Below are 57,671 nucleotides of genomic sequence, written 5' to 3'. Positions count from 1 at the left end.
GTGCCAGCAGATAATCGCCCAGCCAGTCGAGGCTGGTCACGGTGATGGTGCCCGCCAGGGCATCGTCCTGCGACGCGAGGCGACGCTCTACCGCAAGCGCATTCGCTTCCATCTGCTCGAGCGCCGACAGGATCGACAGGCATGCCGCAGTCGGGGCGAGGCCGCTTGGTTGCCGCTCGAACAGCTTCTGCTGCGCCTTCTGCTCCAACGTGTCGAGGCGGCGACTGACCGTCGGCTGGGTCGCACCCAGCACGCGCGCCGTCGCGCTCAGCGAGCCGTGGCGTGCCAAAAGCTGAACAAGATGAAGTTCTTCCCAGTCCATGGCACCTCAGGGGTCAGCCGGTCGAGGCGGCTCGCCTCGACGGTAATTCATAGGCACTTTCGTGCCGGCCGTCATGCCCCCGTCGATCGGCAGCACCACGCCTGTGATGTAGCTCGCCTGCTCGGAGCAGAGCCAGAGGACGCTTGCGGCTACTTCCTCCACCCGGCCGAGCCGGCGCATCGGCGTCGAAAGCGCGGCATGCCGCTGGATTTCGGCGCCGGCAGCTTCCAGATGGTGGGTAAGGATCGGCCCGGGCGCGACCACATTGATCCGGATTCCCTGGTCGGCGTAATCGAGTGCTGCAGCCTTGGTCAGCCCGATTATCCCGGCTTTCGCACTGACATAGGCGGCAAGTCCGGAAGTGCCGTTGACCCCGGCGACGGAAGCCATGTTGACGATCGCACCCCCCTCACCTCTGGCCATCGCTTCGATCTGATAGCGCATGCCGAGGAAGGTGCCGCGAACATTGGTGCGAATGCCGCGATCGAAACCCGCGATGTCGAGATCGACCAGCGGCGCCGGCGCAGTTCCATCCGTCGCATTGTTGAAGGCTGCGTCCAGCCGGCCATAGCGCTGCATCGCGCTCGCCAGCGCTCGCTTCATCGCAATCTCGTCACCGACATCCGCGGCGATCGCAAGCGCGTCGCCGCCCGCCTCGCGAATGGAAACTGCGAGTTCGTCGACCGCCGCCTGAGAACGGGAGAGGAGGACGACGGACGCTCCGGCATGCGCAAAGGCGCGGGCCGTGGCCGCGCCGATGCCCTTGCTGGCTCCTGCGACCAAGGCAACCTTACCGCCAAATCCAAGATCGTTTGTGTTCATCACCTGCCTCCATTTGACGCTGCCCCACCGTTCTAGCGCCGAACGCCGACGGCTGCTTCGTGCAGGCGCGTATGCCTCCCATACGCGGATCGGCGATCGACTTTCGATGCGAACCGGTTGCCCTTGTGCCGGAACCCGCCGCCCCCTCAGGTGCCGAGCGGTCGCAAAAACGGGAGATGGTCATGGATGCAAGCACGATCAGGCAATGGAAATCGGAGGGCCGGAACCGGCTCAAGGCGGAGCTCGATCCGGTGATCGCCGGAGCCCTCGACGAACGGCGGATCGTTGGCACGGTCGTCGAGATCCTTATCGACGGTGAGCCCGCCTACCGATGTGCCGCCGGCTTTGCCGACCGCGAAGCCGGCCGCCCGATGACCAGGGACAGCATCTTCCTGYTCTCCTCGGTGGCGAAGCCGATCGTCACGGTTGCTGCTCTCAGCTTGGTGCAAAGCGGTAGAGTGGGTCTCGACGATGCCGTGTCGGATTGGCTGCCCGCGTTCAGGCCGCGACTGCCGGACGGCAGTGCGCCTCGGATAACCATTCGCCAGCTCCTCACGCACAGCGCCGGCTTGAGCTACGTCTTCATGGAGCAGGGCAACGGCCCCTATCACCGACATGCCATCAGCAGCGGCCTTGACGATACCGACGATGATTTCCCTGCCCTGATCGACAAGCTCTCCGATATCCCGCTGTCCTACCCGCCTGGAAAGGGTTGGGGCTATTCGATGGGCCTCGACGTGCTCGGTGCGGTCATTGAGCAGGTGACGACGTCAAAGCTGCCGGAGGCGATCACCGCGCTGGTCACCGGCCCGTTGGCGATGGACGACACCGCCTTCTCGGTGACGGACACAGCCAGGCTCGTGACACATTACGGCGACGGGTCGCCGCAACCACGGCGGCTCGCCGGTGACGACGCAGTTCCCTTCTTCGGCAATCCCGTCCGCTTCTCGCCCGGCCGCATCTTCAATCCATGGGCATTTCCCTCCAGCGGTGCCGGCATGGCGGGCACCGCTGGCGATGTGATCCGCCTTCTCGAGAGCCTGAAAGCCGGACATTCGCCGGTGCTCGACGACGCCACCGCCCGTTCGATGTTCGACATTCAGGCAAGGACGGGCGGCCTGGCGTCGGGGCCCGGTTGGGAGTTCGGTTTCGGCGGCGCGGTCCTTGTCGAGCCCGAGATTGCCGGGACACCGCAGTCACGCGGCACACTGCAGTGGGACGGCGCCTACGGCCACAAGTGGTTCGTTGACCTGGCGCGCGGCCTGACTGTCGTTGCGCTGACCAACACCGCCTTCGAGGGCATGAACGGGCGCTTCCCGGTCGATCTCCGCGACGCGATCTATCGAGGCCTCTGACCATGCGAAGCGCCCCATATCCTGTCGTCCTCGACCGCTACTTCGCTCGCATCGGTTATGCCGGGTCGAGATCGCCCGACCTGATGACGCTCGGCCGCATCGTTGCGCGCCATGCCGCGTCGATCCCCTTCGAGGCGATCGATGTGCTGCTTGGCCGCCCGATCGAGCTGTCGCCGGCGGCAATCGACGCCAAGCTCATCGACCGCAGGCGCGGCGGCTACTGCTTCGAGCAGAACAGCCTGTTGCAACGTGTGCTCGGCGCGCTCGGCTATCGTGTGGAGCCGTTGATGGCCCGCGTCCTGTGGATGCGCGAGCCCGATGCACCGCCACCGGCATGGTCGCATATGGCGCTCCGCGTCTTCGTCGAAGGTGTCGGCTACCTTGCCGATGTCGGCTTCGGCAGTTGCGTGCCGACCGCACCTCTGCTTTTCGACCGGACCACGCCGCAGCCGACGCCGCATGAGCCGTTTCGCCTCAGCCGGACGTTCGAGGGCTACCTGCTTGAAGCGCAGCTCGGTCGCGACTGGCTCCCGGTCTACGAAGTGTCGCCGATGATTTGCGGAGAGGAAGCGTATCGGACCGCGAACATCGTGACATCGACCCATCCGCAATCGCTTTTCCGCCAGAACCTGCTGGTGGCCCTAACCACCGAAGAGGCACGCAAGGTACTGTTCGGAAACCGGCTGACGATCCGCAACCGAAACGGCACCGTCACGCGGCAAGATCTCGATGCACCGGCCATCGAACGTGCTCTGACCGGCGTGTTCGGACTACCTTTCCAGGACGATTGGCGCCGTATCATCACCCGCTTCGGCGGTCCCGTGGTGCCGGACTGACGCTGCGTCTATCGGTGCCTCATCACATATTCCTTGAGGATCATCGCGTGATTGTGCACCTCGTCCTTGACGCTGTAGAGCAAGATCACGGGACCGGCATCGATCCGCTGGAGCAACTGCTCTACGGCAGTCGGGTTACCGTCGAGCTCGGCAATGTATCGTTCGCTGAATTCGGTCCAGTTGCCCTGGTCACCATGAAACCAGCGGCGCAGTTCGGTCGAAGGGGCGATCTCCTTCAGCCACAGATCGACCGCCGCTTCCGCCTTGGTCATCCCGCGCGGCCAAAGACGATCGACAAGAATGCGCATGCCGTCGCCGTCAGCCTTCGGCTCGTAGACACGTTTCGTGTTCACTTGCATGGTCGTTTCGCCCCGCGGGTGTCGCCCTTCTTTGGACCATAGCGCAAGGCCTTTGTCCAATCGAGCATCTGGGAGAGGCGCGTGCCGCCTACACGCCGCGCCGATTGCCCCAGAGCAGGACGTGAAGCTGCGGCAGAACGCGCGCCTCGAACCAGYGATCCTCCGTCACCTTGCCGACGAGCCAAAGCATGCGGTCGATGATGCCGTCGATATCGACGGTCGCATCGTCATCGTCAGGCGGCGGCGGGGTGTGATTGCCGGGCTGCAGGTAGAGCGGCAGATGCGGGTAACGGGTCGCCGCATCGCGGGCATAGGCATAGTCACGTTCGTCGAAGACAACGATCTTCAGCGCCACCTGCGGTCCCTCCGCTGCCATGCGAAGACAGTCGTCGAAGACATGCCAGTCCGTTTCCATGCCGCTCGACGGCGGCTTCGGGCTCAAGACCAGCACGTCGAGATTGGCAAACCAGTCCTTGGCGAGGCTGCCCTGGGTTTCCAGCGCAAAGCGATAGCCCTCCTCGTGCCCGCGTGAGATCAAGGGACCAAGTGGCTGGATTGCCGGATTGCCGCCGGACAGCGACACCGTCAGCGGCTTGCCGCCGGAAAGCCTAACAACCTCCTGCCAGATCTCCTCGACACCCATCGGCAGCCATTGATCGCGGTATTCGCTATCGACCGCGTGCAGCGTGTCGCACCAGCTGCAGCGATAATCGCAGCCGCCCGTGCGCACGAACACGGTCGGGAGCCCGATCAGGACACCTTCGCCCTGGATCGTCGGCCCGAAGATCTCACTGACGCGAATGCGCGGTTCACCTGGCCCGCTCATGGCCGGTACTCCGCCCAGGTTTTCGGCGTTTCGCTGACACGGACGGCAGACGTTTCCGGCAGCTTTACCTTGCACCAGTCGTAGAAATGCTTCGCCAGACATTCGGCCGTCACCCGGTCATGACCGAGAACGTCGTTCAGATGGCGATGGTCGAAGCTCTCGTCGATGTAGCGCTTCAGCGGCGAAAGCTCGTGATAGTCACGCACGAAGCCATGCTCGTTCAGCTCCTCCCCGGCAAGCTCGACTTCGACGATGTAGTTGTGGCCGTGCAGCCGTGCACATTGGTGCTCTGCCGGCAGGCTCTTCAGCTGATGCGAGGCTGAGAAATGGAACTCCTTGGTGATCCGGAACATCACTTCACCTCCTCGGCCGCATAATTCGCGGTCGCAGCGACCCAAAAATCCGGATCCTCGTACTCGGTCGGATCCGTAATGCTGGCGAGGTGGAACGCTTCCCGCCGCTCGACACAGGTGCCGCAACGGCCGCAGTGGCGTGCACCGCCCTTGTAGCAGGACCACGTCTCCTCGAAGGGTGTCGCGTGGCTCGCACCATCGGTGACGATATCCGCCTTCGAGATCGTCACGTAGGGCGCGTAGAGCTTGACGTCGGCGTAGCCATCGAGCGCCAGTTTCTGCATAACCTGGAATGCGTCTATGAAGCCGGGGCGGCAATCCGGGTAGATGAAATGGTCGCCGCCGTGCACGGCCACGGCCACCGCATCCGCCTTCTGCGCCGCTGCCAGCCCGAAAGCGATGGCAAGCATGATGGCATTGCGGTTCGGAACAACCGTTGCCTTCATGGTTTCCTCGGCATAGTGGCCGTCAGGCACGTCGACATCATCCGTCAACGCCGATCCGGTGAGACGGGCGCCGATGGCGCAGATGTCGATGATCTGATGTGGGACCTTCAGCCGCCGGGCACAGGCGGCCGCAAAGTCCAGTTCCTTGCGGTGCCGCTGGCCATAGTCGAAGGAGAGCAGGCCAATAAGCTCGTGCTCCGCCGCGACCTTATGCGCAAGCGATACCGAGTCCAATCCGCCGGAGCAGATGACGATCGTCTTCATGATAGGTGTCCTTGTTTTGACCGGGTAGGCTGCGACCGGATTACGGGGCGCCTTCTAGGCCAAAGCAGGGGCAATGGGAAGCTTTATGTTGGTGGTTGGGAGCGCGGGAAGCAGGGCCTGCGCGACAGCCTCCTTGCCAAAGGCCATGCGGAAACGGGCGCCACCGCTTGGCGACGTCAGAACGGTCATTTGCGCGCCATGCCGCCGGGCAATCTGCAACACGAGATTGAGACCGAGCCCCGCACCCCGTTCCCGCGGCTTGAGCCGGTAGAATGGCTCGAATATGCGTTCGCGCTCCGCCTCGGGAACGCCGGGACCGTCGTCACAGATTTCGATCACGCCGCCTCGCTCAACCCTTACGACGATCATTCCCTCGTTTCCGGCATGCTCGATCGCGTTTTGAACCAGGTTGATGATCGCCCGTCTGAGGGATGCCGCGTCCGCCTGAACGGGCGATCGCGGTACCGCCGGCTCGTAGGAAAACTCATAGCCTTCATCGATCGCCAGGGGCGCAAGATCCGCGGCAATGTCGCGGCACAATTCGACGAGGTCTACTTCGGAAAGCGGCTTGGCGTTCGCTTCCAGCCGCTGCAGATCGAGCAACTGCTCGGCAAGCGCGGATATTCGCTCGCAATCGGCGATCAGCCGGTCGCGCTCCGGCCCGGCGACCAGTGAATCCAGCCGCGCCTGCAGGATCGCGACCGGCGTGCGCAATTCATGCGCCGCGTCGAGGATGAAACGCTGGTGGCGGCCATAGGCCTGGTCCAACCGGTGAAGTGCATCGTTCATGCCCCGCACGAGCGGACGCACCTCGTTGGGAATGGTCGTTTCGGGCAACCGGTAGTCGCGTCGATCGATGTTGATCTCCTGGGTTTCGCGCGCCAATTCCGAGATGTCGCGGCTCGCTCGATTGACGATCCATGGCACGCCGGCAACCGTTACCAAGGTAAGAAGGATCAACATCGGCGCGAGGGAGAAGCGCGAGAACTGCAGGATGAGGGCCGACTGGCTCATAAGCTCGCCTTGCCCGAACACGGTGAAATCTCCCTCCGCGTTCGACCGGCGCCGGAGTACGGCGAGATAGGGTGACGGATCACCCGCGTCGCGAATATCCGAATAGGTCATCTTGCCGAGGTTCTCGCTCATACCCCGGTAGATCGCGGGAACGTCGCCGATCTGCACGGTCTCGCCGTGGTCGTTGCGCGCGATGAACCAAAAATCCGGATGCCTGGCACGGACATCACCCATTTCCTCGGTCTTTGCCAGCACGAGCTTGCCGTCTGCCCCCCTCCTGATGGCGTCAAAAGCAACCTCAACCGGCCTGGGGCTGACAAGCACACCGCCTTCATCGGCAAGGACCAGGAGGCTCACGAACGAAAGTCCGAAAGCCAGCAGTATCGCCAGTTGGAGAACGAGAAGCTGGGCGATCAACCGCTGTTTGAGAGATCGGGGCCAAAGTTTCTTCACCACCTGCGCCCTGTGGCTGAATTGCATGCACGGTGCATCGGTTGGCCTCGTCCTGGATGTTCTCAATATGAACTGAATGCTTGAAATTGCACGGTCCGGGCACAACGCTTCTTTCCGGAGCCGCCGTCAGTCGAGGCGACGCTGCAAACGATAGATTGCACCGACATTACCAAGCGCAACACACGGGCGCGTGCAACAAGTGAAATCACGATCGGCGTCCGGCCCGTACGACGCATAGCCCTACCTCGATTTCACTCGGTGAAACAGGGCCAGCCCGTGGCATCGGCAAGGTGGATCATCATTTGCGAAGAAGATCGCGTTAGATATCTTCGCCGTGATTTGATCAAGGGGATCATCGATGTACGTTCTTTATGGAGGTGACTTTACCCGCGCACCGCTGGTGCAATGGTTGCTCGAGGAAGGCGAGATCGAATACGAGTACAGGAGGGTTGATATCCTGAATGGCGAGCACCGCTCCTCCGCCTTCCTTGCCATAAATCCCGCCGGCCTGGTGCCGGTCCTGATCACTCCCGAAGGCGAGGCGCTCTACGAAGTCGCGGCCTTGATGCTGTACCTCGCAGATCGGCATCGGCTCACCCATCTCGCGCCACAGGCGGCGGATCCGGACAGGGGCGCCTTCCTCTCCGCCATGTTCCACATTGCCGGAGAGATTCAGGCCGAGATGAAGCGGTTTCATTTCCCACATCGATACGCGCTGCGGGAGGAGGACAACAGCAGCATTCAGGACCACGCGAAATCGCTCATCTTCGGCCGTCTTGACGTCATGAACAGGAGGCTGGCGAGCAGAGGGCCCTATATTCTCGGTTCGCGCTTTTCGATGGCCGATTTCTACTTGTGTTTCTGGATCGCCTATCTCGACGTGGATGGCGTGTGCGACCGATGCCCACAGATGGCCAATCTTTACGAATTGGTGCGCTCGCGTCCGAGCGCCAGCCGATATCTCGATGAAACGGAAAGAGCAGCGACAAGCTACGCAGAGATGCTGAAACGCACTCCCGGCGGGGTCATCACCTAGCGGAGGGGAGGTTCAAGGGGTCAGTATTTGCTCGCGGCCCGGAGCTGCGGCGCCGGGCCGCGACTTCTCTGCTCATCATCATGCGTGTGCATGCGGGTGCTGGCGTTCGTCCCAGACTGACCAGATCGCGAGCGCGGTCACCAGCGCCCCGAGGACGACATGCGTCCACATGGGGTGGGGACTTGTCGAGAATCCAAGCAGCCAAGGCGAAGCGATCAGCCAAAGCCCGACGATGAGGCTTGCCCATTCCTCCCATTCCGCAAACATGGCAAGCGTCGCGATTGCCAGAACGCCGAGCACGATGGCGGCGCCCCAAGCGTTCCAGGCCGGAACGCTCTCGACAACGAAACCCATGATCCAGGGAGAGACGAACAGGCAGACGGCGAGAACCAGATTGACCCAGTCCTGCGCTTTCTTTCCTTCCATCAGTGCCATGACAACCTCCACGAATGAAGCTTGATCAAAGCGTACGACCGCGTGCGGCGCACGCTCTGGAAACTATAATAAATTCAACCGCAAACGCTTTCAAATCTTTTTCGCGCGAGCACGCAGTGATCGCACGCGCCAAATTGCGCAGCAGACCCGTGTTCCGCGGTTTCAAAGGGTGCCAAAGCACAGTCCGTGCGCCGTTTCGCCGGGGCTCTAGTAGCCTCGCGCAGCACCCGCGCCGATGCGGCTATCGACGGCACCATTGTAGCGAGCGCCGCCGGCGCCGATGTCGGAGAGGCTTTCGCCGCCGACGAGAATGCCGGTCGCCTGCCCCCAGATCGTCCAGCTTTCGTCAATCTGAACGTTATGCCCCATCGCCGAGAGCAGTTTGCGGGTATCGGGCGAGAGCGCATAGGGCTCCATGAAGACCTTGTCCGGCAGCCACTGGTGATGGATACGCGGCGCGTCGACCGCTTCCTGGATGTTCATGCCGTGATCGATGACATTGAGGATCGCTTCGAGCGTGATGGTGATGATGCGGGCGCCGCCCGGGCTGCCGATCACCATGAAGGGTTTGCCGTCCTTGGAGATGATCGTCGGGCTCATCGATGACAGTGGCGTCTTGCCGGGCGCAATCGCGTTGGCCTCGCCCTGCACCAGCCCGTAGAGGTTGGGCACGCCGGGCTTGGCGGTGAAATCGTCCATCTCGTTGTTGAGCAGGATGCCAGTTCCGGGCGCCACCACGCCGGCGCCGAAGGAGCCGTTCAGGGTATAGGTGACGGCAACGGCATTGCCCTCGTCGTCGATGATCGAATAGTGCGTCGTCTCCTTGCTTTCACCGAAACCCTTGGGGATCAGCGTTGCGGAAACGCCGGCGCGGAACGGATCGATCTTGGCGCGGATTTCCTTTGCATAGGCCTTGTCGGTGAGCTTGGCGACGGGGTTTTCGACGAAGTCCGGATCGCCGAGCGACGTGTTGCGGTCGACATAGGCATGACGCATCGCCTCGATCATCACATGCACGGTCTCGGCGGCGCCATAGCCCATGTAGGAAATAGGGTAGCCTTCGAGAACGTTGAGAATTTCGCAGATGATCACGCCGCCGGAGGACGGTGGCGGCGAAGAGACGATGTCATAGCCGCGGTAGTTGCACTTGACCGGCTCCAGTTCGCGCACGGCGTAGCGCTCGAAATCTGCTTTCGCCAGAATGCCGCCCTTATCGGCGCTCGCCTTGACGATCTGATCGGCAATCGCACCTTTGTAGAAAGCGTCGGTTCCCTTCTCGGCGATGCTCGAAAGCGATGCGGCAAGGTCGGCCTGGACAAGCTTCTCGCCGGCGACGAAAGGCTTGCCGTCCTTCAGGAAGATGGCGGCGGCTGCCGGATCCTTGGCGAGCCTGTCCGTCTCGCCCTCGAAGGAATCGATATCGCCCTGCTCCAGCACGAAGCCATCCTTGGCAAGCGCGATCGCCGGCGCGATCAGATCGGCAAGTGGTTTGGTGCCATAGCGACTGCGGGCCACTTCAAAGCCCATAACCGGCCCCGGGACACCGACGGCAAGATAGCCCTCGGTGCTCAGGCCATCGACGACATCACCCTTGGCGTCGAGATACATGGTCTTGGTCGCAGCTTGAGGCGCGCGTTCGCGGAAGTCGAGGAAGGTGGTCTTGCCGTCCTTGAAGCGGATCGTCATGAAGCCGCCGCCGCCGATATTGCCGGCAGTCGGATAGGTGACCGCAAGCGCATAGCCGACGGCAACGGCCGCATCCACCGCATTTCCGCCGCTTTTCAGCACGGCAACGCCGACGTCGGACGCCAGATGCTGGGCGGTGACCACCATTCCGTGCTCGGCCTTCACAGGCTCCGGCGAGGCCGCCTGCACCGCCCAGGGCGTCAGGCTCAACGAAACAAACACGGTGACGGGCAGGTTCTTCAAGCGGAAACTCAGCATGCGTCTCTCCCTCGCAGGCGTTGCTCGCAGTGCTTTGCCGGCGGCCGCAACGCGGACGCTCCCCACCACGCCCAAGCGTGGCGGCAACAATCTTTCGGCCAGGCAAGCACTGATTGTAGGCGGCTATGAAGTCACGGGAGTATAGCCACGCTCGATCGGCGATGGCAATTCACACCTCGCCAATCGCAGCGCTTGCATTTGCGGCCGGCACCTGCGTCGGGTTCCCCAAGTCAGCGCACGTGGCGTCTCGTCAGGCGGCATCCGCCAGGATGAGATCGGCGCCCTTTTCCGCAACCATCATCGTCGGCGCATTGATGTTGCCGGCGGTGATGTTGGGGAAGATCGAGGCGTCGACGACACGGAGGCCGGGAACACCGTGGACCTTCAGGCGACTGTCGACCACCGAACGCGCCTGATCCGGCCCCATCGCGCAGGTGCCGCAGAGATGGTAGATCGATCCGGAGTTTTCGCGGAAATAGTCCATCAGCGCCTCGTCGCTTTCGACGCGTGGCGCCGGCGAGATTTCTTCTGCCGTCAGCGAAGAGAGCGCCGAGGCCGACGCGATGCGCCGCACCAGCCGACTCCCCTGCAGCACCTCGTCGATGTCGCGATCGGTCGTCAGATAGTTCGGGCGGATCAGCGGCTTCGCCGAGGGATCCCCGGACGCGATAGAGATGCTGCCGCGGCTCGTCGGCCGGCAGGAGTTGAAGCAGATCAGGTAACCAGGATAGGGCTCCGGCTTCAGACCGGCCTTCGGATCCTTCGGAATTCGGTAGGAGAGCGGGTTGAAGTAGAGCTGGATGTTCGGCCTCTCTTCATCAGGCTTCCCGCGGAAGAAACCGCCCGCCTGGTTGACGCTCATCGAGAACGGTCCCTTGCCGGTTAAGAGATACTGCAGGCCGAGCCGCATCTGGCCGAAGAGGCTGCCGAACTCATCGTTCAACGTCGGGATCGTCGCGCGATAATAGAAGCTGGCGCAGAGATGATCCTGCAGGTTCTGGCCGACGGCCGGCAGATGCCGGCGCGTTTCGACCCCGAGCGACGACAGCGCCTTGCCGTCACCGATGCCCGAGACCTGCAGCAATTGCGGGGTGCCGACCGCGCCGGCGGCCAGGATGACCTCGCGCCCCGCCGTGAAGCGTCGCCGCGTCCCATTCTGAATGACATCGACGCCGGTCACGCGCCCATCTTCGCCAAAGACCAGTCCCTCGGCCTGCGCGTGGCGTTCGATCGTGAGATTAGGACGCTTGAGGGCGGGCCTCAGATACTCGGCGCTCGAATGCGAACGGCGGCCGTTGTTGGTGTTGACGTCGTAGACGCCAGCGCCCTCGATCGAAGCGCCGTTGAAATCTTCGTTCAGCGGCAATTGTAGCGAACCGCAGCTTTCGAGGAATGCATCGGTGATCGGGTGCGTCATGCCGCGCATCGGCGTGATGTGGATCGGGCCTTCGCCGCCGTGCCACTCCGATGATCCCCGGGCATGGGTTTCGAGCCGCCGGAAGTAGGGCAGTACGTCGTCATAGCCCCAGCCCGCATTGCCGGCGTTTTTCCAGTCGTCGAAGTCGTCGCGCGCGCCGCGCACATAGATCATCGCGTTGATCGAGCCGGATCCGCCTTGGACCTTGCCACGCGGCACGTAGATGCTGCGATCTTGAAGCTCGGCCTCCGGCTCGCTCGAATACATCCAGTTGACCGCGGGGTTGTAGTAGCTGCGGGCGTAGCCGACCGGGATCTTGAACCAGAAGGAATTGTCGTTGCCGCCGGCCTCGATCAAAAGCACCTTGTGGCGACCGTTTTCGCTGAGTCGGCTCGCAAGGATGCAGCCCGCCGACCCGGCGCCGACGATGACGTAGTCGTAGATCATCTCGATATCCTATCGTCGGAGTTATCCGCGTGCCGGCGCAAAGGCCTTCACGTCCGCCGGCCGGCTGTCCATCTGCAGGTGCAGGCGCTCGCCGGTGTAGGGCGTGTGATTCTCGACGACATCCATGTTGAGCTCGATGCCGAGACCAGGTTCGCGCGACGGGATGATATAGCCGTCCTCGACGATGAGCTTGGTCTTCAGCACGTCCGCATGGAACCCGCTGAAATCGAGGATCGCCTCATGGATGAGGAAGTTTGGTGTGGCGGCAGAAAGCTGGATGCTGGCGGCGGCGCCCACCGGGCCGTTGTAGAGATGCGGCGCGATCTGGGCGTAGTAGGCCTCGGCCATGCCGGCGATCTTCTTCGCTTCGAGAAGCCCGCCGACGCGCGCGACGTTCATCTGCAGGATCGAGGCGGCCTTGAGTTCGAGGATGCGCTGGAACTCGTATTTGGTCGTCAGGCGCTCGCCGGTCGAAATCGGAATGGAGGTCGCACGCGCCACCTCGGCCATCGCCGCTTCCTGGCCCGGAGGAACCGGCTCTTCGAACCAGAGCGGGTCGTATTTTTCGAGGCGCCGCGCCAGCCGGATCGCCGAAGACGGCACCATCTGGCCGTGGGTGCCGAAAAGCAGGTCGGCGCTGCTGCCGACCGCCTCGCGGATTTTGCGGCAGAACTCCTCCGAGCGGTCCATCACGCCAAGCGAAAGCTGGTGGCCGGAATAGTTGGTATACGGTCCGGCCGGGTCGAACTTGACGGCGGTGAAGCCCATCTCGACCATTTCGACGGCGCAGTCGGCGGCGAGATCCGGGTCGTTGAAATCGAACTCGCCGGCGGCATTCTTCGGATAGAGATAGGTATAGGCGCGCAGCTTCTCGTGCACCGTGCCGCCCAAGAGGTCTGCGACCGGCCGGCCGGCGGCCTTGCCGATGATATCCCAGCAGGCGATTTCGAGGCCCGAGACGATGCCCATCATCGTCGGGTCCGGGCGCTGGGTGAAGCCGCTCGAATAGGCCGAGCGCCAGAAGCGCTCGATCTGGTGCGGGTCATGGCCGAGCAAATGCCGCTCGAAGACGTCCTCGATCAGCGGTGTCAGCGCCTTCGGATGGAACGAGGTCGCGTAGATCTCGCCGATGCCCTCGATGCCGCAGGCGGTCGTGAGGCGCACGAAGATCCAGTACATGCCACCCACATGCGGCGGCGGGACGGCGACGGCATAGGTCTTGAGAGACGCAATCTTCATGGGGGTCATCCCTTTTTCTTGAGGCGGGCCATCAGCGCCAGGGTGGCGATGGCGCCGAGGACGCAGACGGCGGCGATGTAGCCGAAATAGAACTGGTAGCCGGTGATGCCGGGATAGCGGTCCGACAGGTATCCGTTGACGAGCGGCAGGTAGGTGTCGGGCGCATAGCCGACGAGCGAGATAATGCCGATGGCAAGCCCGGTGATGTTGGCCGGCACGTGGCAATCGTCGAGGATCGCCCAGTAGAGACCGCGGATCGTGTAGGTGATGAGGCCGACGAGCAGCACCAGCCCGACGAAGAGGACCGTAGAGCCAACACCTGGCAGCGCGATCATCGCCACGAGGCTGGCGATCGCGACAAGGAAGCTCAGGAGCAGGATGCCCGTCTTGCCGTAGCGGTCACCGAGCAGGCCCCCGCCGATACCGCCGACCGGGCGCAGCCACAGCTTGACAGTCACGATCAGGCCGGCCATGGCGGCTGAAATGCCGAAGCCGCCTTCCTGCAGATAGGCCGAGAAGCTGTAGGTCGCAAGGAAGACGTGATAGCCGCAAAAGATGATGGCGGCGACCAGCCACACCTCGGGGATACGGAGCAGCGTCTTGATGTCGGTAAGCAGGTTGCCTTCGCGCATACGCGCGCCCCTGTCGACAGCGACGGGCTGCGAGACGGCGAAGTAAGCGACGCCGACGACGATGCAGAAGATGGCATAGAGCAGCACGACATCGCGGAAGCCCATGGCAAGCGCGGCGCCGCGCGTTTCCGTCGTGAAGACGAAGAGCGCGATGGCGACGCTTGCAAGCAACGCCTCGACGAGGCCGCGGCCGCCATCGAGAATACCGAAGAAGCGTCCCTGCTCATTGGCGCCGGCAATCAAGTTCACCTGCTTCAGCGTGGCGGCCCAGAACGTCAGGCCCGTCGTGACCCCGAAGCCGCAATAGATGACGAGAAGCGATGAGTAGCTGGGCAGCGTCGCATACCAGAGGCCGAGCAGACCCGTGCCAACCATGGAGATGAGGATCAGGATTCGGGGCTGGACGCGGTCGGCAAGCCAGCCGCTCGGCAGGTAGCCGACAAGGAAGCTGGTGCCGAGAATGGAATAGAGGACGCCAAGCTCGGTGTTCGAGAGCTTCAGCACCTCCAGCATCGTCGTCTGGTAGGACTGGCGCAGATAAAGGATGGGATAGATCGCACCGGCAGCGACCACGATCAGCGCCAATTGCAGATAACGGCTGCTGGCCGACACGGACGGCGCGGCGATTTCTGTTTCGGAAATTGAGCTCAAGGGTAGTCTCCTCCCAGACCGATGACGGGAGCAATGCTATCGGCCCGGTCTTGATGTTGATGTCCAGACAATCCCGGTTCCCGTTCGGAATTGCGTCATTTCAGAAGGTCAGTGTTTCAGGACGACGAGGCGCGTCTGGGTGAATTCCAGCATGCCGTGCTTGCCGTCGTCGCCGCCGAGGCCCGAGCGTTTCCAGCCGGCATGGAAGCCCTGATAGGGATCGGCCGGGAAGCGGTTGACATAGAGCTCACCGGCCTCGATGGCGTCGCTGGTTCGCATGACGGTGCGGTAGTTCTCGGTGAAGAGTACCGAGCTCAGCCCGAACTGATGGTCGCTTGCCTTTGCCAATGCTTCCTCGAACGTCGAGTAGCGGATCATCGCGAGCACCGGACCGAAGACTTCCTCGCGCACGATCTCCATCTCCTGCCGGCAGCCGGAAATCAGCGTCGGCGGATAGAAGTAGCCCGGTCCTTCCGGAAGATGACCGCCGGTCTCGACCGTTCCACCTTCCGCCTTCGCCTGCTCGACCATTTCATGCACCCGCTTCTGCGCGGCGGCGTTGGCGAGCGGCCCCATGCGGGTCGCGTCCTCGGCACGGTCGCCGAAGGCGCGGGCGGCAAAACCTTCACGCAGCTTGGCGAGCAGCGTGTCGTGCACGCTTTCGTGGACATAGAGCCGCTCGGCGCTGGTGCAGACCTGGCCGCAATGGGCGGTCTTGGCGGCGATGATCATCGCTGCCACTGCATCGAGATCCGCATCCGGCTCGACGATCACGGGCGTCTTGCCTCCGAGTTCGAGCGAAGGCTTGGCGATGTTTTCCTTGCAGTAGTCGAGCACGATGCGACCGGCCGAAACGCTGCCGGTCAGCGTGATCATGCCGACGCCGGGATGGGTGCAGAGCGTTTTCGCAACGTCATGCGACATGGTGAGGATGTTGACGAGACCTTCCGGCAGGCCGGCCTCGACGATCGCTTCGGCCAAAACGAAGGCGGATGTCGGCGTGTTGTTGCTCGGGCGCACAACGACGGCGTTTCCCGCTATCAGCGCCGGGGCGATTTTGCGCACCAGTGTGTAGATCGGATAGTTGAAAGGGATCAGGCCGGCAACGACGCCGATCGGAACGCGCTTGAGGAGGAGCGTTTCACCCGCATTGTCGCTTTCGATCACCTCGCCCTCGATGCGGCGCGCCCATTCAGCGTGATAGCGCATCAGTTCGGCGCCGTAGATGACTTCGGCGGTCGCGTCGGCGAGGCTCTTGCCCGACTCCTTTGCCAGCGCCGCACCGATGGTCTCGGCGCGGCTTTCCAGCACTGCAGCCAGCCGGCGGAGCGCGTCGCCGCGCTGAATAGCCGGCAGTGCCGCCCAGGCGCGCTGCGCCTTCACGGCTGCCTCGACCGCCGCTTTTGCCTCGTCGTCCGTTGCCGCCGGCACCGATGTGAAGACCTGGCCGGTTGCCGGATTACGGACGTCGATCGTCACCGCAGACGTGCTTTCGATGAAACGACCGCCGGAAAAGTTGCGATAAGGGCTCATGGCATCTCGGATGTGTTGGCCGCGGCTCCGGGCGCCAAAGGCGCGCGGGACAAGCGGACTGCGCGGGAGAGAGCACAACGAGCGACGGCCCGTCTCTCTCCCCGACCGAGACCGTCACGAAACTGTTGCGACGATAGGCCCGGAGGCACAAGCGAGTAATTTTCAGTGAGAGCATTCCAAAATGGAATGCTTGGCTCAGGCAACTCGGTCAGCCGAAACTTCCGTAAGCAGCCAGGCGCGGAAGGCATCGACCTTGCTGTCGGTTCCCGCCTGGGGCCGCGTGACGAACCAATAGGATTCATGCCCCTCAACATCGACGTCGAATAGCTGAACCAATTGCCCGCTCTCAAGCTGATTGCGCACCATCGAACGGTCGGCGACGGTGACGCCCAGTCCTGCGCAGGCCGCCTCGATCGCGAGATCGAGCAGGTCGAACTCCAGCCCGCCGCGGGTATCGACATCCTGAAAACCCGCGGCATCGAGCCAATGGCGCCAGGTCAGATAGCGCCGGTCGGGCGACGCGAGCACGTGCAGGAAGGTGAAGCGTTGGAGGTCCGACGGACCTTCGATTTTCACCCCTTCGAGCAGCGATGGCGCACAGACAACCACGTGCCGCTCGGTCATCAGGATACTGGCATCCAGCATCGGCCATTCGCCGTCGCCGAAGCGGATCGCGCAATCGAGAAGGCCGCGCTCGGCAAGCGTGTCCGTGGCCTCCGTGCTGAGGCTGATATCGACGTCGGGCAAAGCTGAACGCAGTCTCGGCAGACGCGGCAGCAGCCAGCGCTTGGCAAAGGTCGGCGGCACGTTGATCCGCAAGCGGTTCTGGTTGCTCTTCTCGGTGATGTTGCGCAGCGAAACCTCGATGCTGTGAAACGCCTCCTGGATCGTCGCCAGCAGTTCAGCACCCGCCGACGTCAGCTCGAGATGGTGGTGGCGGCGGATGAGCAGGTCTTCGCCAAGCTCGTCCTCGAGGTTGCGGACCTGCCGACTGACGGCACTTTGCGTGAGGTTGAGCCGCTCAGCCGCCCGCGTGAAGCTGCGGGTCTGCCCGACCACTTCGAAGACCTTCATCGCCGACAGTCCAGGAAGTCTTCGCATCGATAACGTGGCCTCGAGAAACGCTGCGTCCCTGCGGATTGTCGCGGGATCGATGCATACTCTTGCGTGCCGTGCTCTAGCGCACAAGCACGAAAATCCAAATCGCACCCACGGACCACAGGCATGCGTCCGGTTGTCTCGCAACGACAAACGGCGGCTCTCGCCGCCGTTCACCTATCCAAGCCATCGCCTGGCCAAGCCCAGACGAAAACTGGAAACTCACTCGTTCTTACTCCGCGGCATAGAAGCCGTAGAGCACCGGCATCAGCCCGACCAGTGCCTCGAAGCGCTTGAAGGATTTTCGCTCGGGTCGGGTCCAGCCGGTTTCGGCCAGCGCCGAAAGCCGGGGGAAGACGAGCCGGTCGAAGACGGCGCGGTCGGTCATAGGCTCGGACCAGATGCAGCACTGCACGCCGAGCAGATGCTTCTTCTGCGCATCCGTCCAGCCTTCCACGGGGTCGAAGGTGTAGAGCTTTTCCGGATCCGACCAGCCGGCCCAGCTGCCGCCCGGCTCCGACCAGGCCGGGCTGTTGGCCATGTCGAGATAGTAGACCTGGCCGGGGCAGACGACGATGTCATAGCCTTCCTCGGCAAGTGCTGCCGATGCCTCGACCGTGCGCCAGCCGAAGAGCAGCGATTTCGCCTTGTCGATGACATTGCCGTGGGCCGCCTCCTGCCACCCGCCGGTGGCGCAATCGCGGCTTGCCAGGAATTTCTGGACGCGCGCCAGGAACTCGCCCTGCAGCACCGCGGCACCCGATCCGTCGATTTCATCGGCGCCATGGGTGTTCGTGACGACGTTCAGCCGCTTGGCATGGGTTTCGGCCACCTCGTCGCCGGCAAGCGCGCGCAGCCGCGCGAGCGCTTCCGGCGAACCGGACCAGGCGCCGAGTGGTACTTCGTCGGCGCCAACATGGATGGCGCGCATCGGGAAGAGATCGATCAACTCGTCGAAGATGATCTCCAGCACGCGATAGGTCTCTTCACGCGCCGGGTTGAGGCAATTGTCCGGGAAGCCCTGGACCGAATGATAGCTGCCCTTCTCGTCGGGGTCGCGCAGTTCCGGGATCGCTTGCAGCATGGCATAGGAATGTCCGGGAATATCGATCTCCGGCATCACCTCGATGCCGAGGTTGGCTGCCAGCGCCACGATCTGACGGACTGCCGCCTTGGTGTAATAGCCACCAGTCGGCTCGGGCCCGGAGCCGAGCAGCGGCGGGATCTTGCGGCCGTGGCCGCGCCAGGCGCCGATTTCGGTCAGCGCCGGATAGGCGTCGATCTCGATGCGCCAAGCCTCGTCATCGGTCAGGTGCCAGTGGAAACGGTTGAGCTTGTTCCAGGCCATCAGCCGCAGGAAGCGCTCGACCTCGGCGGTGCTGTAAAACTGCCGCGCGACATCGAGATGGGTGCCGCGCCAGGCGAGCGCCGGCTCGTCCTTGATCTCGCCGCCCGTCGGAAACACGAAGGTGCCCGGATGCGACCGCGCCCCGCGCAGGACCTGACCGAGCGTGATCAGACCATACAGGATGCCCGTCTCGCTACCGCCCGAAACGGCAACGCCGGCGGGCGAGAAGCGGATCGTGTAGGCCTCCGGACCAAGGTCTGCTGCCTTTGACAGAGCGACCGGGAAACCGCCTTCCGCCGCCGGCCGGACGATGCCCTCAACCGGAAATAGGCTGGCCGTGAGATCGGCAAACGCCTTCGCAGCGGCGGACGCTTCACTGCCTTCGGCCTTCAGATCGAGACCCGGAGGCGCCAGCAACTGACCGGAGACCGCAACAGCTTGCGGCCAGGGCACGATCGAGACCGGCACCGGCGCCACCTTCGGCACCGGATAGACGGCGGCGCCGCGCTTCAGCTCGGCGTTGTCGCCGTGCGCCCGCGAGGCAAGCACGGCCACTGGCGCATTCGTGCCGTCGGACAGAACGAGGAAAGCGGCATTGGCGCCATCGGTCCAGTGGCGCGGCTCGAAGCTCATGCCGAGGGCCTTGAGCGTCCAGGTCGCGCCGGGCTTCAGTTCAAACCCTTCCGGCGGTGCGAATTCGGCATAGTTGGAGAGCCGGACGAGAAGCTGCCCGCCCTCGACCTCGGCGGCAGGATCGATGCGCGCGGGGCCCGAGACGCCGAGGCGAAAACCCTTGATCGTCCGGTCCGAATTGTTGGTGAGCGTCAGCGCATAGACCGACCTGTCGGCGGTGCCGACCGGCACCCAGAGCGTTTCCAGAAGATAGTCAGATTTGGCGGCAAACGTCATCAAATGGCTCCATGAGTGATTGGTCTCTGTGATCGGCCGGAAGGCCCGCGCGTTTCTTGGCGAAGGCGTGTCTTCGGTTCACATAGCTCCCGTCGGCGTTTGGCCAAGGGCACGGACGAAGTGATTCACGGTAACTTCTTCCACCACGTCGGAGGCCGGACGGCTCTTTCGCCGCACGTCGTCGGCATGGGCGAGGAAGCGGGCGCTTTGCCCCGGCACGAAGGGGCGATCGGGATGTGGAACCGCAGACAGAAGCAGTTGCGTATAGGGATGGCGGGGATCGCCGATGACGGTGCCGGTCTCGCCCCACTCGACCATCTGGCCTGCAAACATCACGACGACCTCCTCGGCAATATGCGCGGCCGTGGCGATATCGTGGGTGATATAGAGCATGGCGAGGTTGCGCTCGCGCTTGATGCGCGCAAGCAGTTCCAGGATGTCGAGCCGGATCGAAACGTCGAGCATCGATGTCGGTTCGTCGGCGACGAGCACATCCGGCCCGACGGCGAGCGCGCGGGCAATGTTGACCCGCTGGCGCTGGCCACCGGACAGTTCGTGCGGAAATTTTCGCGCCGTCACACCGGGATCAAGGCCGACATCGGAGAGCAGGCGCGCGACGGCCGCCCGTGCTTCGGCCCCGGTCTTCGCATGACCGTGCAACAGAAGCGGCCGCGCGAGATGGTGGTAGATGGAGAACACCGGATTGAGTGAGGCGAACGGATCCTGAAACACCATCTGGATCGCCCGGCGACGTATCTTTTCCTCGGCCCTTTCGCCGGCCTCGGTGACGTCGGCGCCGCGAAACGCCATCCTCCCCGATGTCGACGCATCGAGCCTTGCGACGATGCGGGCACAGGTGGTCTTGCCGCAACCGGACTCGCCGACCAGCGCCAGCGCCCGGCCGGGTTTCAAGGCGAGCGAAATACCCCGCAAGGCCTCGACGGCGCCGAAGCTGCGCCTGATGTCGTTGAGGCGCACGATCGCGTCGTCTTCACCAGCCATTGTCGTCGCCAGCGGCATCACGTTCATTCGACGACCCCCAGGCTGCGGACGGATGACGGCAGTTGCGGGATCGCGCCCCAGAGTTTCCGCGTGTAGTCGTGTAAAGGCGCGCGGCTGATCTGCTGCGTGTCGCCGACCTCGACCAGTTGCCCTTTCAGCATAACACCGATGCGGTGGCAGAGCTGCGCCATCAGGTGCAGGTCGTGGGTGATGAACAGCACCGAGAAACCGAGGCTGCGCTGCAGGTCGACGATCTGCTCCAGGATCTCCCGCTGCACCACCACGTCGAGCGCCGTCGTCGGCTCGTCCATGATGATCAGCTCCGGCTTCAGCGCCAGGCAGATGGCGATGACGATGCGCTGCCGCATGCCTCCGCTGAACTGGTGCGGATAGTCGTCGAGACGACCCACCGGAATGCCGACGAGCCGGAACATTTCTTCTGCCCGCGCACGCGCCTGAGGCCGCGTCGCGCCGGTGTGCCGCCGCAGCACGTCGAAGAACTGTGCCTCGACCCGCATCAGCGGATTGAGCGAATTCATGGCGCTCTGGAACACCATGCCGATCCGCCGCCAGCGCACACTCTGCAGCGCCGCTTCCGGCATCTTCAGGAGGTTCTGGCCGTCGAGCAGGATCTCGCCACCGGCCACCCAGGCCGGCGGTTTCGACAGCCGCGTGATCGCATACGCAATGGTGCTCTTGCCGCAGCCGGATTCGCCGGCAAGGCCGAAGAGTTCACCGCGGCGGACCTCGAAGGAGACGTCGTTGACGGCGCGGAAGGCGCCGTCGTCGAGCAGATAATCGACGTTTAGGTTGCGGATTTCCAGGAGTGCATCGCTCATCGGGCCGCCTCCAGCTCGCGACGGCGCAGTCGCGTCAGCCGCAGCCAGCGGCTGAGCGCCGGCCCAGAGCGAAGCTGCGGATTGGCGATCTCGTCGAAGGTGAAGTTGATGAGTGCAAGACCAAGGCCAACGAGCGCGATGCCCGCGGCCGGGACGGCGATGTCCCACCAGGCACCGACGATGATCGCCGAGGAGTTCTGGGCGTTGTAGAGCATGGTGCCCCACGTCACCCGGAGCGGATCGCCGAAGCCGAGATATTCGAGCGTCGTCTGCGCGACGATTGCATAGATGATGCTGCYGACGACATTGATGCCGATCAGCGGCACCAGATTGGGCAGGATCTCGACGAAGATCACCCGCCAGTGCGGCTCGCCGACCATGCGCGCCGCCACCACGAATTCGCGCTGCCGGAGCGCCATGGTCTGCGACCGGGTCATGCGGGCGCCCCAGGGCCAGGAGGTGAGCGCGATGATCGCCATGATCGCCATCGGCCCGACGGTGCCGGCAAAGGAGGCGAGCAGGATCAAGAGCGGAATGTTGGGAATGACCAGCACGGCGTTTGTCGCAAGATCGAGCGTCGCATCGGTGCGACCGCCGAAATAGCCGGCAACGAGGCCGACGATTGTGCCGAGCGCAGTGATCGCAAGGCCGGTGGCAAAGCCGACGGCAAGGGACGGCCTGGCGCCCCAGACAAATTGCGAGAAGACGTCGCGGCCCATCTTGGTCGTGCCGAAGACATGCTCGACGGTCGGCGGCTGATGCGAGCGGCCGACGCGCTCGCTCGGATCGCCCGGTGCCAGAACCGGCGCAAACAGCGCCATCAGGCAGAGCGTGAGAATGATGACAAGGCCGGCGACGGCCTTCTTCTGCCGCCAGAACAAGGAGACGCCCGCATTCATACCCTGCCCTCCCGAATGCGCGGATCGACCACGCCATAGATGATATCGACCAGGAGATTGGCGCCGAGCGTCGCGATCGTCATCAAGAGCAGTTGCCCCTGGATGACCGGATAGTCGCGGGCGACGCTCGCGGTATAGAGCGTCAGGCCGAGGCCCGGATAGTTGAAGACGATTTCGGTCACGATCGAGCCGCCGAAGACGGCACCCAGCATCAGCGCCAGATTGGTCAGCACCGGCAGCATGGCGTTGCGCGCCGCATAACCGAACATCACGGCCGCTTCCGACAATCCCTTGGCTCGTCCCATGGTGACGTAGTCCTCGCCGAGCACCGAGATCATGCTGGAACGCATGGTCGTCTGGAACTCGCCGATCAGATAGGGCGAGAGCGTCAGCACCGGCATGATCGCATGCAGGAAGACGCTGCCGAAGAAGGTGAAGTTCAGCCCCGGATCGAGGTTCGGATCGTAGGCGTAACCGACCGGCAGCAGCCGGAGCGTCACGCCGAAGGTGAAGAGAGTCGCGAGCGCGATGATGACAGGCGGAACGGCGATCATCACCACCGAGAATGGCGAGACGAAACTGTCGAAACGCCCGCCGCGACGCCAGGCGGCAATCGCGCCGAGCAGCACGCCTATGCAAAGCGAGAAGACGATAGCCGTGACGACGAGGAAGGCCGTCCACCCGGCCGAGCGGCCGAGCACTTCAAGCACCGTCTGCGGGTAGTATTTGACCGAGACGCCGAGGTCGAAATGGGCAAGCCCGACGACATAGTCGACGAACTGCTGCCAGATCGGCTGCTCGATCGCGCCGAAGCGCGCCTTGATCGCCTCGATGGCCGCGGGCGTTGCCCGCGGTCCGAGTTGGGCGATCATGCTGTCGACAGGGCTCCCCGGCATCATCCGGGGAACCGCGAAATTCATGACGATCGCGAAGAGGAACGCCACGCAGTAGACGGCAAGCCGCCGGCGGGAAAGCCACATCGTCGGGCCCGTCTCGCCTTATTGCACCGGCTTGAGGCGCAGCAGGTGGACCAGCCGCATCCGGTTGTTGTCGTGATCCTCGGGGTTCATGACCGGCTCATCCTTCGTAACCCAGCCGGTAAAGCGCTTGGTCGAGAACTGATACCAGGTCGGACCGTTGAAGACGGGGACGACCGGCAGATTGTCGGCGACGATCACCTGCACCTGATCGAACAGCTTCTTGCGGTCCTCGTCCGTCGCCGCGCGGCGGTAGTCATCGAAGACCTTGTCGAGTTCGGGGTTGGAATAGCGTGACGGCGCGCTGGTGATACGCCCGCCGAAGCCGGTCGACAGCGACTGGAAGTAGCCGCGGAAAGGCGTCGGACCGTCGGCACGCGAATTCATCACCGCCTCAAAGCTGCCGTCGAGGATCTGTTTCTGCCACTGCTCGTATTCGGGCGTGGCGACGGAGGCGTTGACGCCGATCTTGCGCAGGCCTTCCGCCGCAATCTGCACCGCGTCAATCCAGTCGGTCCAGCCGTTCGGCACGATGATCGGGAAGGCGATGGGCTTGCCGCTCGGCGTGGTACGGAAACCTTCGCCGTCCTTCTTGTAGCCGGCATCATCGAGCAGCTTGTTGGCCTTGTCGATGTCATAGGCGAGCCACTCGTCCTGCGCGCCCTCGGCGGCCTTGTTGCGCCAGCTGTCGAAGCGCGGCGGCAGGCCGCTCGCATGGATGTTGACGACCGGGTAGCCGAACCCGGCGATATCGACCATCGCGGTGCGGTCCATGGCAAGGCTGAAGGCGCGACGGAAGGTCATGTCGTTGAAGGCTTCGGCATTGCCGGGGTTCGACGACTTGAAGTTCATCTGGAAGGCAACGGTTTCGGCCGGCGGCTGCCAGTAGCCGTTGTGCTCGGCATCGAGGCCGACATAGGTCTTGTCGATCTGCGGCAGGAAGGAGCCGAACCAGTCGATCGAGCCCTCCGGCAGAAGCGCCAGCATCTGGTCGTTGCCGGAAATCTGCGGCAGCTTCAGGCAATCGACCTTCAGCGTCGCGGCATCCCAGTAGTTGGGGTTGCGGCACTGCTCGTAGACCTGCGGCGTGAAGCGGCGGATCTCGGTCATCGGGCCGGAGCCGACGGGCGTCTCGTTCTTGAAGGCCAGCGGATCCTTCACGTCCTTCCAGATGTGCTCTGGCACGACGGGGAAATCGGCAAGCGACTCCGGAAAATGCGTGTCGACGCCCTTGAGATTGATCTTCACCTCGGTCGGCGACGGCGCTTCCACTGAAGCGACGGTTTCGCCGACGCCGACGGTATCGACGGCCGGGTTCTTGAGCATCATCTCGAGCGTGAATTTCATGTCGGCCGAGGTCAGCGGCTTGCCGTCCGACCACTTCACGCCGTCGCGCAGCGTGTAGGTGATCGACTTCAGGTCGTCGGCAAACTTGTAGGCCGTCGCCAGCCGAAAGACCGGCTTGCCGCCGTCGTAATCGTCGAAGATCACCAGTGGTTCGTAGACGAAATCCATGGTGCTCTGCCGACGACCGCCAAGGTCGAACGGGTTGAAATTCTGCACCCAGCTCGTCTGCTCTTCGATGTGCATGGTGAGCACGGATTCAGCGCGCGCCTCTGCGGCGCCGATCATCATCAGCACGGTCGCGAGCGTCCCAAAACGCCATGCCGTACCACTCCTCCCGACCCTCGGCGCATTGCGCAAAGGCCGCATTTCCTCGACTGCCGTCATGACGAATTCCCCCTCAGGTTTCGTTGATCGATCTATTAAGTCAAGTAATTTGACTTAACGATAAGTCCGTCAAAGAGGCGCTGTCAATCGGCGTCTGGCCGCCCAGTCCAAAGTCTGAGAAAAAGCTAATAAGTGGTATTTCGAAGTTAAATACCACTTCCGAAAAAGTCGATTTCAGCGAGGTGTGCAGGCGGCCGATCTTGGTCGCAGAGGCACCCGGATTGGGTCGTCGGAACGAGAATCACCACACTTGAGGGGCAAACATGAAGGCGGCGTTGCAAGCTGCCGGCTCGCGGCAATGCCATCGCCGCGCACATCCGACGACAGTTCCTCCGTACCGCGTCCAGGTCGAGATTTATCGGCTCGGCGGTTTAGGCAGTGGTGAAATCTGGACCCGCTAGGAGACAGTACGTGTGCGCCCGAAGGCTCGAAGCAGGAGGTTCACCGAAACAGCGATCTTGTCGATGTCAGGTATATCCTGCGAGTAGCGCCCGGTGTAGAGCTTGACGATCATCCGGTCACGCTCCTTGCCGCTGAGGTCATAGTAAAGGTGAAGGTAGAAGCGCCGCTTGTCGCCGGCACGCGATATGTCGCCGCGCCGCTGCGTCACTTGCCTCAGATCTGCCTGCAGCGGCTCGAAACCGTCGAGCCTGAGGGTTACCTGCGCAGACTGGAAGCGCACCTCCTCCGGGACGGCGACGACCGCCTTGTCGAGCGAGAGGCTGACCACGCGTCCCAGTGTCCCATCGACCTTGGCGGGCTCGTCGAGCTTGAAGGCCTGGAAAAGGCGACGTGGCTTTTCGAAACAGATCAGAGACGCGATGACGAGGACGACGATGTTGATCCCCGACCAGACGGCTCCGATCGCCGAGAACGATCCCTGGACCTGTGCCGTTTCCGGCACGAGGTTGATCAGAAGTCCGAGCGCCGTGACGGCGATGAACCCGGCAATCCAGGCGAAGGTGTAGGCGTCGAAGCTGTTTGCCTCGTTACCGGTGCCTTTCGGGGTTACCTTGAACGGCTTGCCGAAGGGTCGCACGAGGCTGGATAGAACCGTGGGCAGCATGCGGAACGTCGCGAAGGTCCCTACCGCGCTTGAGACGACGGGCAGATAGCGCGTCGGCGTGATCCACAGCATCAGGAGGAAATACGCCGCCAGCACCGGAAGCTGATTTGAGACATAGTCGGCAACGCTCGTGAAGTGCAGTGGCAGAGCGCCGAACCAGAGATAGGCGATTGGCACGATCAGCCGCACGACGTACTGCACCAGCCAGGACATGGGGAGAAACATGATCCGCTGGAACAGCGACAGGCCCGGTCCGCGCAACGGGCCGTTGTGGAGATAGAGCGTCTGGATGCCGCCCTGGCACCAGCGTTCCCGCTGGACGAAATAGCCCGTGAGGTTCTCGGCCGCCAATCCCATCGACAGGCGTTCATTCAAATAGCGGGTCTTGTAGCCCTTGTTGAGCATCGACAGCGTCGTCAACAGGTCTTCGGTGATCGACTCGGTCGGGAAGCCGCCAATCGCATCTACGGCCTTGCGGCGGGCGATCGCGCACGAACCGCAGCAGAAGCTGACATCCCAAACATCGCGGCTCGGTGCGATTTCGTCGAAGAAGAGGCGCTGTTCGTCCGGCCAGATGTTCTCCAAGCCCAGGTTCGATTGCACCGGATCGACATTGAAGAAGTGCTGCGGGGTCTGGACGATCCCGATCTCCACGTCCGAGAAGAACGGCAAGGTGCGCTTGAGAAAATGGCGATAGGGAACGAAGTCTGCATCGAAAATGGCAATGAGGTCGCTCGAGCTTGCGCGCAGGCCATTGTTCATATTCCCCGCTTTCGCGTGCGCATTGTCCGTCCGCGTCACGTGAACTGCGCCCCGCTCCACGCAGAAGGTCTTCAGCCAGTCACGCCGGCCGTCGTCGAGAACATAGACCTTGAACTTGTCCTTGGGATAGTCGAGCGCCAGGGCCCCGACGATCGTACGCTCGAGCACATCGAGCGGTTCGTTGTAGGTCGGAATGAAAACGTCGACCGTGGGCAGCTCCTGCTGCGCGCGCGCGAAGAACGTTTTTCCCAAGCGGTCCGCTTCGAGACTGCGATCGACGTATCGACTCATCAGGATGAGGAAAAGAACGACCTCGGTGAAGGCAAGGAGCTCGATGACGAAGACGATCCAAACCCACCATATGTTCGCGCCATCGGCCGGATAGGGAAGAACGGTCTCAAAGAAACGCCAGACCATGTAGCGCAAGGCGACCGCGCCAACGACCGCGCAGGTGATGGTGCGCGCCCAGCTTTGATGCCGCGACCAGTTCGATGGTCCGAGCAGGAAGAAGGCGATCACCAGCAATGTGGGCGCGAGCGCTAGAAGATGTTGAACCACAGTCCTTTGATCCACTGCGTCACTTGCAGATTGTGCCGGGAGATGCGGACCTGCGCGGTCCGTCCCACCTGGCAAAAATTGCCGAAATCGGTATTGAGTGCCGAGGGGACAAGCTGAACGCGGATCCTGGCATCGCGCTCCTCGGCCTCCGGCTCCTTCGCCGCGAGATTGTCCTTCTCGACGACCGCGGACGAGCCTTTGACGGCCTGCACTTTCCTTTGAAGACTTCGCTCCGACCGAGGAGCCGAACCTCTGCTTCGCGGCCCGGGTAGATCTCGTCGTAATCGACTTCAGGAACGAGAATGTCGACGAACAGTTCGCGGCAATCGAGGATGCGCAACAGCTCGTTGTTCAAGATGACGTTGGAGCCGTTGACGACGTTGCGGGTCCACACCACGCCACTGAAGGGCGAAGTGACTTCTGCCAGTTCGAGACTGCGAACGCGCTTCTCCTCCTCGAACAATTGCCGTTCGATCTGGGCAGCGCGCGTGCTGTTTTCGACAATCCGGGTGTTGATGTCGTTTATGCGAACGATCACCTCGTCCTGACGCTGGCGCGAATAGGGCACGTCGTTTTGGCCATCGCCGACGATGAAGATCCCCTGTCGCAGCGCCGTCAGCCGTTGTTCGAGCAGTTCGAGCGACAGGTTGCTGATCTCGACCTCACCGCCCGTGGCAGCGCCGGCGGCCGCTGCCGCCTCGACCATCTTCGCGTGAAGATCCCCTTGGATTCCAGCTCCTGCCGCCTGTCCAGGTCTACCCTCGCAACGACGTCCTGCGCGCGTGACACTTCGACCCGCTTCTGCAGGATGCGAATTTCGCGTTCCAGGCTGGCAATGGTGGCATTCTTGAAATTCTCGAGCCGATGGGCGAGCTGGTTGCGCAACGCGACGAGTTCGTCCCGTTCCCGTTCAAGTGCGGTCACTCGATCGGCCGCGGTCTTTCCTTCCGCCTGCAGCGAAGCAAGAATCGCCCGATTGACCCGATCATTGCGGATCGTCAGAAGTGTCTCGTTTTCGGAAACTGGTGTTCCGATCCGCGGCGGCGCCTGTCCGATTTCGCCGTCGATCGGGGCATTGATGGGCGCAAAGCGTGCATTCACTGTGCCGTCGAGGCTGGTAAAGCCGGTCAACCCGGGCAGAAGCACGACGACGGCAAGCGTCAGAAGAAGGATGCCGACGGTGATGCGTGTGATGCGGTGATTAAGGACCATTCAAACCGTTCTCACTCACTGCCTTGCCGGGTTCGACAAGCGCCAGAGCGTATTCGCGATTCTGTCCATCGCTCCGGCTGCCGGAGAAGATTGGGCGCAAACGGCCAACGGACAACCCTTAGAAATTGGTGCTTTTCGTCATTCGGTTAAGCAATTGCGAACGATCGCCGGCCCTGAACGCAACTGGTCGCCACGGTGACCCGTGACGGCCGGGACGACCATGGCAGCGCAAGCGCTTGGCGCTATTGTGGAGCAGGAGCTTCAGGCGAGCGATTTGACGGCAACACAACCTGGCTGACCATGGCGCACAAAATGACCGCGCAGCCGAGCATCTGGGACAGGCCGAGCGGCGTCCCGAGAAATGCCAGCGAGAAAAGCAGCACCCAGACCGGTTCGCAACACATGATGACCGACGCCCGCGCCGCCGAGATCATCTGCTGCCCTCGAAACTGAAGAACGAAGCGCAGGCAGGTCGAGATCAGGATGCTCGCGAGATACCAGCCCCAGATCTCCACCGGGGGGATGGCGGTCGGCATCCTCTCCGCGAGCAATGAGACCGCAAGGATGACCACGCCCGATACCACCAGCTGGACGGCGGCCGCGGCCCCAGCGCCGACCTTGGCGGAGTTGCGTTTGACGAGCGCGATGCTCGCTGCCCAGAGCAACGCCGAGACAACGAAGTAGACATGGGCCGCCTCAACGCGAGCGTCAGGCCCAAGAAACAAAAGCGCCATCCCCGCAAGCGCAATCGTAATCGAGATCCAGAGCCTTTTCCCGACCGGCCAACCGAAGAAGAGCAGGCCGAAAACCGGCACCAGCAGGTTACCGGTCGAGGAAATGAAAGCGGCGACGCCGGGATTGGTTGTGTGCTTCAGGCCGAAGATCCACGCCATCATCGCGACCGCAAATGCGAATGCACCGGGAAACAACAGCCGCACGGCTCTGCCGATATCAGCCACGGACGGGAACTTTGCCAGGAGGCCGATCAGCAGACCGGCGAAGATGAAGCGGCTGCCGAGAAACAGGAGCGGCGGAAGCTCCGCAAGCGCGTGGATCGAGAAGAGCCAACCGGCACCTGCCACAAAAGCCGCAACCGCGATCTGCAGATCGGCAATCGGCTGCGGCGAAGGCTGGGCGGAACGGTCAGGCAACATCGATTTCTGATGCGGGAGGGTTGTGGCAGGCCGCACGCTGCGGCCTGCAGACTTCGTTTTCAGCCAGGCCGGAGGCCACTAGTGCTGCTTCCGGCGACGCGACCTACTGGTTCGCCTTTGCGTAGTCCTTCATGTTGGCCGGCGTCACCAGTTCGAACGGTACCCAGATCTGCCGCTCCGTCTTCTCCTCGCGCGCCAGAGCCACGGCCGCGTCCATGGCCGTCGCACCCTGGGCGATCGCGTTCTGGAAGACGGTGACATCGAGGTCGCCGGCAGCCATGGCGGCGAGGCCGTCTGGCGTGGCGTCGACGCCACCGACGACGACCTTCGACATGTCCGTGCCTGCCGCCTTCATCGCCTGGATCGCACCGATCGCCATCTCGTCATTGTTGGCGATGACGGCATCGAATTCGCGTCCGGTCGAAAGCCAGTTGGTCATGATGTTGGTGGCCTCGAGGCGATCCCAGTTGGCGCTCTGCTCCTCAATCACGCTCATGCCCTTGCAGTCATCGGTGGCGATGACATCGTGGATATCCTTGGTGCGGGTCAGCGACGAATGGTTGTTGAGCGGCCCCATGAGCACGTAGATCGCACCCTTGCCGCCAAGCAGCCGGCAGACTTCCTTCGTTTCAAGCGTACCCGAGTCGACCTCATTCGATCCGACGAAGGCGGCGGTTTGCGGAAGGACATCGACATCTGCCGGCGGGTGGTTGGCGTAAACGATCGGGATGCCGGCAGCGCTCGCCATTTTCGTCAGCGCCGGCGTGCTGTCGCCATCGACGGCGACCACGACGATCGCGTCGACGCCGGAGGAAATGAAGTTCTGCACCTGATCCATCTGCTTGCTGGGATCGTTCTGGGCGTCTTCGACCTGAACCGAAACTCCCTCCAGCTTGGCAGCACGATCCTCCATGCCCTGCCGCAGGATCGTCAGAAATGCGCTATCGGACCGCGCGATGGTGATGCCGATATTCTCGGCATGAGCGGTGCCGGCCAAAAGAACCGACATGGCAGCAAACAGCAACTTCCTCATTCGGAGACTCCCCCAAGAACAATGATCAATTCACCGGAATGGAATACATGTTCCATTTAAAGTCAATGATGAAATACAAAGTTCACATATGGATCTGCCAGCCGGGTCATCTATTCCGGGATTACCCCGCCAAACTGAGGATAGAAGACGTGTATATTTCCGTTATGCTACCCAAACGTGCATCAATTTGAAACAAAGCTTACGGCGATCCTTTGCCGGGGCGTCGCTTGGCCTGAGCACGCCTCGAAACGCCCGCGAACTGCCGGAACCTGCCCAGTGACATCCATCCCTTCAACCTGCGCAGCCGGAGCTGCCGACAGGAGGCCCACATGTCCGTGCATGAAGCAATTCTCGATCTCGGCTATGATCCCACCATCCGTGAAGATGGTCCGTTCGTCCGGCCGCCGTTGCCTTCGGCGCTGCCGACCTCGGCGACGGTCGACCCGCAATATCTCCCGCCTCCGAAGGCGCAGGGGACGCCACGCCATGTCGGTAGTCCCGGGAGTTGCGCCGCCTGGGCTTCGACCTATGGGCTTGCCACCTACACAGCGGCAGCGGCTGCTGGCCAATCCCCATCCGGCACCGTGCAACAGGCAAGCCCCGCCCACATCTATATCGAAGTCATGAAAAGTTACGGCCAGCAGGGCTGTGCGGGATCACGGCTCGCCTCCTACCTCAACCTGCTCAAGCAAGGCGGCACACCCAACTGGCAGACAGCGCCCTATTATCCGAATTGCCCCGAGCTCTGGTCGAGCTACGATCCCGACGCCGCCGTCGATGCGAGCTTCAAGATCCCAGGCTGGGCCTTCGTCGAAACCGGCGACCTCGACGCGATCAAGACGATCATCGCCGGCGGCGGCGCGCTTTGCTACGGTACGTCGCTCAACGAAGGCTTCATGCAGTATGAAGGCCCCGGCCCGATGACCGGCCCGCTCAACAAGGTGCCGAATGTCGGCCATTGCATGCTGATCATCGGCTACGACGACGAGCAGCAGGCGATCCTCATTCAGAACAGTTTTGGAGAGGATTGGGGCTGCGAATGGAGCGGACGTCGCGGCTACATCTGGATGGGCTACGAGCTCTTCCAGTATCTGGCTCAGGGTCAGGCCATGTATGTCACGGCCTGACCTTGCGCGGTTTTAACCGGGTCTGCTTCACTTGGCCGTGGCGCTATTCCGCCGCCACGGCCGGGGGATAGATGATCGGCTCCTCGACCTCGGCGTCTGCATTCGCATTCGCATCATCCGCCTTCTCCGGTTCCGTGGCGCTCTTTTTGGGCTCACGGCCGAAGAAGAGCGCGTAGCCGGCCGGCAGCACCAGAATGGTCAGCACCGTCGCGACCAGAATGCCGCCCATCATGGCGTAGGCGAGCGGCCCCCAGAAGACGCCGCGGGAGATCGGGATCAGCGCCAGCACCGCAGTCAAAGCCGTCAGCGTGATCGGGCGGAAGCGCCGGACAGCAGATCCGATGATCGCCTCGGCACGATCCATGCCGGCGGCAATGTCCTGGTCGATCTGGTCGACGAGGATAATCGAGTTGCGCATGATGATGCCGAGCAGAGCGATGACACCGAGGATCGCGACGAAGCCGAAGGGCGCGCCGCTGATGAGCAGTGCTGCAGCCGCACCGATGATGCCGAGCGGCCCGGTGGCAAGCACCATCATCGCCTTGCCGAAATGCTGGAGCTGGATCATCAGCAGCACGACGATGACACCGATCATGATCGGCGCCTTGGCGGCGATCGAGGCCTGGCTTTCGGCTGAATCTTCCGCCCCACCCTGGATGCTGATGCTGTATCCGGCAGGCAGGCTGTCRCGCAGCGGCTGCATGTCGCCGAATATCTTCATCGCCACATCGTTCGGCTGCACGCCATCCGGCAGGGTGCCGCGCACGGTGATCGTCGGCAGGCGGTCGCGCCGCCATTCGATGCCCTGTTCGAGTACGGGCACAACCTTGGCCACCTGCGAAAGCGGAACGAAGCCACCGAAGTCCGTGGGAATGTAGATGGAGTCGACCGAACTCAGGAGCTTGCGGCTGTCCGTCGGCTCGCGTGCAACGATCGCAACCGTTTCTTCGCCGTCACGGAAATTGTCCAGCGGGGCGCCGGTGACGCTCGCCTGCAGCATCTGGCGGATGCGCTGCGAGGTGACGCCGAGCGCACGGGCGCGATCCTGGTCGATCACCAGCTTCATGCCCGGGACCGGCTCCAGCCAGTCGTCGTGAACGGCGCCGAGAAGCGGGTTCTCGTGGAACTTTGCCTTCACCCGGTCGGCGATGCGCCTGACCTCATCGCGGTCCGGTCCCATGATGCGCATCTGCACAGGCCAGCCGGTCGGCGGGCCCAGGAACAGGCGATCGACCTTGGCACGGATCGACGGGAAGTCGGCGGCGAGGATCGCACGCATCTTGGCGATCAGCCGTTCGCGTGCCGGTTCGTCCTTGGCCATCACGAGGAGCTGGGCGAAGTTCGGATTGCGCAGCTGCTGGTCGAGCGGCAGGAAGAAGCGCGGAGCGCCCTCGCCGATGTAGGTGGCGATGAAGCGCTTGTCCTCGTCATCCATCATGCGGGCTTCGAGTGCCTTGGCCTGCTTTTCGACCTCCTTGATGCTGGTGCCCTCGGGCAGCCACAGATCGACGAGGATCTCCGGCCGCGATGACTGCGGGAAGAAGTTCTTCGGAATGAACTGGAAGGCCCAGAGGCTGACGAGGAAGAGGGCGAGCGTCGTCGAAAGAACGATGATGCGATGACGCACGGCCCAGGCGACCGTCGACCTGAGGTGACGATAGAAGCGCGTGTCGAAGACATCGTGATGGTTGCCGGCATGGCTGCGCTGCTTGAGCAGCATATTGCCGAGCCAGGGGGTGAAGTAGACGGCAACGAACCAGGAAACGACAAGCGCGATGCCGACCACATAGAAGAGCGAACGCACATATTCGCCGGCGGTCGAGGCCGCAAAGCCGACGGGAATGAAGCCTGCGGTGGTGATCAGCGTCCCGGTCAGCATCGGGAAGGCGGTCGAGGTATAGGCGAAGCTCGCGGCCTCGACCTTGACGAGCCCTTCCTCCAGCTTCCTCTCCATCATCTCGACGACGATCATGGCGTCGTCGACCAGAAGTCCGAGCGCGATGATCAGCGCGCCGAGCGAAATGCGCTGCAGGTCGATGCCAAGCTCGTACATGATGGCGAATGTCGCGGCCAGCACCAGCGGAATGGTGATCGCGATCACCAGACCCGAACGCCAGCCGATTGACAGGAACGAGACCACGAGCACGATCGCCAGCGCCTCGCCGAGCGCCTTCATAAACTCGCCGACTGCTTCCTTGACCACTTCCGGCTGGTTGGAAATCTGGTCGACCTTTACGCCGTAGGGCAAGGACGCCTCGAAGCGCTGATAGGTCTCCTCCACCGCCTTGCCGACGTCCGTCACCTTGAAGCCCTTGGCCATGACGACGCCGATCTGCACGCTGTCCTGGCCGTTGAAGCGGAACTTGCGCGAATAGGGATCCTCGAGCCCCGAGGTGACCGTGGCGATATCGCCGAGACGGGTGACCTGGCCGCCGGCGCGAAGCCGAAGGTTCTTCAGATCCTCGACCTTGTCCAGACCGCCTTCGACGGAGATGCGCACCGAGCGGGTGCCGGTGTCGACGGAACCTGCAGGGTCGATATTGTTCTGGCCGGCGATGGTGCTGCGAAGATCGTTGAGCGTCAGGCCGCGTTCGGCGAGCACCTTCGAGGAAACGTCGACAAAGATCTTCTGCGGCTGGTCGCCGATGATGACAGCCTTTTCGACGCCCGGCGTGGTCAACAGCATGTCGCGCGCCTGGATCGCGAACTTCTTCAGTTCCGGATAGCTGTAGCCTTCCCCGCTCAGCGAATTGAGCGTGATGAACGTGTCGCCGAACTCGTCGTTGAAATAGGGGCCGAGCAAGCCTTCGGGCAGCTCGCCGGAGATGTCGCCGACCTTCTTGCGTACCTGGTAGAAGGCATCCGCCACCTGCTCGGCGTTGGTGTCGCCTTCGACCTGCAGCGTGATGATCGCGCTGCCGGCGCGGGTATAGGAGCGCACGAAATCGAGATGCGGCGTTTCCTGCAGCTTGCGCTCGATCTTGTTGACCACCTGGTCCTGCATTTCCTCGATCGAGGCGCCTGGCCAGAAGGCCTGGACGACCATGACGCGGAAGGTGAAGTCCGGGTCTTCCTTCTGCCCCATGCGCATCAGGCCGAAGACACCGGCAAGAATGATAAGGCCGAACAGGAACCGCGCCATGCTCGGATGCGCGATCGCCCAGCGCGAAAGGTTGAAGGGCCGTTTTTCTTCGGCAGAGGGTGTCGTCATCGGCTCGGTTCCGCTATCCTGGTGACGTCAACGCACGACGGTTTCGGCTGCCGCAGCAGCCTGGTGCGTCGTATCGCTGGAGATGATCACCTTGAGATCGTCCGTCATGAACTGCGTTCCGGCGGCAACAACGAGATCGCCGACATTGAGGCCTTCGGTGACCCGGACGCCATCGGCGGTGAAGTCTGCAAGCGTGACCGGGCGGCTGCGGACCGTTTCGGTACCGCGGTCGACGACCCAGACGATCGGATAGCCGTCCTTCTCCGCCAGCGCGCTCAAGGGCACCGAGACGAGCGACGCACCATTGCCTGCCGAAGCTTCGATGGTGGCGGTCATGCCGAGCAGAACCCGCGGGTCGTTCGGCAGGCTGACGCGCACCGAGAAGGTGCGCGATTGCTGGTCGGCGCTACCGGCGACTTCGCGCACGGTGCCGTCGAGCGACAAGCCCGCATCGGACCAGATCCCGACCTTGACCGGCAATCCGGCCCTGAAGTTGCTGATTTCCGTTTCGGGTACTGCGACCTGAACTTCCTTTTCGCCTTCGACGGCGACCGTGGCGACGGGCGTGCCCGAGCCGAGGACCTGGCCGACATCGGCGTTGATCGAAGTCACGATGCCCGGCCGGTCAGCAGCGAGGCTCGTATAGACGACCTGGTTCTGCGCCTGCGACAGTGCCGACTTTGCAGCATCACGTGTGGCGACCGCCTGGTTGTAGCTCAGCACCGCCTGGTCAAACTGGGCCTGCGAGGCGAATTTCCGGGCAAGCAGTTGCTTGGCGCGGTCGCGCACAAGCTCGACCGTCTCGACCTGACGCTCGGCCGCATCCAGATTGGCGGAAGCGCTGCGCACCGCAAGTTCGTAGTCGGTCGGGTCGACGCGGGCGAGAAGATCGCCGACATTGACGCGATCTCCAACATTGACGACGCGCTCGACGAGCTTGCCGCTGACGCGGAAGCCGAGGTTCATCTCGGTCCGCGCCCGAACGGCGCCGGAATAGCTGAGCTGGCGCACGTTGTCGGCCTGGGCGATCTCGATGACCTTGACCGGGCGCACGATCTGAGAGGTTTCGGATTTTTCTTCCGAGCAGCCGACGAGCGCCGCCGAAAGGGTCGAGATCAGCGCAATGGTGGCAATGAATGAAATATGGCGGCGAAATTCAATTGGCATAAACATAGTCGCACTCCTGAAAATAGGCCGACGCCGCCCTTGGCTGCGCCGGAAGCAGTCCGGCTAGACCTTCAGTCCCTTGATCGCGAATTCGACCAGCTCTTCCGGTGCGGCGCGGTTTGCCTTGCTGAGACACTGCGCAACCATTTGCGGATGACAGAGGGTGACTGTCGCCGCACCGAAACAGCGCGACGCCGCATCGGCGTCCTGTTCGGGAAATTCGCCGGCAGCGATGCCTTCGCGAATGACGTCGGCGAGAAGCGCATCCAGCCTGTCGATATGCTTGTCGATGACGTGCCATTCGCGTTCGATGGCAACGACCACCATTTCATGCACTTTCGTGTCGTCGAGCATGAGCTCGACGGTCATCTGATGCTGTGCGTGAACATAACGGCGCAACCGCTCGGTCGCGCTCAGCGGCAAGGCGCAGATTTCCTTGGCCATCTGGTAACTGGCCGCGAGCATGCGGCCGCAGAGCGCCTGATGGATTTCCGTTTTCGAGGCAAAGAACCGGTAGATATTGGCCGGCGACATGCCGAGTTCCTTGGCGATATCGGCAACATTGGTCTTGCTGTAGCCGAAATGCCGGAACAGCCGCTCGGCGGCGTCGAGAATCCGCGTGATGTTATCCTGCCGCGTCTGATCCACGACGATATCGTTGTTCACCGGCATTTCTTGCCTTTCGATTTACGACTGACGAATTTCGTATTTCATCAGTCGTAAATCGAAATGGGACAGTGGTCAACGGTGGAATCCGTTCCAATGATCACGATTTGGTAACCAAGAGGGATCGCACCGCCCGAAGATACTCCCTCCACGCGCGCCCGAGCGACCGTTGACTCGACACGCTATGGTGGTTACTGGCGCTTCTGCAGCCGCGCATTTCTCGGATTCTCTCAAGGGTAGCTATTCATGGCCACAGGTCTCATCGCCCTCCTCGACGACATCGCGGCTATCGCCAAGATGGCGGCCGCCTCTCTCGACGATGTGGCAGCCCAGACCGCCAAGGCCAGCGCCAAGGCAGCCGGCGTGGTGATCGACGATGCGGCCGTGACCCCGCGCTACGTCGTCGGGCTGACGCCCGAGCGGGAACTGCCGATCATCGCGCGGATCGCCCTTGGCTCGCTCAAGAACAAGCTGCTCTTCCTTCTGCCCGGCGCGCTGCTGCTCGGCTATTTCGCGCCCTGGGCAATCACGCCGCTCCTGATGCTCGGCGGCGTCTTTCTCTGCTACGAGGGTACCGAGAAGCTTTATGGCGCCGTCTTTCCGCATGCGGCCCACGCGCACGAGGAGGCGGTGCTCGGCGAAAAGAGCGATCCGGTGGCGCTTGAAAACGAGAAAGTAGCCGGCGCAATCCGCACCGACTTCATTCTCTCTGCCGAGATCATGGCGTTGACGCTCTCGACCGTCGCCGATGCCGGCATCTACATGCAGGGCGTCGTTCTCGCCGGCGTCGGTATTCTGATTACGCTCGCGGTCTATGGTGTCGTCGCCCTCATCGTCAAAGCCGACGATGCCGGCGTCGCGCTGGCGAAGAACCCGCTGTCCGCCGTACGCGTTCTCGGCCGCGGCCTCGTTCTCGGCATGCCCGCATTCCTGAAGGTCCTTGCCGCGGTCGGCACCGCAGCCATGCTCTGGGTCGGCGGCAGCATCCTCGTCCACGGCATGGCGCAACTGGGCCAGGCCGGACCGGAGCGCTTCATCCACGACATCTCCGAAAACGTCGCCCACGCCCTGACAGTCGCCCCCGGGGTCGTCGGCTGGCTCACGACCTCGGCGCTTCAGGCCCTCCTCGCGATCGTCGTCGGCGCCGCAACCATCGTCGTCATGGGCAATGTGGTCGCACCGATCTGGAGCCGGCTTCGACCGGCCAAGGGCTAATTCCTCAGAGGGCGCGAGTATCGACTGGAGGAAGCCGCTTGCGGCGGCGTCCCATGTCGTATGCTGCCTTTCCGGTGACCTACCGCTTGTACTTCACGCCCGGCAGCACGCAGAGCATTTCGTAAAGCAGGTTCGCCGCGGTGATCGCGGTCGTGCCTGTCGTGTCGAAAGGCGGGCTCACCTCGACGAGATCGGCGCCGACGAGATTGAGGCCACGGCAGCCGCGGATGATCTCGATCGCCTGGATGATGGTCAGGCCGCCGATCTCGGGCGTACCGGTGCCCGGCGCGTAGGCCGGATCGAGGCTGTCGATGTCGAAGGTCAGGTAGGTCTTGTGGTTGCCGATCCTGGCGCGGATACCTTCGATCAGCGGCACCAGCGACTTGTGCCAGCATTCCTCCGCCGGCACGACCGTGAAGCCCTTGTCGCGCGACCAGTCGAAATCGTCGGACGCATAACCGGTGCCCCGAAGGCCAATCTGGAAGACGAGATTGGGATTGAGGCAGCCATCCTCATAGGCGCGGCGGAAGGGCGTGCCATGCGCGATCTTCTCACCAAACATCGTGTCGTTGATATCCGCATGGGCGTCAACGTGGATGAGGGCGACGGGCCCGTGCTTTTCGGCAATCGCCTTGAGGATCGGATAGCTGATCGTGTGATCGCCGCCGAGCGTCAGCGGGATGCAGTCATGTTTCAGGATCTCGCCGATGCCGCGGGTGATGATCTCCATATTGGCCGGCAGGTTGAAGGTGTTGATGGCGATGTCACCGATATCGGCGACCTGCAGGCTCTCGAAGGGTGCTGCACCGGTCGCCATGTTGTAGGGCCGGATCATCACGGATTCCGCGCGGATCTGTCGCGGCCCGTAGCGGGTGCCGGAACGGTTGGACGCGCCGATATCCATGGGGATGCCGACGAAGCAGGCGTCGAGGCCTTCAGCCGAGGTCGCCGTCGGAAGGCGCATCATCGTGCCCGGACCGCCGAAGCGGGGCATGTCGTTGCCGCCGAGCGGCTGATTGAATTTCTCTTCCATGGAAGCTCTCCCTTTGATTTCGCCGAAACCCTATCAGGCGCTGTGGGCCGAGAAATGCCCATTGATCGAATGTTACTTCGATCGCGATCAAACCAACACGGCTGATGCAGCGAAGGCAGGCGTCGATTGCCGTTTACGATGCCGCCACGCCTCCTGCACCTAGCCAAAGGGAGTGTTGCCCTTCCCGGGCCCGCCGATCACTTTGGCGAAAACAAAAATACCGTGTCCTTGGGAGGAACCATGCAAAACTTACGTCGCACCGTAATGCACTCCACGATTGCGGCGTCGTTCGTCGCCCTTGCGGCCTCAACGACGGCCCACGCGCAGGACAAGCTGTTCATCTACAATTTCTCCGACTACTTCGCCGAAGACACCGTTTCGAACTTTCAGACCCGCACCGGCGTCGCGACGCGTGTCGATTTCTACGATTCGCTCGAAGTGCTCGAAACAAGGCTGCTTGCCGGCGGCAGCGGCTTCGACGTCGCCTTCCCGAGCGCCACGGTCGGCGAGCGTCTCATCCAGTCCGGCGCGCTGAAGCCGATCGATGTCACTGCGCTCAAGAACTATGGCAATCTCGACAAGGACCTCCTCAAGCTCGTCGCCGAGCACGACCCCGAGAACAAATACCTCGTTCCCTATATGTGGCTGACGACGGGGGTCGCCTACAACGCCAAGCTCGTCGCCGATCGCCTGCCGGATGCGCCCACCAACAGCCTCGACATGTTCTTCAAGCCCGAGGTCGCGGCAAATTTCCAGGACTGCGGCATCGGCATCGTCGATGCGCCGAACGAGGTGATCCCGATCGCGCTCAACTATCTCGGCCTCGATCCCTATTCGACCAAACCGGATGATCTCGACAAGGCGAAGGAACTGCTGCTCAAGCTGCGTCCCTTTATCCGCCACATGCAGAGTGGCCAGCTTGTGGCCGACATGGCATCGGGCCAGCTCTGCCTGGCGCTGATGTGGAGCGGCGACGCCGGCATTGCCGCGGCCCGCGCCGAAGAGGCGGAGACCGGCGTTGCGGTCGACTACTCGATCCCGAAGGAGGGCACGATCATCTCCTTCGACACGATGGCGATCCCGGCCGACGCGCCGGATCCGCAACAGGCGCTCGCCTTCATCGACTACATTCTTGAGCCGAAGACGGTCGCGGCGATCAGCAACCACGTCTTCTACGCCAACGCCAATGCCGAAGCGACCGCAGAAGTCGATGCCGGCATCCGCGACAATCCGAACATCTATCCGCCTGCCGAAGTCCGTTCCAAGCTCTTCGTCGACAAGTCGCTGCCACCGCGCCAGACGCGCGAGCGCACCCGCGTCTGGTCGGCGTTCAGAGCCGGCCAATAGCGCGAACCGTCAACAGCAGGACCAGACCCCGTGCCATCCTATATTTCGATCGAGAACCTGGCGAAGTCCTATGGCGTCGTCACCGCCGTCAACAACATCAACTTGGGCATCGAGAAGGGCGAGTTCTTCTCGCTCCTTGGTCCGTCGGGCTGTGGAAAGTCGACGCTGCTCAGGATGATCGCCGGCTTCGAGATGCCGACCTCCGGCGCCATCAAGCTGGAAGGGGCCGATGTCACCGACGTGCCGGCGCACAAGCGCCCGACCAACATAATGTTCCAGTCCTATGCGCTATTTCCGCACCTGACCGTCGGCAAGAACATCGCCTTCGGATTGCAACAGGACGGACTCGACAAGACAGAGATCAGGAAACGGATCGACGAGGTGGCGGAAAAACTGCAGCTGACCGCGCTTCTCGATCGCAAGCCGGTGCAGCTTTCCGGCGGCCAGCGCCAGCGCGTGGCGCTCGCCCGCGCGCTGGTCAAGCGGCCGAAGGTGCTGCTGCTCGACGAGCCCTTGGGCGCGCTCGACAAGAACCTGCGCACGGAAACGCAGCTCGAACTCGTCCGCCTGCAGCGGGAGCTCGGTCTCACCTTCATCATCGTCACCCACGACCAGCACGAGGCGATGACCGTCTCCACCCGCATCGCCATCATGAAGCAGGGACAGGTGCTGCAGGTCGGTTCACCTTCGGAAGTCTATGAGGCGCCCCGGTCCCGTTATGTCGCGAAGTTCCTTGGCGAAACCAATGTCTTTGCCGGTGGACGCACGGAACGGAGCGGCGATGAACTGCGGATCGACAGCGATGAGGCCGGCGGCGGTGTCCGCGCCGCCTTCACCGACCGGGTGGCACTCGATCGGCCGTTCTGGGTTTCGGTCCGTCCGGAACGGGTGGAGCTTGCGACTTCGGGCAGCGGCCTTGAAGGCACCGTGGAGCAGCTCACCTACACGGGAGTCGAGCGGCACTACCGCGTGCGGCTGAAGTCGGGCGCGACGCTCGACGCGCGCCGGGTCAACCTTGGCACTGAGAGCGATCTCGGYGTCGGCGATCGGGTGTTTGCAAGCTGGCCGCCGCAGGCAAGYCGGCTGCTGGCCGAATAGGAGAGCACCATGACTTCCGTTTCGGCATCGTCCGCAAAGGCGAACTGGGGCAAGCGCCTGCTGATCGCCATACCCTATGCCTGGCTGCTGGTCCTGTTTCTCGCGCCCTTCGCGCTGGTCGYCGGCATCAGCCTTTCGACCGTACGTCTCGGCATGCCGCCCTTCGAGCCGCTGACCGCCTGGGACGGCTCGATCCTGAACTTGCGCCTCAATTTCGAGAACTTTCTCTATGTGCTGACCGACGACACCTATCTTCTGGCCTATCTGACGAGCCTGAAGATCGCGGCAATTTCGACAGCAGCGCTGTTGTTCATCGCCTATCCGCTTGCCTATGGCATTGCGTCCTGCTCGCCCTCGTCAAAATCGCTGCTGGTCTTTCTGGTGATCGTGCCCTTCTGGAGCTCGATGCTGATCCGCGTCTATTCCTGGATGAGCATCCTCAGGAACGACGGCCTCTTGAACATGCTGTTGTTGAAGATCGGCCTGATCAGCGAGCCGCTGCGCATCCTCAACACCGAGACGGCGATCTATATCGGCATCGTCTACACCTACCTGCCCTTCATGGTGCTGCCGATCTATTCGACCTTGAGCAGCGCCGACCGGACACTGATCGAGGCGGCGCGCGATCTTGGCTGCTCGCGCATCTCCGCCTTCTGGCGGGTCACCTTCCCCTTGAGCCTGCCCGGTGTACTGGCCGGCTGCGCGCTGGTCTTCATCCCGGTCGTCGGCGAATTCGTGATCCCGGATCTGCTCGGCGGCGCCGACACGCAGATGATCGGCCGCGCCATCTGGCTCGAATTCTTCAACAACCGCGACTGGCCGATGGCGGCCGCCGTGACGATCGTCTTGCTCGCCCTTCTGGTCGTGCCGATCGTCTATTTCCAGTCGCGCCAATCGCGCGAACGAGGCTGAGGAACAAGCCATGACGAAACCAAGCTGGTTCAATCGCCTGTCGATCCTGTTGGGCCTCGCCTTCCTCTATTTGCCGATCGTCGTTCTCGTGATCTACAGCTTCAACGGCTCGAAGCTCGTGACCGTCTGGGGTGGCTTTTCCACCCAGTGGTACGCGGCCGTTCTCAACAATCCCTCGATCATCGAAGGGGCGAAGGTCAGCTTCCTGGTCGCGGCGATCTCGGCGACCGCCGCCACCATCCTTGGCACGCTTGCCGCCGTCGTCATGGTGCGGCTGCGCCGCTTCCGCGGCCGGGCGCTGCTGAACGGCATGCTGCTTGCGCCGATGGTCATGCCGGAAGTGGTGATGGCCGTGTCGATGCTGCTGATGTTCGTGACCCTTGGCATTGATCGTGGACCACTGACAATCACGCTGGCGCACACCACCTTCACGCTGTGTTTTGCAACCGTCGTCTTGCAGTCGCGGCTCGTTGAACTCGACCCCTCATTGGAGGAGGCGGCCCGCGACCTCGGCTGCCCGCCGGCCAAGGCTTTCGTCAGCGTCGCCTTGCCGAACATGGTCCCGGCGCTGGTCTCCGCCTGGCTCTTGTCCTTCACCCTGTCGCTGGACGATCTGGTGATCTCGAGCTTTACCACCGGGCCCGGCGCCTCGACCCTGCCGATGAAGATCTATTCGCAGATCAAGTTCGGCGTGACGCCGGAGATCAACGCGATCTCGACGATCATCCTCGGCATCGTCGTGCTGGGATTGGTAGCCGCTCAACTGGTCTCGCGTCATTCGGGACAACGGGCGAGCGCCTGAGACAGGTCCGGGAAGAGCGTCACGCGGTCTTCCCGGAATTACCGACACAAGGCTCAAGATCAGTGCGGCAGAAGCGCGCCGCCGGGAGCCAGATAAGTTGCCAGTGGATCCTCGAAGGCATTGCTTACCGAAGACACGGCATCGATGAACAGCGAGAACAGCGCCGTCTGCGAGGTGATGTCGAGCTTCGCATAGAGATTGCGGCGGTGCAGCTTGACGGTTGCCGGCGAGATGCCGAGCTTTTCCGCGGCCCCCTTGACCGAGTAACCGCGCAGGATCATCTGTGCGACCTGGCACTCACGGTCGGTCAGCAGGCTGCGGCCGAAGTTGCGGATCGCCTGCGCCAAGGCGCTTTGCAGCGGCGAGCCGTCTTCGCCGAGGCTTTCGGGTCTGAGGTCACGATAGTGCCGAAGCACGGCCATGCTAAGCAGCGGTGCCGCGCTCTGCAGGAAATCCTGGTCTTCTCCGCTGAAGGCTGCGTGCGCGTGGCGCCGCGCCAGCGAAATCGCGATCTTCGTATCGGCATCGATGCCGATGAAGATATTGAACTCGTCGTGCAGGCCCGAGTGGCGGTAGTAATCGCGGTAATATTGCGACCGGTCGAACGACGGATCGATCTGCCTCAGGCGGTAGAGACCGTCATCGCCATTGTCGAGCGCCAGCCGATAGAACGGATCGAGACGGTACGGCCCCTGCAGATAGGCGCGGATATCGGAAAGCCCCTTGTCGGTGCGCCAGTCGTTGAACAGGATCTTCGGCGCCGCGCCGCGCCGATAGAGCAGCATCAGCCCCGCATCCACCGCGACGTGCCGCTTCAGCGATTGCGCCAGGCGGTCCTGGAAATCCGATCGACCGACCCCCTCCATCAGGGACAGCGCCAGATCACCCACGCGGGTCTGCTGCGCCGGCGCGCAGACTTTGATGATCGTATCATCATTCATGTTGTTCTCCTCCAAGCGCAGACTAGGCGAAGGTTGAGTTCGTCGCAAGTAACGGATTTTCACTACGGGAATTCCAAAACTATCTTTTGGCGAACCAAAACAACGGCATAGGCGGAGGAAGTTCGGCAGGACAAGGCCCTCCGATACGAAGCAGACCGCATGTCACAGCCCTGAACCTAGCCCTTTGGCGTATTCCGGCCACCGATCCCGGCGCCTAGAAAAATGGGGCAGGTCGCGCAGTAGAGAGGCGGTCGGCAAAGCGGAACGCGACGGTCGAGACGGCACATTGATCTCGGACATCCGTCGTTCCGCAGCCAAGTGAAACAACGAAACCCCGGCGCGCGGCCGAAGGACCTGTCGTTCGCCTTCTGAAACTGGAGTGAACATGTCAAAGGTCATCAAACTCGGGCGCGATGGTGTCGGCCTCAAGGCGCTTGAAAAATGCAGCGTCGTCCCCCCGGAGGCGATCCTTTCCGGCTTTGCGAACGAGCTCGGCGACGTTCATTTCGAAAGCCCCGACAAGGCCGTGGTCATCGGCACCTGGCAGTCGACCCCTTATGCGGAAATGCTCGCCTATCCCGACGGCAACGAATACAGCATCATCCTCTCGGGCAAGGTCGCCATCACCAATCCCGATGGATCGGTTGAGACCTTCGAGGCCGGCGAGAGCTACGTGCTGCCGGCCGGCGTCGAAGTGCGTTTCGAAGTGCTGGAGACGATGCGCAAGGTCTACGTCCTCTATACCGCGCCAGCCGCGAAGTGATGTGAGGCTTCCCCATGACCAAGGTAAGAAGCAAAGCCCTCGCGGACGTGACGATGAAGCCCTTCTGGCTCGACCGGCCGGATGCGCCTGAGCCCCGAGAACGGCTGACGCGTCGTCTCAAGGCCGACCTGCTCGTCGTCGGCGGCGGCTTTACCGGGTTATGGGGCGCCATCCAGGCCAAGCAGCGCCAGCCCGAAATCGACGTCGTGCTGATCGAGAAGGGCTCTGTCGCCAACGGCGCATCCGGCCGGCCGGGCGGCGTCGTCTCGACCTCGGTCATGCACGGGCTGTCGAATGCGGTGCGCATCTTTCCCAAGGATATTGCAACCCTTGAGAAGCTCGGCCAGGAGAACATGCACGGCTTCCTCCACACCCTTGAGGAACACGCGATCGACTGTCATGCCGAATGGGGCGGCGAACTGACGGTCGCCGTCGACGACGCCCATATCGACGCGCTGCACGAGGAGCACGCACTGCACCTGAAATATGGCCACCAGGCCGTCTTCCTCGATCAGAGCGCCGTGCGCGCCGAGATCAATTCGCCACGCTACAAGGCGGGGGTCTGGTCCAAGCACATCTGCGGCACCGTCCACCCTGCCCTTCTCGCCTTCGGGCTGAAGCGGGTCGCGCTCGCGCTCGGCGTCCAGATCTTCGAGAACACCGAACTCACCGGCCTCGAAGACCTCGGCGACCGGATGAAAGCCGTGACCCCATCCGGAAGCGTCACCGCCCCGAAGGTGCTGCTTGCCACCAATGCCTTTGCGTCGGGGCACAAGCGCATCAAACGCCGCGTCGTTGCTGTGCGCGACCGGGTGCTGGCCACGGAGCCGCTGTCGGCGGAGCGCATGGCGTCGGTCGGCTGGAGCCATCGCCAGGGCGTCTACGATACCCGCACACAGATGAACTACATGCGGCTCACCAAGGACAATCGCATCATCTTCGGCGGGCGCCTCGCCTATGCCTTCGCCGGCGATCCATTCCCGTCGATCGACAGGGAGCTCGATACCTACGAGCCGCTGGCGGCCGCCTTCTTCGACACCTTCCCGCAACTCGAAGGACTGCGCTTCAGCCACGCCTGGAGCGGCCCGATCGATCTCAGCACGCGCATGGCGGTGCATTTCCAGCGCTATTATGCCGACAAGGTCGTCTATGCCGGCGGCTATTCCGGCTTTGGCGTTTCGGCCTCCCGTTTCGGCGCGCGTATCGCTCTCGATATCCTCGACGGCTCGAAGGCCCCGGAAAGCCGGCTGGATTTCGCCACCAGCCTCCCGAACACGATCCCGCCGGAGCCGTTCCGCTGGCTCGGCGCCCAGGTCACCATGTATGCGCTCGACACCGCCGACAAATCCGGCGGCTGGCGCAAGCCTTGGCTGAAGATGGTCTCGGCCATGGGCTTTCCGCTCAGCTGACGCAGTCGTTCAGGTACAATTGAAGACAGGCGGGGCCGCCACTGCCGGCCCCGCCTGTCTTTGTGTCGGTCCTGAATAAGTTGAGATGTGGCTATCGCCCGGCGCGCAGGCGCGACGCACTGAGCCCGGTTTGCGAGACGCCGAACTCGCTGACGAGCAACTTCACGAAAAACGGGATCAGGCCCGACTTCGCACGCGATTTATCAAAGGCTGCCTGGAACGGTGCCTTGTAGCTGAAGAGATCGGGACGGATCGGCCGCAGCAAACCCTCGCTCACATAACGGCTGGCGAAATGGTCGGGCAGATAGCCGAGGTAGCGGCCGGAGAGGATCAGCCGCGCCTCCGCCTCCATGTCGCTGACGGTCGCGCGCGGATTGGCGATCGAGAAGATCTTGAGGTCGCGGGCATTCCAATAGGAGCGGCCGATCAGATTGTGGGATCGGATATCATCGACCTCGATCTCGCTGTCATCGCGGCTGAACAGCGGATGCTCGGCACCGCAATAGAAGCGCTGGGTTTCCTCGTAGAGATCGATGTATTCCAGCCCCAGCGTCGTGCGCGGAAAACTGGCGATGGCGATGTGCAGTTCGCCCGTTATCACGTCGCGCAAGAGTTCGTGCGGCGGCCGCGTCACGATCGAAAGCGCCACCTCCGGCGCCTCATCCGTCATCCGGGCAAAGACGCGGTTGAGACGGGAAGACGGATCGGACAGTGTGTTGTCGATGAGACCGACGGAAAGGGTGCCATTCAGCTGGTGCTGCAACCCTTTCATGCGGGTGTCGAACTGGTCGATCGAGCCGAAGAGGCGCTTGGCTTCCTCGTAGACCGCCCGTCCCTCCTCTGTCAGGCGAAAGCCGGAGCGGCCACGCTGGCAAAGGGTGAGGCCCAGCCGGCTTTCCAGCGCAGAGATATGGTTGGAGATCGTCGAGAGCGAAAGATTGAGCTCTCCCTACGCGGCCGCGAAGCCGCCGGCTTCCACGATCGTGACGTAGATGCGTAGCAACCGCACGTCCAACGAGTCCAGTGCCATGTACCTCGCCCTTACCTTGATAAAGCTCCAAGTGAAGTGCGATTATTATGTATTTTCATAGACTAAGCTAGGGCTGCCCCTCATGAATATCGCAGTTATTGCTCAAGGAGGGGCTGCCTCGCCGGTTGCGACAGGAGCGGCCAAGCAGCATGCAAATCGGCCGGCGCGAGAGGCGCCGGCCTGAATATGATCTGGATCGCTCAGGCGGTAGTCGATCGACCGTGGGCTCTTCGGCTCCGGCCTTAGGGCTGGCGATAGACCTCGTTTCCGGCGAGATAGGTCGCCTCGACCTTGCGCTCGCGGATGGAACGGTCGAGCGGATCCGGCAGCGTACCGTTGATCAGCACGAAATCCGCCCATTTGCCGACGCTGATCGAGCCAATCTCACCGCCCCAGGGCGTCATATCGGCGCCGGCTTGAGTGAGCCCATGCAGCGCCTGGTCGAAGCTGACCGCCTGCTCCGGATGCCAGGGCCCGTCACCGAGGCCGAAGGGGCTTTCGCGGAAGACGGCATCGTTGATCTGGGTCAGCGGGCTCAGCGGTGAAGTCGGCCAGTCGGAACCGAACACCAGCGGCACTCCGGCGTCGAGCATGGAATGCCAGACGTAAGCGCGTGGCTCACGCTCGGTGCCGATGCGCTCGGTGATGTATTTGCCGATCGTGCCGGTCGCATGGTTCGGCTGCATCGAGGCGACGACGCCCAGATCCTTGAAACGCTGGATATCCTTGGTCTCGACCACCTCGATATGCTCGATACGGTTCGGTTGCGCGCGCGGCACCGAGGCCTCGGCGAAAGCATCAAGCACGAGACTGACACCGCCATCGCCGATCGCGTGCACCGCCGTCGGGAAGCCGTTTTCGTTGGAGGCCTTGATCGCGGCCGCGAGTTGCTCCTTCGTTTCGAAAGGCTTGCCCTTCCAGCCGTGTTGGTCGGAGTAATCCTCATGCATGTAGGCCGTGCGTGTCGAGAGCACGCCGTCGATCACCGACTTGGTATAGCCGAGCTTCAGCATCGGCCCCTTCTTCACCTGCTCGCCGGAATCGGCGGCAACCTTGTCGACCTCGTCGCGGTCCTTCACGGCGGCGGCAATCTTCTTCGGGTCGCCCTCGAAGAAGCCGTACCAGACGCGAAGCGGCATCTTCTTCTCTGCAAGGATCGCCGCGTAGTCGTGGACGGCGGCAAGATCGGACATGTCGTTGACGCCGGTAATGCCGAGGCTGTTGGCAAATTTCATCGTCTGCATCAGCGCTTCGCGCCGCTCGGTGTCGGTCGCGACCGGGCGATGCTTCTCCACGAGGTCACCGGCCTTTTCGAGCAGGATGCCGCTCGGTTCACCTTTGTCGTTGAGGAGCACCTGTCCGCCCTCTTCGACTTCCGACTTCGCTGTAACGCCACCGACCTCGAGCGCCTTGGAGTTGACCCAGACGGAATGGAAATCGATATCGCGCAGGACGACCACCCGGTCCGGCACCACGGCATCGAGGTCTTCCTTCGTCGGCAGCTTGCCCTCGCCGAGCGTGTAGTCCCAGCCGCCGCCCATCAGCCAGACGCCCTTTGGAAGACGCGCGTCGGCCTCCTTGATCTTTTCGAGCCAGGTCTTCTTGTCGGGGATGTAGGAAAGGTCCACACCGATCACCATGTCCATGCCGGATGTGAGATGGGTATGGCCGTCGATGAAGCCTGGGGTCACGGTCTTGCCGCCTGCATCGATCACCTTGGTTTCGGCCTCGGCCAGGGCCTTGATCTCGTCATTGCTGCCGATCGCAGTGAATCTTCCGTTCTCGACCGCGAAGGCCTGTGCCTTCGGCTTGCTCTGATCGACCGTGCGCACATCGCCGTTGAGCACGATCAAGTCGGGTGCCGCCCATACCGGCTGTGCTACGCAAACCATGATCGCCAGGACCGACGTCGCGCTCAGTGCCCGGGTTACTGCTGCCAATGTCATGAAATCCTCCTCCCGCGACTGCATCCCTCCACCCCCGGCGAGCCGCGCGACACCGGTGTTGGGGAGATGATGCTGCAAGTCGGGAAGGTAACGATATACTCCCTCGGGCTAGGTCTGCGCCAAGCCGCCGCAAGGGCCGCCATCCACCGGAGTTTCGCGTGAAGTGTCGTCGACACCAACGATCGCACATTTCTCTACCGCCCCGGCGGCGAAACCTCGTCACCGCGGAAGAGGAAAACGGGAAGTGAGGGAAGCTTCCGGCTGGCGCCCTGGCTTCCCTGAGGAAGGCCGATCTGGCTCAGGTAAAGAGCGCCTTCAGTCGCGGCCAGAGGCCGATGGCCGAGCGAACTCGCCGGGCGGCATAGGCCGCACGCACCGAACTGCCGAAATTGCAGTCGCAGACGATGTCGTGCAGTTGGTGGTCCGATATTTCGAAGAACCGTTTTGCTTCGCCGTAGCTGTCATCGACAAGGCCCGCGAGCCGCAGCTGCGTATCCTCGAAGGCGACAGTCATGGGCGAACCGTTGACCTGCATGGCCTGCCGAACGGCAGCGGTAGCACGTTCGGTACCGGAAAGCGTGCCGAGCCGGCGGTCGGGATTGCTTTCCAGGAGTTCGGCCCAACGTTGGAGCCGTTCCGTTCTCGTCATGACGGGATCGGGACGGATTTCGGCGAGCGCTTGCAATTGTTCAATCGATTGATGCTTCATAGTCGTCTCTCCTAGTCCGAAGATGCGACCTTGGTGCGCGCCCCGCCACACGAAGATCGCCGCTCCACCAACTCGCCAGCAGGAACCACAGTTCCCTCGCCAATAAAAAAAATTCCGAGGACGCGTACCGCAGCGCGAAGCGCGGTCGGGGACCCAACCATCACTGGCGGAAATGCCCGAATTCTCCGCTGCCAGCCGCTGAAAATGCGCGCCCCGCGTGTCGGAAGGTGCCGGCGCTCGTTTTCAGTATGCGTCCCCTTCTGCAAGGCGTATTCTTTCCTTCGACCGGTCGGGAACGATTTTGCCGGATCCGCATCAAACGATGGTTTGGAGGTGGATGATGAAGGATGTTCTCTTGCAATCGACACGGGCCGCTCCCGATGATTTGACGGACCACGATCTCGTCCAGGGCGCGCTTGCCAATGATCCGGAAGCGTTCCGCACCATCATGCGAAGGCACAACCAGCGGCTCTTCCGCATCGCCCGCGCCGTGGTGCGCAACGACAGCATCGCCGAGGACGTCGTGCAGGAGGCCTATCTTCGTGCCTTCGAACACCTTGAGACGTTTCGCGGCGACGCCAGCCTCGCCACCTGGCTCCATCGCGTGGTGCTCAACGAGGCGCTCGGACGCCTGCGCAAGTCATCCACCCGGCGCGAGGTTCCGCTCGTAGCCGAAAAGGTGAGCGCCGACATCGTGCCGTTTCCGAACGCAGCTAGCACGGAGGATCCGGAGCGATCCCTTGCCCAGCGGCAAATCCTGCGGCTGGTGGAAGAGGCGACCGACGCCCTGCCGGACGCGTTTCGCCTCGTCTTCACCGCTCGCGTCATCGAAGCCATGAGCGTCGAGGAAACGGCCGTCCTGCTCGGCATCAAGCCGGAGACCGTCAGAAGCCGTCTCCATCGCGCCCGCCAGCTGCTGCGCCAGCATATCGACCGCAAGATCGGCCCCGTACTGATGAATGCCTTCCCTTTTGCCGGTCGTCGCTGCGAACGGCTGACCATGGCCGTGATGAGCCGGCTTGGACTCGTGTAAGATAAAAAAGTTGGGAACTTCCGCCATCGGCGCGCATCCAATGGAGGTCATCCACAGAGACCGGTGGCAACGCCCCGCCGGAGAGGAGTTTCCCATGTATGCCCGCCTCACCTCAACCCTCGCCCTCGCCTGCCTCCTCAGCGGCGCAAGCCTTGCGGCCGGGACCAAGATCAACGATCCGCAGATCGCCCATATCGCTTATACCGCCGGTGTCATCGACATCGAGGCGGCCAAGCAGGCCCTGCAGATTTCCAAGGACAAGGACGTGCTGGCTTTTGCCAACGATATGGTGCGCGACCATGAGGCTGTGAACAAACAGGCTCTCGATCTCGTCAAGAAACTCAAGGTGAAACCGGAAGACAACGACACTAGCCGTGCGCTTACGAAGGCCGCCAAGGAAGAGCGCGAAAAGCTTGCGAAACTGAGCGGCACCGACTTCGACAAGGCCTATGTTGCCAACGAGGTTGCCTATCACAAGCAGGTCAACGGCGCGCTCGAAACGCAGCTGATCCCGTCCGCCAAGAATGCTGAGCTCAAGGATCTGCTTCAGACCGGGCTGAAGCTGTTCCAGGGCCACCAGCAACATGCCGAGCATGTCGCCGAGATGATGAAATAGGCGGCGCCATGGTCTCGAAGCTGAGCCTTGGTGCCATTTGCGGTCTGGCCGTGATGCTGGCCGGACCGCCCGCGCGGGCCGAAACCATCCGGGTCACAATCGAAAAGCTCGTGTTCTCGCCCGCCGAGATCAACGCCGCCGTGGGCGACGTGATCGAGTGGCAGAACAAGGACGTCATGGCGCACACGGCAACGGCCAAGGGTGATTTCGATATCGTGATACCGCCCAAGAAGACGGCGACGCTCACCGTCACCAAGGCCGGCAGCTACGATTACTTTTGCCGCTTTCACCCGAACATGAAGGCCCGCCTGCAGGTACGGTAAAGCGAGAAGGGTTCCGTTCCAGATCACGACGGCGCCGCGACGCAGCTGGCGCCGCCGTTCACGGCGAAGTCACCAAGCGCTGTCTGTATCCCAAACCGGAATCGTGCGATGAAGCGGTCGGTTTCATTCTACAGGCGGCACGACCATGAAGAAGATCGGTTTTCTTTCCTTCGGACACTGGACGCCCTCACCCCAGTCACAGACGCGATCGGCGGCCGACGCCCTGCTGCAGTCGATCGATCTTGCGGTCGCGGCCGAAGAACTCGGTGCGGACGGCGCCTATTTCCGGGTCCATCACTTCGCCCGCCAGCTTGCCTCGCCCTTCCCGCTCCTGGCAGCCGTCGGCGCCAAGACCAGCCGGATCGAGATCGGCACCGCCGTCATCGACATGCGCTACGAAAACCCGCTCTACATGGCCGAAGACGCCGGTGCCGCCGATATCATCGCCGGTGGACGCCTGCAGCTCGGCATCAGCCGCGGCTCGCCGGAACAGGTGATCGATGGCTGGCGCCATTTCGGTTACCAGCCGGGCGAAGGCGAGACTGAAAGCGACATGGCGAGACGCCACGCGGAAGTGCTGCTCGACGTGCTGCGCGGCGAAGGCTTTGCTGCCCCCAACCCGCGACCGATGTTCCCCAACCCGCCTGGCCTGCTGCGGATCGAGCCGCATTCCGACGGCCTGAGAGAGCGCATCTGGTGGGGCGCCAGCTCCAACGCCACTGCTGTCTGGGCCGCCAAACTTGGCATGAACCTGCAAAGTTCGACGCTGAAGGACGACGAGACCGGCCTGCCGTTCCATGTCCAGCAGGCCGACCAGATCCGGGCCTACCGGGAAGCATGGAAGGCGGCGGGTCACACGCGCGAGCCACGCGTCTCTGTCAGCCGCAGCATGTTCGCGCTGGTGGACGAGCGCGACCGCGCCTATTTCGGGGGCGGCAATCAGCACGAGGACAAGATCGGCTTCATCGACGACAAGACGCGGGCGATTTTCGGCCGCAGCTACGCCGCCGAACCTGATGTCCTTGTCAGGCAACTGGCCGAGGACGAGGCGATCGCCGAAGCCGACACGCTGCTCCTGACCGTCCCGAACCAGCTGGGTGTCGACTACAACGCCCATGTGATCGAGGCGATCCTGCGACACGTGGCGCCGGCGCTTGGCTGGCGCCAAGGCTGAAAGCCGGCTGGGGCGGAAGCGGGCGGGATTGTCCCCGTCTCGGAGCGCCGCTTGCCGCCAATCGGGACCATAAGCATTCCCTCATAGACATTTCCGGCGGACGCCCTACAATTCCGCGTACCCCTTTCTGCGGAAGCGCGCGATATGGCTGAAGAACGCGCTCAACGGCGTCTCGCCGCCATCGTGGCTGCCGATGTCGTCGGTTACAGCCGCCTCGTTGAACTGGACGAAGGCGGTACGCTTGCGACGTTGAAAGAACGCCGCAAGCAGATCCTCGATCCCCTTGTCCGAGAGCACAAAGGCCGCATCGTCAAGACGATGGGCGATGGGGTGCTGGTGGAGTTTGCCAGCGCCGTGAATGCGGTCACCTGTGCAATCGACATTCAGAAGGGCATGGCAGCGGCCAATCAGGGCCTTGCCGACGACCGCCGGGTTCTCCTGCGCATCGGTATTAATCTCGGCGATGTCGTCGTCGAAAGCGGCGACCTCTACGGCGACGGCGTCATTGTCGCTGCGCGGCTCCAGACCATGGCCGGCCCCGGCGAAATCTACGTCTCCGGCAACATTTACGATCAGGTCAGGAAGCGTCTCTTTTGCGATTTCGACGCGCTTGGCCCGCAAGCAATCAAGAACATCGTCGAGCCGGTCAACCTCTATCGCATCGCCACCGCAACCCTAGGCCAAGGCGGCGGCGCCAGGGCGCCCCTGCCGCTGCCGATCAAGCCGTCCATCGCGGTCCTTCCCTTCACCAATATGAGCAACGAGCCGGAGCAGGAGGTCTTCGTCGACGGCCTGACCGAAGACCTGATCACCGACCTTTCCAGAGCCGGCGGATTGTTCGTCATCGCCAGCAATTCGGTCTTTGCCTACAAGGGCCGACATGAGGACGTGCGCCGGATCGCGCGCGAACTCGGCGTTCGATACGTGCTGGAAGGCAGTGCCCGACGGGCGGCCGGCCGGGTTCGCATCAACGCCCAGCTGATCGATGCCTTGCAGGGCGATCACCTCTGGGCGGAAAGGTTCGACCGCAGCCTGGAGGACATCTTCGCCGTTCAGGACGAGGTAACGAGCAGGATCGTCGAAGCCCTGGTCGGACGACTAACCGACGCGCCGGCCCGCAACCGCCCATCAAACCTGAAGGCCTACGACTATTGCGTCCGCGCGCGCTCGCTCGGGCTGCAGACGGCGGGAGCCGCACGAGAGGCGGTCTTTCTTGCCGAGCGGGCGCTGGCACTCGACCCGGACTACGCCGAGGCGCATCGGCTCCTGGCCCTGAACCTGTGGCTAAGCTGGGAATTCTGGGACCAGCCGGTTGTCCCCTATCGGCAACGTGCTGTCAGCGAGGCGCAGAAGGCGGTGGCGCTCGATCCCAACGACGCCGGGAACCGCTGGGTCCTCGGCATCATTCTGGGGCACGAGTGCCGCTGGGAAGAGTCCGACGCCGAATTCGACCTTGCCCTGACGCTCGATCCGAACCACGCCGATGCCTGGGCCATGCGCGCCGACCTCATCGTTCTTGGCGGCCGACCGGCCCAGGCGATCGATCACGTTCACAAGGCGCTGCGGCTCAATCCGCATCCGCCGGGCTGGTACTACTGGATGCTTGGGCAGGCTCAATATGCCACTTGCGACTATGAGGCGGCGGTCCAGACATTGCGCCACCCGCAAACCTACCGGGCGACATCCCGTCGCCTGCTTGCTGCCAGCCTGGCGAGGCTCGGCCGCCTGGATGAAGCCCGCACCGAAGCGCAATTGTTCCTGATGAACAACCCCAACTTCACGATTGCCCAGTGGGCCGCATCGCAGCCGTTCCGGGACGAGAAGATGCTGCAGCACTTCGTGGAAGGCTACCGCCTGCTGGATCTGCCGGAATAGGCGATGCTCCAGGCAGGCATGCGTAACGACAGGGGACGCGTGGAAACCTCATCCCGCGCGTCTACTTCAGGCACTGTCGATTGGATCCGCGGCAACGAGCTTAGGGAACCTGTGGCGGATGCGCGACGCCGAGGTAATAGTCGCCCTCGCCGCCGCTCTGATACTCACCTGTGTAGCGCTGGCGGGCGTCACCCAAGGTGCGGGCCGGCGGGCGATAGACGTAACCGGGCGCTGGTTCGACATAGATGCTGCCGGTCGGCATCGGATCGACATAGACCTGCGGCTGAACAGGCTCGACATAAACCGGGCCCGGCGCGGGTTCGACATAGTAGGGTTGCCCGTAGAGAACCCTGTTCTGGGTGCCCGGCGGATTGTGCGGGTCGATACCGGTGTAGAAACCGTTGGCCATCGCCGGTGCTGCCGCGCCAAAGGCGAAGACGATTGCGGCGAATGACATTCCCTTCGAAAGCTTCATGGCGTTGCTCCTGTCTCGGCTCGGCATCCGGTCCATATGGGAGACCCAGCAGGCTGTGCCTCCTGTCGAATGCGGCCATCGAGAGATAAACGCCTGATCGCTGCAACCGTTCCGCCGAAGCCTCAGTGCAGACCGAAGAGGTTGAGCAGTTCCTCGCGATGGCGGACGAATTCGGGCGCGCTGCGATCGCGTGGGCGCGGCAGGTCGATCTCGATCAGCCTTGGTTCACCGCCCTTCTCGCGTGGCAGGATCAGGATACGGTCGGCGAGGTAGATCGCTTCCTCGAGATCGTGGGTGACGAGCACCGTCGTCACATCCTCATCCCGCCAGATCCGCGCCAATTCCTGCTGCATGCTGATCTTGGTCATCGCGTCGAGCGCGCCGAGCGGCTCGTCGAGAAGCAGGATTTCGGGCTGGACCGCGAGCGCCCGGGCAATGCCGACGCGCTGCGCCATGCCGCCGGAGAGTTGCCGCGGATAGGCGCTCTCGAACGGCTGCAGGCCGACGAGTTGTACATAGCGTCGTGCCCGGTCCCGCGCTTCGCCGCGGGGGAGCCCCTGCGTCTCCAGTCCAAAGCCCACGTTGTCGAGCACCGTCAGCCAGGGCAGCAGCCGCGGCTCCTGGAAGATGACCGCACGGTCGGTACCGACGCCTCTCGTCAGCTTGCCGTCGATCAGCACCTCTCCCGCATCCGGATCCTCGAGCCCCGCCAGCACCCGCAACAGCGTCGTCTTGCCCGAGCCGCTGGCGCCGACGATGGCGAGCGTCTCACCGGACCGGATGTTGAGGTTGATGTCCCTGAGAACGGGCAACGGCGTGCCGTTCAGGCGGTAGGATTTGGAGAGATGGCGGATCGCCACCTCTCCGCGACGAAGGTTCTGGGCAACGCTCATGGTCGGTCCTCAGTTGCTGACCGACGGGGCGTCGACGGCAAAGAGCACGTCCTTCGGCGTCAACTGGCCTTCCTTGAGCTTGCCTTCACGCACCAGAACGTCGATCCAGAACTGAAGGTCGCGCTCGACCGGAAGACCACCCGCCCGCACCCCGTAGCCGCGGAAGTACTGGGCGATCTCGGGATTTTCGCCGCGCGCCTGCAACGCCTTGGCCAGGATCTTCTTGGTTTCTTCGGGATGTTCACGCGCGTAGTCGAGCGCGCGGGCCGACTGCAGGACGAAGGTCTTGGCGGCATCGGGATGCGCCTTGACGAAATCCCGGCGAAGCACCACGAAGCCGCCGGCGATTTCCCMGAGCACGTCGGTATCGTCGAAGATCGCACGCAGGCCGCCGTTCTTGCGCGCCGCCCCCTCGAACGTCGTCTGCCAATAGCCGAAAGCGGAAATATCCACCTGGCCGGAGCGCAGCACCTGCTCGAGCTGCGGACCGGGGACGACCACCTGGTTGGCAGCGTCCGTCGGCAGGCCGACCGAATGCAGCGCTTCGCGGATCGTATAGTCGAGATGCGCGCCGAGCGTGTTGACCGCAATGCTCTTGCCGGCGATGTCCTTGATGCTCTTGATCGGGCTGTCTTCCAGCACGTAGAAGATCGACTGCACCTCGTCATTGATGCCGTTCGAAGGATAGGCGGCAACGAACTCATTGCCGCTGATGATGGAATTCAGCACGGCGGAAGTGGCCGCACTGCCGATCTCGACGTCGCCGGACGCAAGCGCGATCAGCGAGGCCGGACCTCCCGCCGCGTAGCCGATGTTCTCGATGGTGATGCCGGTGCCATCGAAATAACCGAGCTCCTGGGCGAGCTCATGAGCCGACAGGCCGCCTTGGCTGGCGAGGTAGCGCAGCTTCACTTCGTCAGCGGCCATCGCCGGC

50 protein-coding genes and 2 pseudogenes (2 of these 52 cut by a window edge) are annotated in these 57,671 nt (G+C 62.9%); 16 read left to right on the top strand and 36 right to left on the bottom strand.

Annotated elements, in window-relative coordinates:
- Together AB4Z53_RS15610 and AB4Z53_RS15605 are read right to left on the bottom strand one after the other, a co-directional pair.
- Positions 1-322, bottom strand: partial view of a LysR family transcriptional regulator gene (locus tag AB4Z53_RS15610; protein ID WP_113539769.1) — the 5' end (the start) only. It extends 569 nt beyond the left edge of the window; the window shows 322 of its 891 coding nt (coding positions 1-322); the start codon lies at positions 320-322; its stop codon lies off the left edge, out of view.
- A gap of 6 nt (positions 323-328) precedes the next feature.
- Positions 329-1,144, bottom strand: a complete 816-nt coding sequence (locus AB4Z53_RS15605) for an SDR family oxidoreductase (RefSeq protein WP_113539770.1) — start codon at positions 1,142-1,144, stop codon at positions 329-331.
- Between the two features lie 182 nt (positions 1,145-1,326).
- On the opposite strand from AB4Z53_RS15605, the gene AB4Z53_RS15600 reads away from it, so the two are divergent.
- Together AB4Z53_RS15600 and AB4Z53_RS15595 are read left to right on the top strand one after the other, a co-directional pair.
- Positions 1,327-2,499 carry a serine hydrolase domain-containing protein gene (locus tag AB4Z53_RS15600; protein ID WP_441596549.1) on the top strand — a complete coding sequence of 391 codons (1,173 nt, stop codon included), beginning with the start codon at positions 1,327-1,329 and terminating at the stop codon, positions 2,497-2,499.
- Between the two features lie 2 nt (positions 2,500-2,501).
- Positions 2,502-3,335, top strand: a complete 834-nt coding sequence (locus AB4Z53_RS15595) for an arylamine N-acetyltransferase family protein (RefSeq protein ID WP_441596548.1) — start codon at positions 2,502-2,504, stop codon at positions 3,333-3,335.
- A gap of 8 nt (positions 3,336-3,343) precedes the next feature.
- On the opposite strand, the gene AB4Z53_RS15590 is transcribed toward AB4Z53_RS15595, so the two are convergent.
- From AB4Z53_RS15590 to AB4Z53_RS15570, 5 genes are all read right to left on the bottom strand, one after another.
- A complete protein-coding gene (locus tag AB4Z53_RS15590; protein WP_223728432.1) occupies positions 3,344-3,694 on the bottom strand; it encodes a DUF488 domain-containing protein in 351 nt (116 codons plus the stop codon).
- Positions 3,695-3,782: 88 nt separating this feature from the next.
- Positions 3,783-4,520 carry a 7-carboxy-7-deazaguanine synthase QueE gene (gene queE / locus AB4Z53_RS15585; protein WP_441596547.1) on the bottom strand — a complete coding sequence of 246 codons (738 nt, stop codon included), beginning with the start codon at positions 4,518-4,520 and terminating at the stop codon, positions 3,783-3,785.
- A complete protein-coding gene (queD, locus tag AB4Z53_RS15580) occupies positions 4,517-4,873 on the bottom strand; it encodes a 6-carboxytetrahydropterin synthase QueD (protein ID WP_113539775.1) in 357 nt (118 codons plus the stop codon). The genes queE and queD overlap by 4 nt, the downstream gene beginning before the upstream one ends.
- Entirely contained in the window at positions 4,873-5,583 is a 711-nt protein-coding gene (queC, locus tag AB4Z53_RS15575; RefSeq protein WP_441596546.1) for a 7-cyano-7-deazaguanine synthase QueC, read from the bottom strand. Before queC ends, queD begins: the two co-directional genes overlap by 1 nt.
- Before the next feature lie 54 nt (positions 5,584-5,637).
- Complete coding sequence (locus AB4Z53_RS15570) at positions 5,638-6,954, bottom strand: sensor histidine kinase (RefSeq protein ID WP_441596545.1); 1,317 nt, start codon at positions 6,952-6,954, stop codon at positions 5,638-5,640.
- Positions 6,955-7,408: 454 nt separating this feature from the next.
- On the opposite strand from AB4Z53_RS15570, the gene AB4Z53_RS15565 reads away from it, so the two are divergent.
- The gene (locus tag AB4Z53_RS15565) at positions 7,409-8,086 is read left to right on the top strand and encodes a glutathione S-transferase family protein (RefSeq protein WP_441596544.1); all 678 of its coding nucleotides are present in this window, start codon (positions 7,409-7,411) and stop codon (positions 8,084-8,086) included.
- 78 nt (positions 8,087-8,164) lie between these two features.
- On the opposite strand, the gene AB4Z53_RS15560 is transcribed toward AB4Z53_RS15565, so the two are convergent.
- From AB4Z53_RS15560 to AB4Z53_RS15480, 17 genes and pseudogenes are all read right to left on the bottom strand, one after another.
- Complete coding sequence (locus AB4Z53_RS15560; protein WP_291159429.1) at positions 8,165-8,521, bottom strand: SPW repeat protein; 357 nt, start codon at positions 8,519-8,521, stop codon at positions 8,165-8,167.
- Between the two features lie 207 nt (positions 8,522-8,728).
- On the bottom strand, positions 8,729-10,465 hold the full coding sequence (ggt, locus tag AB4Z53_RS15555; protein ID WP_441596543.1) for a gamma-glutamyltransferase: 1,737 nt from the start codon (positions 10,463-10,465) through the stop codon (positions 8,729-8,731).
- 250 nt (positions 10,466-10,715) lie between these two features.
- Entirely contained in the window at positions 10,716-12,329 is a 1,614-nt protein-coding gene (locus AB4Z53_RS15550; protein WP_441596542.1) for a GMC family oxidoreductase, read from the bottom strand.
- Positions 12,330-12,350: 21 nt separating this feature from the next.
- Positions 12,351-13,568 (bottom strand): mandelate racemase/muconate lactonizing enzyme family protein, encoded by a 1,218-nt coding sequence (locus AB4Z53_RS15545; protein WP_441596541.1) that lies wholly within the window; start codon positions 13,566-13,568, stop codon positions 12,351-12,353.
- 5 nt (positions 13,569-13,573) lie between these two features.
- A complete protein-coding gene (locus AB4Z53_RS15540; RefSeq protein WP_441596540.1) occupies positions 13,574-14,851 on the bottom strand; it encodes an MFS transporter in 1,278 nt (425 codons plus the stop codon).
- 108 nt (positions 14,852-14,959) lie between these two features.
- Positions 14,960-16,384: an aldehyde dehydrogenase gene (gene aldA, locus AB4Z53_RS15535; RefSeq protein ID WP_441596539.1), complete on the bottom strand. Its 1,425-nt coding sequence runs from the start codon at positions 16,382-16,384 to the stop codon at positions 14,960-14,962.
- Positions 16,385-16,579: 195 nt separating this feature from the next.
- Positions 16,580-17,485 carry a LysR substrate-binding domain-containing protein gene (locus AB4Z53_RS15530; RefSeq protein ID WP_441596538.1) on the bottom strand — a complete coding sequence of 302 codons (906 nt, stop codon included), beginning with the start codon at positions 17,483-17,485 and terminating at the stop codon, positions 16,580-16,582.
- 229 nt (positions 17,486-17,714) lie between these two features.
- Positions 17,715-19,739: a beta-N-acetylhexosaminidase gene (locus AB4Z53_RS15525; RefSeq protein WP_441596537.1), complete on the bottom strand. Its 2,025-nt coding sequence runs from the start codon at positions 19,737-19,739 to the stop codon at positions 17,715-17,717.
- Between the two features lie 78 nt (positions 19,740-19,817).
- Positions 19,818-20,768, bottom strand: a complete 951-nt coding sequence (locus AB4Z53_RS15520; RefSeq protein WP_441596536.1) for an ABC transporter ATP-binding protein — start codon at positions 20,766-20,768, stop codon at positions 19,818-19,820.
- Entirely contained in the window at positions 20,765-21,580 is an 816-nt protein-coding gene (locus AB4Z53_RS15515) for an ABC transporter ATP-binding protein (RefSeq protein ID WP_441596535.1), read from the bottom strand. The genes AB4Z53_RS15520 and AB4Z53_RS15515 overlap by 4 nt, the downstream gene beginning before the upstream one ends.
- Positions 21,577-22,479 (bottom strand): ABC transporter permease, encoded by a 903-nt coding sequence (locus AB4Z53_RS15510; RefSeq protein WP_441596534.1) that lies wholly within the window; start codon positions 22,477-22,479, stop codon positions 21,577-21,579. The genes AB4Z53_RS15515 and AB4Z53_RS15510 overlap by 4 nt, the downstream gene beginning before the upstream one ends.
- Positions 22,476-23,459: an ABC transporter permease gene (locus AB4Z53_RS15505; protein WP_441596533.1), complete on the bottom strand. Its 984-nt coding sequence runs from the start codon at positions 23,457-23,459 to the stop codon at positions 22,476-22,478. The genes AB4Z53_RS15510 and AB4Z53_RS15505 overlap by 4 nt, the downstream gene beginning before the upstream one ends.
- Before the next feature lie 18 nt (positions 23,460-23,477).
- The gene (locus AB4Z53_RS15500) at positions 23,478-25,091 is read right to left on the bottom strand and encodes an ABC transporter substrate-binding protein (protein WP_441596631.1); all 1,614 of its coding nucleotides are present in this window, start codon (positions 25,089-25,091) and stop codon (positions 23,478-23,480) included.
- 493 nt (positions 25,092-25,584) lie between these two features.
- Complete coding sequence (locus AB4Z53_RS15495; protein WP_441596532.1) at positions 25,585-27,573, bottom strand: glycosyltransferase; 1,989 nt, start codon at positions 27,571-27,573, stop codon at positions 25,585-25,587.
- Positions 27,555-28,785, bottom strand: a pseudogene (locus AB4Z53_RS15490) (HlyD family secretion protein). The gene AB4Z53_RS15495 and the pseudogene AB4Z53_RS15490 overlap by 19 nt, the downstream one beginning before the upstream one ends.
- Positions 28,786-29,027: 242 nt before the next feature.
- On the bottom strand, positions 29,028-29,936 hold the full coding sequence (locus tag AB4Z53_RS15485) for a DMT family transporter (RefSeq protein ID WP_441596531.1): 909 nt from the start codon (positions 29,934-29,936) through the stop codon (positions 29,028-29,030).
- Positions 29,937-30,042: 106 nt separating this feature from the next.
- Complete coding sequence (locus AB4Z53_RS15480) at positions 30,043-30,972, bottom strand: substrate-binding domain-containing protein (RefSeq protein ID WP_441596530.1); 930 nt, start codon at positions 30,970-30,972, stop codon at positions 30,043-30,045.
- A gap of 329 nt (positions 30,973-31,301) precedes the next feature.
- Here AB4Z53_RS15480 and AB4Z53_RS15475 point away from each other — a divergent pair, with 329 nt between their 5' ends.
- Complete coding sequence (locus AB4Z53_RS15475) at positions 31,302-32,099, top strand: C1 family peptidase (protein ID WP_113539790.1); 798 nt, start codon at positions 31,302-31,304, stop codon at positions 32,097-32,099.
- 43 nt (positions 32,100-32,142) lie between these two features.
- On the opposite strand, the gene AB4Z53_RS15470 is transcribed toward AB4Z53_RS15475, so the two are convergent.
- The 3 genes from AB4Z53_RS15470 to AB4Z53_RS15460 are packed head-to-tail and all read right to left on the bottom strand — an operon-like array spanning position 32,143 to position 37,143.
- Positions 32,143-35,310, bottom strand: coding sequence for an efflux RND transporter permease subunit (locus AB4Z53_RS15470; protein WP_441596529.1), 3,168 nt, complete (start codon positions 35,308-35,310; stop codon positions 32,143-32,145).
- Positions 35,311-35,337: 27 nt separating this feature from the next.
- On the bottom strand, positions 35,338-36,483 hold the full coding sequence (locus AB4Z53_RS15465) for an efflux RND transporter periplasmic adaptor subunit (protein WP_441596528.1): 1,146 nt from the start codon (positions 36,481-36,483) through the stop codon (positions 35,338-35,340).
- A 57-nt stretch (positions 36,484-36,540) separates the two neighbouring features.
- Positions 36,541-37,143: a TetR family transcriptional regulator gene (locus AB4Z53_RS15460; RefSeq protein ID WP_441596527.1), complete on the bottom strand. Its 603-nt coding sequence runs from the start codon at positions 37,141-37,143 to the stop codon at positions 36,541-36,543.
- A gap of 246 nt (positions 37,144-37,389) precedes the next feature.
- On the opposite strand from AB4Z53_RS15460, the gene AB4Z53_RS15455 reads away from it, so the two are divergent.
- Positions 37,390-38,358 carry a DUF808 domain-containing protein gene (locus AB4Z53_RS15455; RefSeq protein WP_113539793.1) on the top strand — a complete coding sequence of 323 codons (969 nt, stop codon included), beginning with the start codon at positions 37,390-37,392 and terminating at the stop codon, positions 38,356-38,358.
- A 79-nt stretch (positions 38,359-38,437) separates the two neighbouring features.
- Here AB4Z53_RS15455 and speB read toward each other — a convergent pair whose 3' ends face one another.
- Complete coding sequence (gene speB / locus AB4Z53_RS15450; protein ID WP_441596526.1) at positions 38,438-39,391, bottom strand: agmatinase; 954 nt, start codon at positions 39,389-39,391, stop codon at positions 38,438-38,440.
- Between the two features lie 240 nt (positions 39,392-39,631).
- On the opposite strand from speB, the gene AB4Z53_RS15445 reads away from it, so the two are divergent.
- From AB4Z53_RS15445 to AB4Z53_RS15430, 4 genes are read left to right on the top strand one after another with little or no spacing between them, the layout of a single operon-like run.
- Entirely contained in the window at positions 39,632-40,738 is a 1,107-nt protein-coding gene (locus AB4Z53_RS15445; protein ID WP_441596525.1) for an extracellular solute-binding protein, read from the top strand.
- 30 nt (positions 40,739-40,768) lie between these two features.
- The gene (locus AB4Z53_RS15440; protein ID WP_441596524.1) at positions 40,769-41,836 is read left to right on the top strand and encodes an ABC transporter ATP-binding protein; all 1,068 of its coding nucleotides are present in this window, start codon (positions 40,769-40,771) and stop codon (positions 41,834-41,836) included.
- 9 nt (positions 41,837-41,845) lie between these two features.
- A complete protein-coding gene (locus AB4Z53_RS15435) occupies positions 41,846-42,748 on the top strand; it encodes an ABC transporter permease subunit (protein ID WP_441596523.1) in 903 nt (300 codons plus the stop codon).
- Positions 42,749-42,758: 10 nt separating this feature from the next.
- Positions 42,759-43,550, top strand: coding sequence for an ABC transporter permease (locus AB4Z53_RS15430; RefSeq protein ID WP_441596522.1), 792 nt, complete (start codon positions 42,759-42,761; stop codon positions 43,548-43,550).
- 59 nt (positions 43,551-43,609) lie between these two features.
- On the opposite strand, the gene AB4Z53_RS15425 is transcribed toward AB4Z53_RS15430, so the two are convergent.
- Entirely contained in the window at positions 43,610-44,491 is an 882-nt protein-coding gene (locus AB4Z53_RS15425; RefSeq protein WP_441596521.1) for a helix-turn-helix transcriptional regulator, read from the bottom strand.
- 385 nt (positions 44,492-44,876) lie between these two features.
- On the opposite strand from AB4Z53_RS15425, the gene AB4Z53_RS15420 reads away from it, so the two are divergent.
- A complete protein-coding gene (locus AB4Z53_RS15420; RefSeq protein WP_291161498.1) occupies positions 44,877-45,254 on the top strand; it encodes a cupin domain-containing protein in 378 nt (125 codons plus the stop codon).
- 14 nt (positions 45,255-45,268) lie between these two features.
- Positions 45,269-46,663, top strand: a complete 1,395-nt coding sequence (locus tag AB4Z53_RS15415) for an NAD(P)/FAD-dependent oxidoreductase (protein ID WP_441596520.1) — start codon at positions 45,269-45,271, stop codon at positions 46,661-46,663.
- A gap of 91 nt (positions 46,664-46,754) precedes the next feature.
- Here the strand turns inward: AB4Z53_RS15415 and AB4Z53_RS15410 are convergent, their stop codons facing one another.
- The 4 genes and pseudogenes from AB4Z53_RS15410 to AB4Z53_RS15395 all read right to left on the bottom strand — a co-directional run bounded on the left by AB4Z53_RS15410 (position 46,755) and on the right by AB4Z53_RS15395 (position 50,348).
- On the bottom strand, positions 46,755-47,435 hold the full coding sequence (locus tag AB4Z53_RS15410; protein ID WP_441596519.1) for a substrate-binding domain-containing protein: 681 nt from the start codon (positions 47,433-47,435) through the stop codon (positions 46,755-46,757).
- Positions 47,436-47,504: 69 nt separating this feature from the next.
- Positions 47,505-47,597: pseudogene (locus AB4Z53_RS15405) on the bottom strand (LysR family transcriptional regulator); the annotation flags it as partial.
- Between the two features lie 338 nt (positions 47,598-47,935).
- Positions 47,936-49,639 carry an amidohydrolase gene (locus AB4Z53_RS15400; RefSeq protein ID WP_441596518.1) on the bottom strand — a complete coding sequence of 568 codons (1,704 nt, stop codon included), beginning with the start codon at positions 49,637-49,639 and terminating at the stop codon, positions 47,936-47,938.
- Positions 49,640-49,937: 298 nt separating this feature from the next.
- A complete protein-coding gene (locus AB4Z53_RS15395) occupies positions 49,938-50,348 on the bottom strand; it encodes a hypothetical protein (RefSeq protein ID WP_441596517.1) in 411 nt (136 codons plus the stop codon).
- Positions 50,349-50,688: 340 nt separating this feature from the next.
- Here AB4Z53_RS15395 and AB4Z53_RS15390 point away from each other — a divergent pair, with 340 nt between their 5' ends.
- From AB4Z53_RS15390 to AB4Z53_RS15370, 5 genes are all read left to right on the top strand, one after another.
- Positions 50,689-51,381: an RNA polymerase sigma factor gene (locus AB4Z53_RS15390; RefSeq protein WP_441596516.1), complete on the top strand. Its 693-nt coding sequence runs from the start codon at positions 50,689-50,691 to the stop codon at positions 51,379-51,381.
- A 94-nt stretch (positions 51,382-51,475) separates the two neighbouring features.
- On the top strand, positions 51,476-51,997 hold the full coding sequence (locus AB4Z53_RS15385; protein WP_441596515.1) for a DUF4142 domain-containing protein: 522 nt from the start codon (positions 51,476-51,478) through the stop codon (positions 51,995-51,997).
- A gap of 8 nt (positions 51,998-52,005) precedes the next feature.
- Complete coding sequence (locus AB4Z53_RS15380; protein WP_223728121.1) at positions 52,006-52,320, top strand: cupredoxin domain-containing protein; 315 nt, start codon at positions 52,006-52,008, stop codon at positions 52,318-52,320.
- 145 nt (positions 52,321-52,465) lie between these two features.
- Positions 52,466-53,494: an LLM class flavin-dependent oxidoreductase gene (locus AB4Z53_RS15375; RefSeq protein WP_441596514.1), complete on the top strand. Its 1,029-nt coding sequence runs from the start codon at positions 52,466-52,468 to the stop codon at positions 53,492-53,494.
- A 144-nt stretch (positions 53,495-53,638) separates the two neighbouring features.
- The gene (locus tag AB4Z53_RS15370) at positions 53,639-55,369 is read left to right on the top strand and encodes an adenylate/guanylate cyclase domain-containing protein (protein WP_441596513.1); all 1,731 of its coding nucleotides are present in this window, start codon (positions 53,639-53,641) and stop codon (positions 55,367-55,369) included.
- Positions 55,370-55,469: 100 nt separating this feature from the next.
- Here the strand turns inward: AB4Z53_RS15370 and AB4Z53_RS15365 are convergent, their stop codons facing one another.
- From AB4Z53_RS15365 to AB4Z53_RS15355, 3 genes are all read right to left on the bottom strand, one after another.
- Positions 55,470-55,844, bottom strand: a complete 375-nt coding sequence (locus AB4Z53_RS15365) for a hypothetical protein (protein ID WP_223728118.1) — start codon at positions 55,842-55,844, stop codon at positions 55,470-55,472.
- 122 nt (positions 55,845-55,966) lie between these two features.
- Complete coding sequence (locus tag AB4Z53_RS15360; protein WP_441596512.1) at positions 55,967-56,737, bottom strand: ABC transporter ATP-binding protein; 771 nt, start codon at positions 56,735-56,737, stop codon at positions 55,967-55,969.
- Between the two features lie 9 nt (positions 56,738-56,746).
- On the bottom strand, positions 56,747-57,671 hold the 3' portion of the coding sequence (locus AB4Z53_RS15355; protein WP_441596511.1) for an ABC transporter substrate-binding protein. The gene runs 59 nt beyond the window's last position; 925 of the gene's 984 nt are visible here — the last part of the coding sequence; its start codon lies off the right edge, out of view; it ends in the stop codon at positions 56,747-56,749.

Source organism: Ensifer sp. 2TAB8, from assembly GCF_052115125.1.
In the GTDB taxonomy this organism is placed as follows: Bacteria; Pseudomonadota; Alphaproteobacteria; order Rhizobiales; family Rhizobiaceae; genus Ensifer.
The sequence above is the reverse complement of the archived record's forward strand: the minus strand, read 5'-3'. Positions and strand labels throughout refer to the sequence as shown.

Bases quoted from the DNA above. Each gene is read 5' to 3' on its own strand.
- AB4Z53_RS15380 (WP_223728121.1), top strand. From the start codon at position 52,006: ATGGTCTCGAAGCTGAGCCTTGGTGCCATTTGCGGTCTGGCCGTGATG.
- queD (WP_113539775.1), bottom strand. From the start codon at position 4,873: ATGTTCCGGATCACCAAGGAGTTCCATTTCTCAGCCTCGCATCAGCTG.
- aldA (WP_441596539.1), bottom strand. From the start codon at position 16,384: ATGAGCCCTTATCGCAACTTTTCCGGCGGTCGTTTCATCGAAAGCACG.
- AB4Z53_RS15385 (WP_441596515.1), top strand. From the start codon at position 51,476: ATGTATGCCCGCCTCACCTCAACCCTCGCCCTCGCCTGCCTCCTCAGC.
- AB4Z53_RS15410 (WP_441596519.1), bottom strand. From the start codon at position 47,435: ATGAAAGGGTTGCAGCACCAGCTGAATGGCACCCTTTCCGTCGGTCTC.
- AB4Z53_RS15515 (WP_441596535.1), bottom strand. From the start codon at position 21,580: ATGAGCGATGCACTCCTGGAAATCCGCAACCTAAACGTCGATTATCTG.
- AB4Z53_RS15605 (WP_113539770.1), bottom strand. From the start codon at position 1,144: ATGAACACAAACGATCTTGGATTTGGCGGTAAGGTTGCCTTGGTCGCA.
- AB4Z53_RS15430 (WP_441596522.1), top strand. From the start codon at position 42,759: ATGACGAAACCAAGCTGGTTCAATCGCCTGTCGATCCTGTTGGGCCTC.
- AB4Z53_RS15560 (WP_291159429.1), bottom strand. From the start codon at position 8,521: ATGGCACTGATGGAAGGAAAGAAAGCGCAGGACTGGGTCAATCTGGTT.
- AB4Z53_RS15545 (WP_441596541.1), bottom strand. From the start codon at position 13,568: ATGAAGATTGCGTCTCTCAAGACCTATGCCGTCGCCGTCCCGCCGCCG.
- AB4Z53_RS15595 (WP_441596548.1), top strand. From the start codon at position 2,502: ATGCGAAGCGCCCCATATCCTGTCGTCCTCGACCGCTACTTCGCTCGC.
- AB4Z53_RS15550 (WP_441596542.1), bottom strand. From the start codon at position 12,329: ATGATCTACGACTACGTCATCGTCGGCGCCGGGTCGGCGGGCTGCATC.
- AB4Z53_RS15475 (WP_113539790.1), top strand. From the start codon at position 31,302: ATGTCCGTGCATGAAGCAATTCTCGATCTCGGCTATGATCCCACCATC.
- speB (WP_441596526.1), bottom strand. From the start codon at position 39,391: ATGGAAGAGAAATTCAATCAGCCGCTCGGCGGCAACGACATGCCCCGC.
- AB4Z53_RS15530 (WP_441596538.1), bottom strand. From the start codon at position 17,485: ATGCGAAGACTTCCTGGACTGTCGGCGATGAAGGTCTTCGAAGTGGTC.
- AB4Z53_RS15465 (WP_441596528.1), bottom strand. From the start codon at position 36,483: ATGTTTATGCCAATTGAATTTCGCCGCCATATTTCATTCATTGCCACC.
- queC (WP_441596546.1), bottom strand. From the start codon at position 5,583: ATGAAGACGATCGTCATCTGCTCCGGCGGATTGGACTCGGTATCGCTT.
- AB4Z53_RS15415 (WP_441596520.1), top strand. From the start codon at position 45,269: ATGACCAAGGTAAGAAGCAAAGCCCTCGCGGACGTGACGATGAAGCCC.
- AB4Z53_RS15590 (WP_223728432.1), bottom strand. From the start codon at position 3,694: ATGCAAGTGAACACGAAACGTGTCTACGAGCCGAAGGCTGACGGCGAC.
- AB4Z53_RS15420 (WP_291161498.1), top strand. From the start codon at position 44,877: ATGTCAAAGGTCATCAAACTCGGGCGCGATGGTGTCGGCCTCAAGGCG.
- AB4Z53_RS15505 (WP_441596533.1), bottom strand. From the start codon at position 23,459: ATGTGGCTTTCCCGCCGGCGGCTTGCCGTCTACTGCGTGGCGTTCCTC.
- AB4Z53_RS15360 (WP_441596512.1), bottom strand. From the start codon at position 56,737: ATGAGCGTTGCCCAGAACCTTCGTCGCGGAGAGGTGGCGATCCGCCAT.
- AB4Z53_RS15390 (WP_441596516.1), top strand. From the start codon at position 50,689: ATGAAGGATGTTCTCTTGCAATCGACACGGGCCGCTCCCGATGATTTG.
- AB4Z53_RS15480 (WP_441596530.1), bottom strand. From the start codon at position 30,972: ATGAGGAAGTTGCTGTTTGCTGCCATGTCGGTTCTTTTGGCCGGCACC.
- AB4Z53_RS15500 (WP_441596631.1), bottom strand. From the start codon at position 25,091: ATGATGATCGGCGCCGCAGAGGCGCGCGCTGAATCCGTGCTCACCATG.
- AB4Z53_RS15525 (WP_441596537.1), bottom strand. From the start codon at position 19,739: ATGACGTTTGCCGCCAAATCTGACTATCTTCTGGAAACGCTCTGGGTG.
- AB4Z53_RS15425 (WP_441596521.1), bottom strand. From the start codon at position 44,491: ATGAATGATGATACGATCATCAAAGTCTGCGCGCCGGCGCAGCAGACC.
- AB4Z53_RS15395 (WP_441596517.1), bottom strand. From the start codon at position 50,348: ATGAAGCATCAATCGATTGAACAATTGCAAGCGCTCGCCGAAATCCGT.
- AB4Z53_RS15445 (WP_441596525.1), top strand. From the start codon at position 39,632: ATGCAAAACTTACGTCGCACCGTAATGCACTCCACGATTGCGGCGTCG.
- AB4Z53_RS15565 (WP_441596544.1), top strand. From the start codon at position 7,409: ATGTACGTTCTTTATGGAGGTGACTTTACCCGCGCACCGCTGGTGCAA.
- AB4Z53_RS15455 (WP_113539793.1), top strand. From the start codon at position 37,390: ATGGCCACAGGTCTCATCGCCCTCCTCGACGACATCGCGGCTATCGCC.
- AB4Z53_RS15400 (WP_441596518.1), bottom strand. From the start codon at position 49,639: ATGACATTGGCAGCAGTAACCCGGGCACTGAGCGCGACGTCGGTCCTG.
- AB4Z53_RS15365 (WP_223728118.1), bottom strand. From the start codon at position 55,844: ATGAAGCTTTCGAAGGGAATGTCATTCGCCGCAATCGTCTTCGCCTTT.
- AB4Z53_RS15370 (WP_441596513.1), top strand. From the start codon at position 53,639: ATGGCTGAAGAACGCGCTCAACGGCGTCTCGCCGCCATCGTGGCTGCC.
- AB4Z53_RS15520 (WP_441596536.1), bottom strand. From the start codon at position 20,768: ATGAACGTGATGCCGCTGGCGACGACAATGGCTGGTGAAGACGACGCG.
- ggt (WP_441596543.1), bottom strand. From the start codon at position 10,465: ATGCTGAGTTTCCGCTTGAAGAACCTGCCCGTCACCGTGTTTGTTTCG.
- AB4Z53_RS15375 (WP_441596514.1), top strand. From the start codon at position 52,466: ATGAAGAAGATCGGTTTTCTTTCCTTCGGACACTGGACGCCCTCACCC.